51 protein-coding genes and 1 pseudogene (2 of these 52 only partly in view) are annotated in these 57,244 nt (G+C 61.4%); 25 read left to right on the top strand and 27 right to left on the bottom strand.

Annotated elements, in window-relative coordinates:
* Positions 1-285, bottom strand: partial view of an N-acyl amino acid synthase FeeM domain-containing protein gene (locus tag B5P46_RS12890; RefSeq protein ID WP_129418987.1) — the 5' portion only. 468 nt of this gene lie to the left of the window's left edge; the window shows 285 of its 753 coding nt (coding positions 1-285); the start codon lies at positions 283-285; the stop codon falls past the left edge of the window.
* Between the two features lie 145 nt (positions 286-430).
* Positions 431-2,734 carry a putative bifunctional diguanylate cyclase/phosphodiesterase gene (locus B5P46_RS12895; RefSeq protein WP_129418988.1) on the bottom strand — a complete coding sequence of 768 codons (2,304 nt, stop codon included), beginning with the start codon at positions 2,732-2,734 and terminating at the stop codon, positions 431-433.
* Positions 2,735-3,063: 329 nt separating this feature from the next.
* Here B5P46_RS12895 and B5P46_RS12900 point away from each other — a divergent pair, with 329 nt between their 5' ends.
* Together B5P46_RS12900 and B5P46_RS12905 are read left to right on the top strand one after the other, a co-directional pair.
* Complete coding sequence (locus B5P46_RS12900; RefSeq protein WP_029871859.1) at positions 3,064-3,603, top strand: TRAP transporter small permease subunit; 540 nt, start codon at positions 3,064-3,066, stop codon at positions 3,601-3,603.
* Positions 3,604-3,624: 21 nt separating this feature from the next.
* The gene (locus tag B5P46_RS12905) at positions 3,625-5,118 is read left to right on the top strand and encodes a TRAP transporter large permease (protein ID WP_129418989.1); all 1,494 of its coding nucleotides are present in this window, start codon (positions 3,625-3,627) and stop codon (positions 5,116-5,118) included.
* A gap of 77 nt (positions 5,119-5,195) precedes the next feature.
* Here the strand turns inward: B5P46_RS12905 and B5P46_RS12910 are convergent, their stop codons facing one another.
* Positions 5,196-6,302, bottom strand: a complete 1,107-nt coding sequence (locus tag B5P46_RS12910) for a TRAP transporter substrate-binding protein (RefSeq protein WP_129418990.1) — start codon at positions 6,300-6,302, stop codon at positions 5,196-5,198.
* 292 nt (positions 6,303-6,594) lie between these two features.
* On the opposite strand from B5P46_RS12910, the gene B5P46_RS12915 reads away from it, so the two are divergent.
* Positions 6,595-7,374, top strand: coding sequence for a gamma-glutamyl-gamma-aminobutyrate hydrolase family protein (locus B5P46_RS12915; protein ID WP_129418991.1), 780 nt, complete (start codon positions 6,595-6,597; stop codon positions 7,372-7,374).
* 68 nt (positions 7,375-7,442) lie between these two features.
* Here the strand turns inward: B5P46_RS12915 and B5P46_RS12920 are convergent, their stop codons facing one another.
* From B5P46_RS12920 to B5P46_RS12930, 3 genes are all read right to left on the bottom strand, one after another.
* A complete protein-coding gene (locus tag B5P46_RS12920; RefSeq protein WP_129418992.1) occupies positions 7,443-8,399 on the bottom strand; it encodes a 2-hydroxyacid dehydrogenase in 957 nt (318 codons plus the stop codon).
* A gap of 29 nt (positions 8,400-8,428) precedes the next feature.
* Positions 8,429-9,451 (bottom strand): LacI family DNA-binding transcriptional regulator, encoded by a 1,023-nt coding sequence (locus B5P46_RS12925; RefSeq protein ID WP_129418993.1) that lies wholly within the window; start codon positions 9,449-9,451, stop codon positions 8,429-8,431.
* A gap of 119 nt (positions 9,452-9,570) precedes the next feature.
* Positions 9,571-10,083, bottom strand: a complete 513-nt coding sequence (locus tag B5P46_RS12930; protein ID WP_025396056.1) for a MarR family winged helix-turn-helix transcriptional regulator — start codon at positions 10,081-10,083, stop codon at positions 9,571-9,573.
* Between the two features lie 85 nt (positions 10,084-10,168).
* Between B5P46_RS12930 and B5P46_RS12935 the strand changes: the two genes are divergently transcribed.
* From B5P46_RS12935 to cysE, 5 genes are all read left to right on the top strand, one after another.
* Positions 10,169-10,957: a creatininase family protein gene (locus B5P46_RS12935; protein ID WP_129418994.1), complete on the top strand. Its 789-nt coding sequence runs from the start codon at positions 10,169-10,171 to the stop codon at positions 10,955-10,957.
* 148 nt (positions 10,958-11,105) lie between these two features.
* Complete coding sequence (locus B5P46_RS12940; protein ID WP_129418995.1) at positions 11,106-12,218, top strand: CobW family GTP-binding protein; 1,113 nt, start codon at positions 11,106-11,108, stop codon at positions 12,216-12,218.
* Complete coding sequence (locus B5P46_RS12945) at positions 12,218-13,207, top strand: WD40 repeat domain-containing protein (RefSeq protein WP_129418996.1); 990 nt, start codon at positions 12,218-12,220, stop codon at positions 13,205-13,207. Before B5P46_RS12940 ends, B5P46_RS12945 begins: the two co-directional genes overlap by 1 nt.
* 15 nt (positions 13,208-13,222) lie before the next feature.
* Positions 13,223-13,720, top strand: coding sequence for a GNAT family N-acetyltransferase (locus B5P46_RS12950; RefSeq protein WP_129418997.1), 498 nt, complete (start codon positions 13,223-13,225; stop codon positions 13,718-13,720).
* Positions 13,721-13,819: 99 nt separating this feature from the next.
* Positions 13,820-14,638, top strand: a complete 819-nt coding sequence (cysE, locus tag B5P46_RS12955; RefSeq protein ID WP_129418998.1) for a serine O-acetyltransferase — start codon at positions 13,820-13,822, stop codon at positions 14,636-14,638.
* Between the two features lie 33 nt (positions 14,639-14,671).
* Here cysE and B5P46_RS12960 read toward each other — a convergent pair.
* The 4 genes and pseudogenes from B5P46_RS12960 to odc2 all read right to left on the bottom strand — a co-directional run bounded on the left by B5P46_RS12960 (position 14,672) and on the right by odc2 (position 19,268).
* Positions 14,672-15,830 (bottom strand): annotated as a pseudogene (locus tag B5P46_RS12960) (GGDEF domain-containing protein).
* Between the two features lie 155 nt (positions 15,831-15,985).
* Positions 15,986-17,014, bottom strand: a complete 1,029-nt coding sequence (locus B5P46_RS12965) for a serine hydrolase domain-containing protein (protein ID WP_129419074.1) — start codon at positions 17,012-17,014, stop codon at positions 15,986-15,988.
* Positions 17,015-17,449: 435 nt separating this feature from the next.
* Positions 17,450-18,040 carry a GNAT family N-acetyltransferase gene (locus B5P46_RS12970; RefSeq protein ID WP_129418999.1) on the bottom strand — a complete coding sequence of 197 codons (591 nt, stop codon included), beginning with the start codon at positions 18,038-18,040 and terminating at the stop codon, positions 17,450-17,452.
* Between the two features lie 94 nt (positions 18,041-18,134).
* Entirely contained in the window at positions 18,135-19,268 is a 1,134-nt protein-coding gene (gene odc2 / locus B5P46_RS12975; RefSeq protein ID WP_129419000.1) for an ornithine/lysine decarboxylase, read from the bottom strand.
* A 527-nt stretch (positions 19,269-19,795) separates the two neighbouring features.
* Here odc2 and B5P46_RS12980 point away from each other — a divergent pair.
* The 3 genes from B5P46_RS12980 to B5P46_RS12990 all read left to right on the top strand — a co-directional run bounded on the left by B5P46_RS12980 (position 19,796) and on the right by B5P46_RS12990 (position 22,623).
* The gene (locus B5P46_RS12980) at positions 19,796-20,689 is read left to right on the top strand and encodes a LysR family transcriptional regulator (RefSeq protein ID WP_129419001.1); all 894 of its coding nucleotides are present in this window, start codon (positions 19,796-19,798) and stop codon (positions 20,687-20,689) included.
* Positions 20,690-20,911: 222 nt separating this feature from the next.
* Positions 20,912-21,553: a DUF1007 family protein gene (locus tag B5P46_RS12985; protein ID WP_129419002.1), complete on the top strand. Its 642-nt coding sequence runs from the start codon at positions 20,912-20,914 to the stop codon at positions 21,551-21,553.
* On the top strand, positions 21,547-22,623 hold the full coding sequence (locus B5P46_RS12990; protein WP_129419003.1) for a nickel/cobalt transporter: 1,077 nt from the start codon (positions 21,547-21,549) through the stop codon (positions 22,621-22,623). The genes B5P46_RS12985 and B5P46_RS12990 overlap by 7 nt, the downstream gene beginning before the upstream one ends.
* A 2-nt stretch (positions 22,624-22,625) precedes the next feature.
* Here the strand turns inward: B5P46_RS12990 and B5P46_RS12995 are convergent, their stop codons facing one another.
* The 4 genes from B5P46_RS12995 to B5P46_RS13010 all read right to left on the bottom strand — a co-directional run bounded on the left by B5P46_RS12995 (position 22,626) and on the right by B5P46_RS13010 (position 25,169).
* Complete coding sequence (locus tag B5P46_RS12995; protein ID WP_129419004.1) at positions 22,626-22,832, bottom strand: hypothetical protein; 207 nt, start codon at positions 22,830-22,832, stop codon at positions 22,626-22,628.
* Positions 22,829-23,524 (bottom strand): GNAT family N-acetyltransferase, encoded by a 696-nt coding sequence (locus tag B5P46_RS13000; RefSeq protein ID WP_129419005.1) that lies wholly within the window; start codon positions 23,522-23,524, stop codon positions 22,829-22,831. The genes B5P46_RS12995 and B5P46_RS13000 overlap by 4 nt, the downstream gene beginning before the upstream one ends.
* Positions 23,525-23,713: 189 nt before the next feature.
* Complete coding sequence (locus B5P46_RS13005; RefSeq protein ID WP_129419006.1) at positions 23,714-24,433, bottom strand: tellurite resistance TerB family protein; 720 nt, start codon at positions 24,431-24,433, stop codon at positions 23,714-23,716.
* A 97-nt stretch (positions 24,434-24,530) separates the two neighbouring features.
* Positions 24,531-25,169: a 2-dehydro-3-deoxy-phosphogluconate aldolase gene (locus tag B5P46_RS13010; RefSeq protein WP_129419007.1), complete on the bottom strand. Its 639-nt coding sequence runs from the start codon at positions 25,167-25,169 to the stop codon at positions 24,531-24,533.
* A 154-nt stretch (positions 25,170-25,323) separates the two neighbouring features.
* Here B5P46_RS13010 and B5P46_RS13015 point away from each other — a divergent pair, with 154 nt between their 5' ends.
* From B5P46_RS13015 to B5P46_RS13030, 4 genes are all read left to right on the top strand, one after another.
* Positions 25,324-25,812, top strand: a complete 489-nt coding sequence (locus tag B5P46_RS13015; protein WP_129419008.1) for a CYTH domain-containing protein — start codon at positions 25,324-25,326, stop codon at positions 25,810-25,812.
* Positions 25,790-26,698 (top strand): CHAD domain-containing protein, encoded by a 909-nt coding sequence (locus B5P46_RS13020; RefSeq protein WP_129419009.1) that lies wholly within the window; start codon positions 25,790-25,792, stop codon positions 26,696-26,698. The genes B5P46_RS13015 and B5P46_RS13020 overlap by 23 nt, the downstream gene beginning before the upstream one ends.
* 147 nt (positions 26,699-26,845) lie before the next feature.
* Entirely contained in the window at positions 26,846-27,322 is a 477-nt protein-coding gene (locus tag B5P46_RS13025) for a VOC family protein (RefSeq protein WP_129419010.1), read from the top strand.
* Between the two features lie 71 nt (positions 27,323-27,393).
* On the top strand, positions 27,394-28,323 hold the full coding sequence (locus B5P46_RS13030) for a rhodanese-related sulfurtransferase (RefSeq protein WP_129419011.1): 930 nt from the start codon (positions 27,394-27,396) through the stop codon (positions 28,321-28,323).
* Between the two features lie 18 nt (positions 28,324-28,341).
* Here the strand turns inward: B5P46_RS13030 and B5P46_RS13035 are convergent, their stop codons facing one another.
* On the bottom strand, positions 28,342-30,555 hold the full coding sequence (locus B5P46_RS13035) for a putative bifunctional diguanylate cyclase/phosphodiesterase (RefSeq protein WP_129419012.1): 2,214 nt from the start codon (positions 30,553-30,555) through the stop codon (positions 28,342-28,344).
* Between the two features lie 223 nt (positions 30,556-30,778).
* Positions 30,779-32,152, bottom strand: a complete 1,374-nt coding sequence (locus B5P46_RS13040) for a GH1 family beta-glucosidase (protein WP_129419013.1) — start codon at positions 32,150-32,152, stop codon at positions 30,779-30,781.
* Positions 32,153-32,389: 237 nt separating this feature from the next.
* Between B5P46_RS13040 and B5P46_RS13045 the strand changes: the two genes are divergently transcribed.
* Positions 32,390-32,794: a DoxX family protein gene (locus B5P46_RS13045; RefSeq protein WP_072640528.1), complete on the top strand. Its 405-nt coding sequence runs from the start codon at positions 32,390-32,392 to the stop codon at positions 32,792-32,794.
* Between the two features lie 71 nt (positions 32,795-32,865).
* Here B5P46_RS13045 and B5P46_RS13050 read toward each other — a convergent pair whose 3' ends face one another.
* The 5 genes from B5P46_RS13050 to B5P46_RS13070 all read right to left on the bottom strand — a co-directional run bounded on the left by B5P46_RS13050 (position 32,866) and on the right by B5P46_RS13070 (position 39,217).
* The gene (locus B5P46_RS13050; protein ID WP_129419014.1) at positions 32,866-34,053 is read right to left on the bottom strand and encodes a Gfo/Idh/MocA family protein; all 1,188 of its coding nucleotides are present in this window, start codon (positions 34,051-34,053) and stop codon (positions 32,866-32,868) included.
* A 189-nt stretch (positions 34,054-34,242) separates the two neighbouring features.
* A complete protein-coding gene (locus B5P46_RS13055; RefSeq protein WP_012759029.1) occupies positions 34,243-35,295 on the bottom strand; it encodes a sugar phosphate isomerase/epimerase family protein in 1,053 nt (350 codons plus the stop codon).
* A 250-nt stretch (positions 35,296-35,545) separates the two neighbouring features.
* Positions 35,546-36,493, bottom strand: a complete 948-nt coding sequence (locus tag B5P46_RS13060) for a substrate-binding domain-containing protein (RefSeq protein WP_129419015.1) — start codon at positions 36,491-36,493, stop codon at positions 35,546-35,548.
* 115 nt (positions 36,494-36,608) lie between these two features.
* Positions 36,609-37,613, bottom strand: coding sequence for an ABC transporter permease (locus B5P46_RS13065; RefSeq protein WP_129419016.1), 1,005 nt, complete (start codon positions 37,611-37,613; stop codon positions 36,609-36,611).
* Positions 37,614-37,690: 77 nt separating this feature from the next.
* On the bottom strand, positions 37,691-39,217 hold the full coding sequence (locus tag B5P46_RS13070; protein ID WP_129419017.1) for a sugar ABC transporter ATP-binding protein: 1,527 nt from the start codon (positions 39,215-39,217) through the stop codon (positions 37,691-37,693).
* Between the two features lie 170 nt (positions 39,218-39,387).
* On the opposite strand from B5P46_RS13070, the gene B5P46_RS13075 reads away from it, so the two are divergent.
* Positions 39,388-40,419, top strand: a complete 1,032-nt coding sequence (locus B5P46_RS13075) for a LacI family DNA-binding transcriptional regulator (RefSeq protein WP_011653577.1) — start codon at positions 39,388-39,390, stop codon at positions 40,417-40,419.
* A 79-nt stretch (positions 40,420-40,498) separates the two neighbouring features.
* Here B5P46_RS13075 and xylA read toward each other — a convergent pair whose 3' ends face one another.
* The 5 genes from xylA to B5P46_RS13100 form a co-directional block, all read right to left on the bottom strand.
* Positions 40,499-41,809 (bottom strand): xylose isomerase, encoded by a 1,311-nt coding sequence (gene xylA, locus B5P46_RS13080; protein ID WP_129419018.1) that lies wholly within the window; start codon positions 41,807-41,809, stop codon positions 40,499-40,501.
* A gap of 182 nt (positions 41,810-41,991) precedes the next feature.
* Positions 41,992-43,446 (bottom strand): xylulokinase, encoded by a 1,455-nt coding sequence (gene xylB / locus B5P46_RS13085; protein WP_129419019.1) that lies wholly within the window; start codon positions 43,444-43,446, stop codon positions 41,992-41,994.
* Positions 43,447-43,467: 21 nt separating this feature from the next.
* Positions 43,468-44,493 carry a LacI family DNA-binding transcriptional regulator gene (locus tag B5P46_RS13090; protein ID WP_129419075.1) on the bottom strand — a complete coding sequence of 342 codons (1,026 nt, stop codon included), beginning with the start codon at positions 44,491-44,493 and terminating at the stop codon, positions 43,468-43,470.
* A 209-nt stretch (positions 44,494-44,702) separates the two neighbouring features.
* A complete protein-coding gene (locus tag B5P46_RS13095) occupies positions 44,703-46,301 on the bottom strand; it encodes a DHA2 family efflux MFS transporter permease subunit (protein ID WP_129419020.1) in 1,599 nt (532 codons plus the stop codon).
* A gap of 27 nt (positions 46,302-46,328) precedes the next feature.
* Complete coding sequence (locus tag B5P46_RS13100) at positions 46,329-47,540, bottom strand: HlyD family secretion protein (RefSeq protein WP_129419021.1); 1,212 nt, start codon at positions 47,538-47,540, stop codon at positions 46,329-46,331.
* Positions 47,541-47,691: 151 nt separating this feature from the next.
* Here B5P46_RS13100 and B5P46_RS13105 point away from each other — a divergent pair, with 151 nt between their 5' ends.
* The 5 genes from B5P46_RS13105 to lysS all read left to right on the top strand — a co-directional run bounded on the left by B5P46_RS13105 (position 47,692) and on the right by lysS (position 53,569).
* Entirely contained in the window at positions 47,692-48,384 is a 693-nt protein-coding gene (locus B5P46_RS13105; protein WP_129419022.1) for a TetR/AcrR family transcriptional regulator, read from the top strand.
* 147 nt (positions 48,385-48,531) lie between these two features.
* Positions 48,532-49,371: an AraC family transcriptional regulator gene (locus B5P46_RS13110; protein ID WP_129419023.1), complete on the top strand. Its 840-nt coding sequence runs from the start codon at positions 48,532-48,534 to the stop codon at positions 49,369-49,371.
* A 216-nt stretch (positions 49,372-49,587) separates the two neighbouring features.
* Positions 49,588-50,337, top strand: coding sequence for a TerC family protein (locus B5P46_RS13115; protein ID WP_129419024.1), 750 nt, complete (start codon positions 49,588-49,590; stop codon positions 50,335-50,337).
* A 246-nt stretch (positions 50,338-50,583) separates the two neighbouring features.
* Positions 50,584-52,050 carry a glutamate--tRNA ligase gene (gltX, locus tag B5P46_RS13120; protein WP_129419025.1) on the top strand — a complete coding sequence of 489 codons (1,467 nt, stop codon included), beginning with the start codon at positions 50,584-50,586 and terminating at the stop codon, positions 52,048-52,050.
* A 22-nt stretch (positions 52,051-52,072) separates the two neighbouring features.
* Complete coding sequence (lysS, locus tag B5P46_RS13125) at positions 52,073-53,569, top strand: lysine--tRNA ligase (protein WP_129419026.1); 1,497 nt, start codon at positions 52,073-52,075, stop codon at positions 53,567-53,569.
* A gap of 66 nt (positions 53,570-53,635) precedes the next feature.
* On the opposite strand, the gene B5P46_RS13130 is transcribed toward lysS, so the two are convergent.
* The gene (locus tag B5P46_RS13130) at positions 53,636-54,382 is read right to left on the bottom strand and encodes a hypothetical protein (RefSeq protein ID WP_129419027.1); all 747 of its coding nucleotides are present in this window, start codon (positions 54,380-54,382) and stop codon (positions 53,636-53,638) included.
* A gap of 178 nt (positions 54,383-54,560) precedes the next feature.
* Between B5P46_RS13130 and B5P46_RS13135 the strand changes: the two genes are divergently transcribed.
* The 3 genes from B5P46_RS13135 to B5P46_RS13145 all read left to right on the top strand — a co-directional run.
* Positions 54,561-55,469 carry a LysR family transcriptional regulator gene (locus B5P46_RS13135; RefSeq protein ID WP_003566676.1) on the top strand — a complete coding sequence of 303 codons (909 nt, stop codon included), beginning with the start codon at positions 54,561-54,563 and terminating at the stop codon, positions 55,467-55,469.
* A 116-nt stretch (positions 55,470-55,585) separates the two neighbouring features.
* Positions 55,586-56,746 carry an ABC transporter substrate-binding protein gene (locus tag B5P46_RS13140; RefSeq protein WP_129419076.1) on the top strand — a complete coding sequence of 387 codons (1,161 nt, stop codon included), beginning with the start codon at positions 55,586-55,588 and terminating at the stop codon, positions 56,744-56,746.
* Between the two features lie 235 nt (positions 56,747-56,981).
* Positions 56,982-57,244, top strand: the 5' portion of a protein-coding gene (locus B5P46_RS13145; protein WP_129419028.1) for an ABC transporter ATP-binding protein. The gene runs 724 nt beyond the window's last position; 263 of the gene's 987 nt are visible here — the first part of the coding sequence; its start codon is at positions 56,982-56,984; its stop codon lies beyond the right edge, outside the window.

The following is a 57,244-nucleotide window of genomic DNA, read 5'->3' on the forward strand; positions in this document are numbered from 1 at the left end:
CCGGCTGATACGATGCTCCGGCGTCACATAGTGAATTCGGATCGTACTGACCAGTTCGCCATAATAGTACAGACCGAAGATATAGGCATGGCTGTCGAAATCGACATCGTCCAATAGCCCTTCCGGGGCAAGCGACAGCGCGTCGTGGGCCTTGTAAGCCTTGTAGCGCAGCCGTTCCACTTCCTCCATGTCTTCGCCGCTTTCGACGCGGCGATACTCTACATTATCCAGAATTTCCAGGATTTTCCTGCTGAAATCGCCACGCGTAAAAAGTGTGTCTGACATTCTCTCGATCCGCTCGTTAACGGATCATTAATCATACGCCAGCGGCACATAGGCAAGAAAATCTAAGAATTTGCGTTGGATTTAAATTATTAAGGTTAACGGGGCGCAAGATTTTCGGCTGGATAACCAGTCACTTGCAGGCGGCTCAGGCGACCTTGTTGCGACGGCGCGGGACGGTGCGGCGGCCGATTCCCTCTTGCAGCAGCCTGATGTTCTGGGAAGGCACCGGTTGCGAGAAAACATAGCCCTGTACCAGATCGGCGCTGCGGTGTTTGTTGAGCAGGGCCAGCTGTTCCTCGGTCTCTACGCCCTCAATCACGATCTTCAGGCCGAGTTCCCGAGCGAGATGGACCGTACCGCGCAAGAGCTTGAGGCGGCGGGTATCCTCGACGATGTTGCGCACGAAGGAGCGATCGATCTTGACGATATCGAGCGGCAGCGTGTCGAGATAGCTGAGGCTGGAGAATCCGGTGCCGAAGTCGTCGATGGCAATGGTGATGCCGCGGGACCTGAGCTCCGCCAGGATGGCGCGCACCGCCGCCGGCTCGTCGATCAGGCAGCTTTCGGTGACTTCGAGATGCAGCCGCGCCGCATCGAGGCCGGAATGGGCAAGCGCTTCGGCGACCACCGAGAGAATATCGGCATCGCGCAGATCCCGCGCCGAGAGGTTGACCGAGACGGCGATATGCTCCGGCCAGGTCATGCATTCGCTGCAGGCCTTGAACAGCACGAAGCGGGTGATGTCGGAGATGATGCCCATATCCTCGGCGAGCCGGATGAAGACGTCGGGCGGGATCGAGCCCCTCTCCGGATGCACCCAGCGCGCCAAGGCCTCGGCACATTCGATCCGCGAGCCGTCGGCCCGGAACATCGGCTGGAAGACGAGATGCAGCGCCTGCGCCGAGACCGCGTCGCGCAGATCCGCCTTCAGCTTCTGCTGCTCGATATAGCGGCCGTCCATCTCCCGCTCGAAGCCGGAAATGCCGCCCTTGAAGCGCGACTTGCTTTCGAACAGGGCAAGATCCGCCTTGACGCTCCATTCGTCCATCGCGAACGCGTCGCTTTCGAGAATCGCATAACCGGCGCTGAGCGAAACGAGAAAAGTCACTTCGTCGACCTCGTAGTGGCCTTGGATCGCAGCGTGAACGCGGCGGATTTCGCGGTCGAGCGAGGCCTGCTCCTTCGCACGCGGGAAGAACAGGATGAACTGATCGCCCATCAGCCGGCCGAGGATGGCATTGCCGGAAGCCTGCTTGATGCGGGCGGCGATAGCGCAGAGCAGATGGTCGCCGGTCACATGGCCGCGCATGTCGTTGACATGTTTGAACTCGTCGATATCGAGCACCATGAAGCCGAGCGGCCCGTTCTTCTTCGGATACTTGGCAAAATACTCCTGCACCAGCTGGCCAAAATATTGCCGGTTGGGCAGGCCGGTCAGCGCATCGAAGCGCACCATGTGCAGGATCTTCTGCTCCGCCTTCACCCGGCTCGACACGTCCTCGAAGATCAGCACGGCGCCGCCGTCGGCCCTGCGGCTGGCGGAGAATTCGAGCGACAGGCTCTCGGGAAAATGAATGAGCGTGCGCGACAGGTTACCTTCTGCCACCTGGGTGAGCTGGCGCAGAATGAGCTCCGGCTGCGAGGCATCCATGAAGCTGTACCGCGCGCCGTAGCGCAGCACCGCGCCGAGATCGCGATCCTTCAGCCGCTCCGGGGCACCGATCTTCAGAAGCTCGCAGGCCTTGCGATTGACCACCTGGATGCGGTTTTCGGCATCGACCATGACGAGGCCGTGCGGCATGTTGTTGAGCGCCGTATCGAAACGGTCGGCGATGATGGTGATTTCCCGGCGCGCAATGACATTCTCATAGAGAAACTCGCGCACGCCGTTCGCCATGGCCCGCGTCGTCAGCCAGAAAGGAATGAGGAAGATCGACAGCACGCCGCGATAGAAGTCCATCGCCAGCAGGCTGCAGACGATCATCGGCAGGCAGCAGAAGAACGTCTGGAGGTCGACTGCGAAGCGGGAGCCGTAGTTGCGTCCGACGACGGAAACCATGGTCGCCATGGTGACGGAAATGCAGGCAAGCTCCGCAAAGGAATCGCGCACGACGAAGATGGCGTAGCCGCTGGCGAGGCCGAGGAGCGCGGTGGTGCAGGCTCCACTGGCAACGAGAATCCGCTCCCAACGCTCGATTCCGGCGCGCGACAGGCTCTGCTTGTCGACACGATCGAACTGCCGGAAGATGGCCATGCGAACGCAGAAGACCAGGAGGAAGGCGGCCGACAGCAGGATATAGACGAAGGACTGCGTCTTGGCAGCCACTGCAAGGCACGTCGCAACATGCACGATCACGCCAACAAGAAGCGTCATGCGGTTCCCGGAAAGGGAACTCACAAACGACAGATACACATCTATAGGGACCCTGTTCGGGCTATCTGGCTTCATCCACACTTTCCCTGTGCGCGGGAATTCTAAGCCCAACCCTTTAAAAATTGATTTCAATGGAATCAAACATTTGGTCAAATTTTCTAAAACCATAGGATGAACCGCACAGCCTACGCGAGTTAATGCAGCCTACCGGCGAGATTACTGAAATAATTTATCCACGCCTGGGTTGTTGAAATATTCGACAGCCATGTGGTCCGACCTGCGCACCTAAGACTATACTCCAACGCAAGGCATTTATCCTTCCAATTTCAAAGACCGTGGTCTACATCGATTGCAACAGGGAAAAGCTGCCGAAAAACCGGCGGGACAAGAATAAGGGGAGGCGAATGTCGGTACTTCTGGCCGCAAGCCGGCTGATCGATTCGATCAGTCAGTTCATGGGCAAACTTTCCGAATATATGGTGCTGTTCTGCTGTCTGATCAGCGCCGGTAACGCGATCGTCCGTTATGCCTTCAACTACAGTTCGAACGGCTGGCTGGAGATCCAGTGGTATCTCTTCGCCTTCGTCGTCATGCTCGGCGCTTCGCATGCGCTGCGCAACAATGAGCACGTCCGCGTCGATCTGATCTATGGTTCGGTTTCCGACAGGGCGAAGATCTGGATCGACATTGTCGGCCTCATCGTCTTTCTCCTTCCCGCATGCGTCTATCTCACCTGGCTGTGCTGGCCCTTCTTCGCGCTCTCCTACCATCAGGGGGAAATATCGGGCAATGCCGGTGGGCTGATCCGCTGGCCCGTCAAGCTGATCCTCGTCGCCGGCTTCGCGTTGCTCTCCCTTCAGGGCCTCTCGGAACTGGTCAAGCGGATCGCAGCGCTCACCGGCTATATTAGCATCGATACGAAATACGAAAAGCCGCTGCAGTAAAGCGGGCTGGGAGACACGGATTTGTTTGATTTCGGCATCATCCCGCCGGCCATGTTCCTGGGCATGGTCATCTTCATGCTCTACGGCTTTCCGGTCGCCTTTTCGCTCGCCGCCGTCGGCTTGTTTTTCGCCATCATCGGCATCGTCACCGGCCATTTCGGCGAGGTCTTCCTGCAGGCTCTACCGCTGCGCTTTTTCGGCATCCTTTCCAACGACCTCCTGCTCGCCATCCCCTTCTTCACCTTCATGGGCGCGGTGCTGGAGCGCTGCGGGCTGGCCGAGGACCTGCTCGAAGGCACCGGCAAGCTCTTCGGTGGCATACCAGGCGGCCTCGCCTATGCCGTCATCCTCGTCGGCGCCGTGCTCGGCGCGATCACCGGCACGGTGGCCGCCTCCGTGATCACCATGGGGGTGATCTCGCTGCCGATCATGCTGCGCTACGGCTACAATCCGCGCCTTGCCACCGGCGTCATCGCCGCCTCGGGCACGATCACCCAAGTGATCCCGCCCTCGCTCGTGCTTGTCGTCCTCGCCGATCAGCTCGGCAGGTCGGTCGGCGACATGTATCTCGGCGCGATCGGCCCCTCGATCCTGCAGGTGACGATCTTCGTGCTCTTCATCCTGGTGATGTCGATTATCCGGCCGAAATCGATGCCGCCGCTGCCGAAAGAGGTGCGCGGCGATTTCAACTGGGCTCTGCTGGTCAAGGTGCTGATGGGCATGGTCCCCTCGATCGTGCTGATCTTCCTGGTACTCGGCACGATCTTCATGGGTCTTGCGACACCGACGGAAGCAGGCGCGCTCGGCGTCGTCGGCGCCATTGTGCTTGCCGCCATGAATCGCCGCCTCACCTGGCCGCTGATCCGCGAAGCCATGTCATCGACCACGCACATCACATCCATGGTGGTGATGATCCTGATCGGCTCCACCTGTTTCAGCCTGGTCTTCCAGGGCATGGACGGCTCGCGCTGGATCGAGCACATGCTGTCGGGCATTCCCGGCGGGCCGGTCGGTTTCCTGATCTTCGTCAACATCTTCATCTTCGTGCTCGCCTTCTTCCTCGATTTCTTCGAGATCGCCTTCATCGTCATCCCGATGCTGGCCCCCGTCGCCTCCAGTCTCGGCATCGACCTGATCTGGTTCGGCGTCCTGATCTGCGTCAACATGCAGACGAGCTTCATGCATCCGCCTTTCGGCTTCGCACTCTTCTACCTGCGCTCGATCGCCAGCAAGGACGTCAAGACCTCGGATATCTACATGGGCGCTCTCCCCTGGGTCGGTATGCAGCTGATCCTGGTGGCGATCGTGATCTTCTGGCCGCAATCGGTCACCTATTGGCTGGATCACGGCCCGAAGGTCGACCCCAACTCGATCAAGATCGAAATCCCGGGCTTCGGCGGCCAGCTCGGCCTGCCGCCAATGGGCGGCGGCGACAATGGCTCACCGCAGATCCCTGGCCTGACCCTGCCGCCGTTGAACGGCCTGCCGGGAGCACCGCCGCCGCCGGCCAAATAGTCCAGCAAAAAGCAAAACCCCGGATCGAGATCCGAGGTTTTGTTATTGCGTTCGTCTAAGCGCCGACGGCGGAGAGCTTAAAGCTTTCCGGCCCGCTGCTGGATCATCATGAACGTATCGAAGGTGTATTCCGACAGCTGCATCCAGAGATAGGCGTCCCGCTTAAAGGCGGTTTGATCGTCGTAGATCTTCTTGAAATACTGGTTCGTGCCCGAGATTTCGCTGTAGATGCCCGTGGCTGCCTGGAAGCAGGCTTCCATGATCTCCTGGCTGAACGGCCGCAACGTCGCGCCCTCCGCGACGAGCTGCTTCAGCGCGGTCGGGTTCTTCGTATCGTATTTCGCCAGCATGTTGGTGTTGGCGAAGGCACAGGCGTCGGTCAGCGCTGCCTGGTAGTGCTTCGGCAGAGTGCTCCACTTTTCGAGATTGAAGAAGGCATGCACCGTCGGGCCGCCTTCCCACCAACCAGGATAATAATAGTATTTCGCCACCTTGTGGAAGCCGAGCTTCAGGTCGTCATAAGGGCCGACGAATTCGGCCGCATCGATCGTGCCTTTTTCCAACGCCGGATAGATGTCGCCGCCGGCGATCTGCTGCGGGATGACGCCGACCTTTTCCATGACGCGGCCGGCAAGGCCGGCAATGCGCATCTTGACGCCCTTTAGATCATCCAGCGTATTGATCTCCTTGCGGAACCAGCCACCCATCTGGGCGCCCGTATTGCCGGCCGGCAAGGCATACATGCCCTGCGTGGCGTAGAACTCGTTCATCAGCTTGTTGCCATTGCCCTCGTAGAACCAGGCATTGGTCAGGCGGCTGTTCAGTCCGAACGGAGTAGCCGTTCCGAAGGCATAGGCTGGATCCTTGCCCACAAAATAGTAGGAGGTGGTGTGCGCTGCCTCGACCGTGCCGGCGGCCACCGCATCGACGGCCTGCAGGCCGGGTACGATTTCACCGGCTGCAAAAGGCTGAATCGTGAAATTGCCGTCGGTGGCGGCGGCAACATGCTTGGCGATGTCCTCGGCGCCGCCATAGATCGTATCCAAGCTCTTCGGAAACGACGATGTCATGCGCCACGCGATCTTCGGATTCTCCTGCGCGATCGCAGGCGCTGCCAATGCCGTTGCGGCAACCGCACCGGCGCCGGCGGTTCCCGCCTTCTTGAAAAACGAACGACGATCCATCAAAAACCTCCCGTATAGATGGTACTGCGCGGCGATCTTCACCCCTACCCGCAGCAAGGGCAAACCTAAGCATGGCGGGGGCCGCGATTCAAGCTTTAGTCTATTAGCCTTTGGCATCAAGACGGCAATAAGGCAGCCCGTATGCGCCTATCAAAATCAGCGGCTTAGCCGCAAATCGGAGAACTTCGGCACCGCTTCCGCCGCAATTTGGCCACCTCACGCAGCCAAGCGTTGACTTGACGACCATTCTGGCGGCAGAAACGGTAAGCACAAAGAATTCACCGGGGCTGATATGACGAAACCGATCGTTGCCATTCCTGCCGATATCCGCAGCTTCGACGGCGCAACCTGGCATGCCGTGCAGCATCAATATCTGCGTGCCGCATTGAATGCCGCCGGCGTCATGGCCTTCATCATCCCCGCCTTCGAGGAAGGCTACGATACCGATGCGATCCTCGACCGCGTCGACGGCCTGCTGGTGTCCGGCTCGGCCAGCAATGTTCACCCCTCGCTCTACGGCACCGAGGTGAATGACAAGGACGGGCCCTTCGACCCCGCCCGCGACGCCACCAGCCTGCCGCTCATCCGCCACGCCATCGACCGCGCCATCCCGCTGCTTGCTATTTGCCGCGGCATCCAGGAGCTGAATGTCGCCCTCGGCGGCTCGCTGGCAAGCGAAATCCAGGAGCAACCCGGCATCTGGGACCACCGCCGGCCGGACGGCGTCGATCGGGACGGCATGTACGCCATTCGCCAGACCGTCCACGTCAAGGAAGGCTCCTGCATCGCAGGCATTCTCGGTCCGGGCGAGATCCGCGTGAATTCCCTGCATCGCCAGGCAATTGCCAGGTCCGCCCCACGCCTGCAGGTGGAAGCGATCGCCGAGGACGGCACGGTGGAGGCCGTTTCCGTCATTGACGCCAAGGCCTTTGCCATCGGCGTGCAATGGCATCCGGAATATTGGGCTGAAACCGACAAGTCTTCGAACCAGCTGTTCGCCGCTTTCGGCGACGCCGTCCGCAGGTATGCCGCCGCCAAGCTGCCGGTGATCCCCGCGCAGGCGATCGCCTGACTCCAGGCGCCGGCGAAGCGCTATGTCTGTGCTTGGCAGCAAGCATTGTCCGCCGAGCCAACCCGCGCCTAAGCCTTCTGCGGCGTCTCCGGCACCGGCGTCAAAGCCGCACCCTTCTCGAACCAGGCGATGAGATTGTCGGCGACGAGATCGGCCATTGCATTGCGTGTCGGCACGGACGCGGAGGCGACATGCGGCAGCAGCACGGCATTGGTCGGTTCAAGCAGGTCGGCCGGCACGGTCGGCTCTTCATAGAAGACGTCGAGACCGGCAGCCCCGAGCGCGCCGGAAGCAAGTGCGGCACTCAACGCCTCCTCGTCCACCGTCCAGCCGCGGCCGACATTGACGAGAATGCCGTCAGGGCCGAGCGCTGCCAGAATATCGGCATCGATCGTCTTGTGTGTCTGCGGCGTCTTCGGAACGATGGCGATCAGCGTATCCACAGCATTCGCCAGCCCTTTCAGCGTCGGGTGATAATCGTAGGACACATCGGCATGGCGCGAACGCGTGTGATAACTGATCTTCACCTTGAACGGCTCCAGCCGCTTGGCGATTTCGAGGCCGATGCGGCCAAGGCCGTAAAGCCCGACATGCCGGCCCTTGAGCGAGAAACGCGACAGCGGATAGGCCGTGCCCGGCTTCCAGTTGCCGGCACGCAGCCAGGCTTCGGCCCGCGGCAACTCGCGGACCGTGTTCAGCAGCAGGCCGATCGCCGTATCGGCGACCTCATCGTTCAGCACCTCCGGCGTATTGGTGACGACAATGCCTTTTTCGGCGGCATGTTTCACGTCGACGCCGTCATAACCGACACCGAAATTGGCGATCACTTCGGCATGCGACAGCTGGTCCATCCAGGCGCCCGGGAAGGAACCGGAAACAGCGACGCCGCGGATGCGGCCGGCAATCTCACCGTCGAGCGCAAGCTTCTCCTCGCGCGGGACGGCGATAATCTCAAAACGATCCTTCAACCTTTCGAGAACACGCTCGTGTATCTTCCCAGGAACGAGAATGGCGATGCGGGACATGGCTTTTCCTCTTGGATGGCGGTCGTGGTTCAGGCGCGGGGCCGATGGGGACTGGTGGACTGGCGAATGCGCATTTCCGGCTTGATCAGATGCATGCCGTCGGGCTCATGGCTGCCGGCAAGGCGATCGAGCAGCGCCCGGGCGGCCAAGCGCCCGACCTCGGCCTGACCGTTCCAGACGGTCGTCAGCGCAGGCGTAGCGATCGAGGCCTCCTCAAGATCGTCGTAGCCGGTGACGGAAATATCGCGTCCCGGCACCAGGCCGGCGCGCGCAATGCCGTTCATCAGGCCGATCGCCACGAGATCGTTCCAGCAGACGGCTGCGGTCGGCTTCTGCGGTAGCGAAAGGAAATGCACTGCAGCCTCGAAACCGCCCTGTTTCGAGCGCGGACCGGGAATGCGCAGGTTCGGATCGACCTCGATGCCGGCCTTACGCAGCGAATTGACATAGCCCTGGTAGCGATCGCGGCCGGTGGATGTCTGGTCGGTGCCGCCGATCATGGCGATCGAGCGATGACCGAGACCGATCAGGTGGTTGGTGGCAAGCGAGATGCCGTAGCTGTCGTCGCCGCGATAGGTCGGCAGGTCCTGCCCATCCATCGAGCGCGCGACCAGGATCGCCGGCATGCCGTTGTCTTCCGCCAGTTGCACATCTTCCGGCGGCGTACCGATCGCCGGCGACATGATGACGCCGTCGCCGCCGAGCTGCAGCAGCGTCTCGATGAAAGTGCGCTGCTTTTCGACATTGTCGTAATGATTGGAAAGGATGAAGGTGTGGCGGCTGCGGTCGAGCTCGCTTTCGATCGCCTTCAGGATCTCGCCATAGAAGGGGTTCATGATGTCGTGCACGACGACGCCGATGATGCCGGAGCGCGAGGTGCGAAGGCTGGCGGCACGGCGATTGTAGATATAGCCGAGCGCGCGCGCCTGTTCCTTGATCTTCTCCCGGGTATTGCCGGCGACGAGCGGACTGTCGCGTAAGGCAAGCGATACGGTCGCCGTTGAAATGCCGAGCGTTTCGGCGATTGTCGAAAGCTTGATCTTCTGGACCACGTGTCCTCCTCCAGGCAGCACGCAAGACAGTCAAGACCCCACCAAGAAACCGGCGCGGCCCTTAAAATGTTTAATTAAAAGATTTAATCGGTGGAAGCAATTCGTCTTTCAGGGAAAATTCAGTCTTCGTCCGGTTCTTCGATATGAATGGCTTCGGCTTGCAGATTGGCATCGATCGCCTTCAGCAGGCGGACGAGATTGCGGATTTCCTTTTCGGAGAACTCCTGCGTCGCCAGCCTGTCGCAGGCCGAGGCCGCCATCTCGATCCCTTGCACGCTGCCGCGGCCGAGTTCGGTGAGATAGACCTTGGTGAGGCGCGCATCCTCGGCATCGGGCTTGCGCTCGAGGAAGCCCTGCGCCTCCATGCGGCCGATCGTGCGCGTCATCGTCGGCGCCTTGACCCCAAGCTTCTGGGCAAGACCACCGGCCGTCATGCCGTCGCTCTCGGCAAGCGAGAGAATGACGCCGTCCTGGCCGGCATAGAGGCCGCTTTCGAGCAGGTTGCGCGAAAGCACCGTCCGCATGGAACGCGCCGCCTGGGTCAGCGCCGGAGAGAGATCGACGAGCGTATACTCGGTCTGGTCCTTCTTCTTGGACTTGTTCTTTTTGCCGTCCTTGTGCTTCTTTCCCATAGCCATCCCTTTGATCTTTAAGCCCCGACGCCGCTGCGATATGACATTGCCCAGGATCTCGTCATAAACAAGAGGCAACGACCGGATGATGACGCCTTCGCCGCGCTTCGAGGACAGCAACCCGGCCTTTGCACCTGAAGGGCGCCATCTGATCGCCGTGTTACCGCTCGGCGCCCATGAACAGCACGGCCCTCACCTGCCCTTCGAAACCGACACCCTGATTGCCGAAGGCATCGCCGGGCGATTGAAGATAGCCTTGCCCGCCGGCCTGCCGGTCACATTCCTGCCCGCCGAATCTGTCGGCTATTCCATAGAGCATATGGATGTTGAAGGAACGAAGACGCTTGCCTTCGACGAAGCGGTAAACCGCTGGCTCGGCATCGCCGAGGGGCTGGCAAAGCAGGGCATCCGCAAATTCGTGATGCTGAACGCCCATGGCGGCAATTCGCCCGTCGTGACCATTGTCGCGACCGAGGCGCGGGTCCGCTTTGCCATGCTGGCGGTGGCGACGAGCTGGACCCGTTTCGGCGTGCCGGATGGCGTGGTCACTCCGGAGGAAAAGGCGATCGGCATCCATGGCGGCGACATCGAGACCTCGGTGATGCTGGCGCTTCATCCCGATAAGGTGGATATGGCGAAGGCGGCGGAATTTTCCTCGCGACAGGCGGAATTCGCCGAACGCTTCAAGCATCTGCGCGCCTACGGGCCGCACGCCTTCGGCTGGAAGATGTCGGATCTCAACACGGAAGGCGTGGCGGGCAATGCCGCGGCCGCCACAGTAGAGAAAGGTGAGGCGCTGATTGCCCATGCCGTAAAGGGGCTGGTGGAATTGCTGAGCGATGTCGATGCATTCGATGTCGCGCAACTGCGGTGAATATGGGTCATCTGCGCCGCGCAAACGATGTGATCTTATAACATTATAAAACCCTTTGAACTGCCACGCTCAAGCCATTATATGAGACCAACCGTTCAAGCAGCCGATCCCAAGCCGCTCGGCCGCACGCCTAATCCTAGAGGTTCTCATGACCGACGCGATCTCCACCCAGAAGCCTATTCCCGTTACCGTGCTCACCGGTTATCTCGGTGCCGGCAAAACGACGTTGCTCAACCGCATCCTCTCCGAAAATCACGGCAAGAAATATGCGGTCATCGTCAATGAATTCGGCGAAATCGGCATCGATAACGACCTGATTGTCGAGTCGGACGAAGAAATCTACGAGATGAACAATGGCTGCGTCTGTTGCACGGTACGCGGCGACCTGATTCGCGTCGTCGAAGGCCTGATGCGCCGCCCCGGCCGCTTTGACGGCATCATCGTCGAGACGACGGGCCTTGCCGATCCGGTGCCGGTCGCCCAGACCTTCTTCATGGATGACGATGTGCGCGCCAAGACCGAGCTCGACGCCGTCGTCGCCCTCGTCGATGCCAAGCACCTGCCGCTGCGCCTGAAGGACAGCCGCGAGGCCGAAGACCAGATCGCCTTCGCCGACGTCGTCATCATCAACAAGAGCGACCTAGTGACCCCGGAAGAACTTGATGTGATCGAGGATATCGTCCGCGCCATCAACCCGGCCGCTCGCGTCTACAAGACCAGCCGCTCCGGCGTCGACCTCGCCCGCGTGCTTGATCAGGGCGCCTTCAACCTGGAGCGCGCGCTGGAAAACGATCCGCATTTCCTGGAGCACGGCCATGACGATCATGTCTGCGGCCCCGATTGCGATCACGACCACCACCATCATGACCATGATCATCACGGACATCAGCATGGTGACCACGGCCACGACCATCATCACCATGGCGCGCATCAGCATGGCGCGATGTCGGCGATCCACGATGTGACGGTGCAGTCGGTGTCGCTGCGCGGCGGCGAGATGAACCCGGAGCGCTTCTTCCCCTGGATCCAGAAGATCACTCAGACGCAGGGGCCGAATATTCTGCGTCTCAAGGGCATCATCGCCTTCAAGGACGATCCCGAGCGTTACGTCGTTCAGGGTGTGCACATGATCATCGAGGGTGATCACCAGCGGCCGTGGAAGGAAGGCGAAAAGCACGAGAGCCGTCTCGTCTTCATCGGCCGCGAACTCGACCGCGAGAAGCTCGAAGCCTCCTTCAAGGCCTGCGAGGCAGCCGCCTGATGCCGACAGTTGCACCGCTTGATCTCGACGGCCACGTTCTGGCCGTCGAATTTTTAGGTGATGTTCCCTTCTTCGCAAGCGCAAACGGTACATTCCACCGGCTGGACGGCGGCGACAGGGTTTCTGAAGCCCACCAGGGCATGCTCACCGCGATCCGCGATCCCTACAGCGAAAGCCTGATTTCGGGCGGCGAAGACGGCAAGGTGCTGCGCATTGCCGCCGACGGCAGCGTCAGCGAGATCGCGACCGCGCCGCGCAAGTGGATTTCGCAGGTGGCAGCCGGCCCGCAGGGCGCCGTTGCCTATTCCTACGGCAAGAGTTCGCTCGTGCGCCTTGCCGACGGCACGACCAAGGAATTCCCCGAGGAGCGCACGGTCGAAGGCCTTGCCTTTGCACCGAAGGGCCTGCGCATCGCGGCCGCGCGCTATAACGGCGTGTCGCTGCACTGGATCGGCATGAATGCCAAGCCGATCGATCTGGAATGGAAGGGTGCGCATACCGGCGTCACCTTCTCGCCTGATGGTAATTTCCTCGTCACCTCGATGCAGGAAAACGCATTGCATGGCTGGAAGCTCGACATCAAGCCCGGCACCGAAGCCCGCCACATGCGCATGACCGGCTACCCCTCCAAGGTGAAATCGCTCTCCTGGTCGGTCAAGGGCAAGTGGCTCGCATCTTCAGGCGCGCCCGCGGCAATCGTCTGGCCCTTCCAGGGCAAGGATGGGCCGATGGGCAAGGCGCCGCTGGAGCTCGGCACCCGCGCCAGTATCATGGCGACAGCGGTGAAATTCCATCCGCTCGAGGACATCCTCGCCATCGGCTTCATCGACGGCATGATCCTGGCCGTGCGCATCGCCGACAGCAAGGAAGCGCTGCTGCGCCGACCCGGCAAGGGTGCGATCACGGCGATGAGCTGGAGCAAAAACGGCAAGCTGCTCGCCTTCGCCTCCGAAGCCGGCGATTGCGGCGTCATCGATATTTCGGCTTGAGACCCGTTGCCGGCAATGGACGACGCCCTGACGGAACCTGAAATCGTGACGCTCACGGCCGATCACATGCAAGCCGCGGCTGGAATCAGACGTGTCGCCCTGTGGCAAAGGCTGCCCTGGCTGCCGGATGTGCATACGCCCGAGGAAGAGGAGCAGTACTGGCGCATGCATCTGCTGCCGAACTGCACCATCCTTGGCGCTGCCATGGGCAACCGGCTGGTCGGCGTCATCGCCTATGGCGACAACTGGATAGAGCAGCTTTACGTTCTCCCCGGTTTCCAGGGCATGGGCATCGGCTCTGCACTCCTCGGATGCGCCAAGGAGGAGATGAACGAGATCAGGCTCTGGACGTTTAAGCGTAATGCAGGCGCTCGCAGCTTCTACGAACAGCACGGTTTTACCGCCGAGGAGGAGACCGATGGCGCCGACAACGAAGAACGGGAGCCTGATGTGCTCTACCATTGGCGCCGGCTTCCGGAGCTGACACTTCGCCTGCAACCGTCTGGCGGCTAGAATATGCCCAGGGCTTGCCAAATGCCTCGCCCGGGCGAAACATGAACCGCACGCAGGAGGCGCTTTTACGCGCCGCCTAGGCTGACAAAGGAAACGGGAATGCCGAAATCGACCGGCCTCGGTTTGGCCGAGCAACAGCCGCAGCCTTTGGGCGACGCGTCCGTCTGGACCGTGATCCGCGCCGAGGCGGCCGAGCTTGCCGCGCGCGAGCCGATATTGCAGCGGCTGCTTGCCACTCAGGTAACGGACACTGCCAACAACGATGAGATCATCGCCCGCGTGCTGGCCGCGCGGCTCTCCGTAGCGCAGGTGGAAACGGGTGATCTGTTCGATCTCATCCTGTCCACACTTGATGACGATATCATGCGGAAGGTCGAGGCCGATCTCATCGCCGTGCGCGAGCGCGATCCTGCCTGCACGACATTTCTGCACGCGCTTCTCAATCTGAAGGGCTTTCATGCGCTGCAGACGCATCGCATCGCCCATGCGCTCTGGATCGTCGGCCGTCCGGAGATCGCCAGCTGGCTCGCCAATCTCGTTTCACTGGTCTTCGGCCCGGATATCCATCCGGCGGCACGGATCGGCGCATCCATCATGCTCGACCACGGTTCGGGCATCGTCATCGGTGAAACGGCTGTCATCGAGGATGAAGTGTCGATCCTGCAGAATGTCACGCTCGGCGGCACCGGCAAGGAGACCGGCGACCGCCACCCGAAGATCCGCCACGGCGTGATGATCGGCGCGGGCGCCAAGATCCTCGGCAATATCGAAATCGGTGCCTTCAGCAAAGTCGCCGCCGGCAGCGTCGTGCTGAAGCCGGTCCCCGAGCATTGCACGGTCGCCGGCGTGCCGGCAACGCTCGTGCGCGTCCACCGCGCCGACGAAATCCCGGCCGAGACGATGGACCAGAATATCTAGGATCATTCTGAGATAGACGAGTTTGCGCCGTTCCTACGCAGCTTGTTGATTTTCTCCAAAGACTTCGACCCGGTTGCGGCCTTCGCGCTTCGAACGATAGAGCGCCTCATCGGCCTTCTGCATCAGCCGTTCAAAATCTCCGCCGCTTTCCGCGCGCGCGGCAACGCCGATGCTCAGCGTCGGAAAGACAGCCAGATCCGGCTGCTGCATGACGGCAGCGGCGAAGGCGAGACGGATGCGCTCGGCAATTGCCACGGCATCTTCCCGGGAAACGTTTTTCAGCACCGCCAGGAACTCATCACCACCTTGACGGGCAAGCAGATCGTCGGAGCGCATGAATGCCCCTCGAAACACTGGCGAAAAGCCGCAGGATGTCGTCGCCAGCGGCATGGCCATGCCTGTCGTTCAGCTGCTTGAAATGGTCGATATCGATGATCAGCAGCGATACCGGCTGGGAACCGAGGGCCGGCAGATGCTGGGCAAGGCCGCCGCGATTGAGCGCGCCGGTCAGCGGATCGTGGTGAGCGAGTTCGGTCAGCTGATTTCGGCTACGCTCGGCGGCCATCAGCACCATCGCCATGCTGCGCAGCATGATGAACGCGACCGCCGATACCGCCATCCAGTTGTGTATTGCACTGCCGCCGAAAGGATCCGGCCCGCCGATCTCACCGGTCGCCGCGAGAATGCTGCGAACCGCAAAGATCGCGGCAGTGCAGGCGTAGAGGCCGACAAGCAAGGCTGCCGAATAAAGCCTCTCGCGCTGGACAATGCTGATCGCCTCCCTTGCGACGGCAAGATCGCAGAGGCAGCAGATGACGGAGACGTAGAGGAGCCTCGCCGAGACTGCCGATGGATCGCTGACGATGAGGACGACAGGAACGCTGACGAGCAAGATGGCAAGCCAGAAAGTGCGCTGGTCGAGAGCTCGTCCCGAAAACACGCGCACGGCAAAGAACATCAGCATGTAGCCGGCGATGGTAACGATATTGCCGCCGTCGACCGAGACGGAGTAGGGAACGAGATTGCGCAGCGCGACGAGAAACGAGCCGACACCGACAAGAAGGTTGCTCAAGCCCCACCACAGCGGCCATCTCTCGAAGCGACCCGTCGCATAGGCTGCAAGCTGGAGAATGCCCAGCACGAAACAGCTCACGGCAACAATGAAATAGATTGTCCTGAGATCCAGCAGCATGGCACTTTCCCGAAATTCTCGCGGAACTTACAGGAAGCGTTTTGCGGTTTGATTGGAGCCTTCGCTAAGAATTTAACGATCGCAGGTTTTTCCCTGCTGCATAATTCAAAATGCCACAGACCCTTTGCGCGTTTGAAAGACGCGCGGCGCTGTCGTCAAGCGGCCCGCACCGAGCCGATGATGTCCGCCAAGAGACCGTGCAGCAAGTCCCTGTAGCCGCTTCGGGCAGACGGACCGCTCTCTTCTGAGGTCATGACGACGGTGAGATCGAGCGACGGCACGATGTAGAGCATCTGCCCGCCATATCCCCAGGCGAAATGCACCTGCTCGCCGCCGATCTGCCGCGTGAACCAGCCATAGCCATATTCATCGCCGGAGAAGCGCGAGTTTGTGCGCTGCTGCCATGACTGGGAGATCCAGTCGGCAGGTACGATCTGGCGGCCGTCGGTGGTCTTGCCGCCGTTACGGTAGAGCTCGCCGAAGGCAAGCAGCGACCGGGCGCTCATCGCCATCTGATTGCCGCCGAGATAGATGCCCTGCGGATCGCGCTCCCATGCGCCAATGCGGAAACCTTCGACAGGACTCAGCCATTCGCGCGCCAGCGCCAGCGTCGACCGTCGGCCGACCTTGGTGAGAATGGCCGACAGCAGATGCGTGGATGCGGTGGAATAGAGCATCTCCCCACCCGGCTGATCGACGAAAGGCTGCGACAGCGCAAAACGCACCCAGTTGCGCGAGGAGACCCAGCGGCCGTAGTTCGGCCCCGACATGCGATCGAGCCCGGCCTGCATGGAGAGAAGATTGCCGATCGTGATGTCGTTGATGCGCGGATCGGGCGTTACAGGGAGATCGGCTTTCAGGATCGGCGCGATCTTCTGATCCGGCCCCTCGAGCAAGCCTTTGTCGATGGCGATACCGACTAGCGCCGAAATGATCGACTTCGAAGCGGATTTGATATTGGTCGATTCCGAGGGCGAATGACCATGGAACCCACGTTCGCTGAGCACGCGTCCGTCGCGAGCGACAATCACCGTCTTGAGAGGCCTCATCGCGGGGTCGCTCGCCACGCGATCGAGACGCGGACCAAGCCCGCCGACGCCGGAAGCCGTGCTCTGGGCAGCCGCCGGCCCCGTTGCGGCAAGCGGCAGGCAGAAGAAAAGCAGAAGGGAAAGAAGGCGGATCATGCCACGCAAGATAGGATATCGCCGCGATATGTTCGCGTGCCGGCGACCCATTTCACGCGATTGTGTTTCCGCGTGCGTCGGCGCCTTCTCGAAACTTGATGCCAGAAAGACAATCCGCGCCGCAACCACACCAGGCCCGCCAGCCTGGGTGGTCAAACGGCGCGGACATTACCGGCCGGGGGAAGAATTCCCAACCTGGCCGGCCGGTCGCCGCAGCCTTACAGCGCCGCGCGTCTTTTCAGACGCGCAAAGGACGCTGCAACACTTTGAATCGACGCCTCGTGCTTTCCGAAAAACGATTCCGATTTTTGGGCCGATGCGCTAGGAGCATGATGCCGAAAAGTGTGAGCGGTTTTCGGACGACATCATGCTCTAACTATATAATGTAGAACAGGATTCAGATTTTAGGCCGACCCGGCCTAAAATCATCCTGTTCTAGGCTGCGCGGCGAGCCGGCGCGCTGGCCAGCATGCGGCCCGAGGGGACGATCATGCCGGCCGCGCCGTCAAGCCAGCCTTCCGTGAGCTCGAGCGCAAGAAAGCGCGAGCGCTCGAACGGACCCGGCATGACAAGATGGCGAGCCTTTTCGGCAAAGAAGCCGAAGCGCTCGTAATAGGCAGCATCGCCGACGAGCAGGACGGCGCCATGCCCGCGCTTCTTCGCTTCGAGAATCGCCGCGCGCATTAGCGCCGAGCCGATGCCCTTGCCGCCCTGATGGGGCGCAACGGCGAGCGGTCCAAGCAGCAGCGCATTGATCGGTGTGCCTTCGTCATTGACGCCGGCCTCGATGTTCCAGAGCCGCACCGAGCCGATGACATGGCCGTCGCGATCGCGCGCGACGAGCGCAAGGCCTTCGGCCGGGACGCGGTTGCGGCGGATCTTCTCCGACGACTTCTTGCGGCGATCCGGGCCCATGACGCGGTCGAGCAGGTTTTCACGCGCAACGACATCCGAGGGATTTTCGGCGTCGATGGCGAAAGTGGTAGGCGCAAAGAATGCGCGGACAGAATCAAGAACAGCGGCCATCTTGGCCTCCCGTACCCAATACCGTTATCAGCGGCGATGAAGGAAAATTGTGAAGTTGCCGCCCCGGCTGGTTACGGGGTCGGCGGAAACGACCTTAGATGACGTAGGCCTTCAACGGGTCGAAACCGTTGAAAGCGACCGCCGAATAGGTCGTCGTATAGGCGCCGGTGCCTTCGATCAGGACCTCGTCGCCGATCGAAAGGGAGATCGGCAGCGGATAGAGGTTCTTCTCGTAGAGCACGTCGGCCGAATCGCAGGTCGGACCGGCAATAACGCAGGGCTCCATCTCGTCGCCGTCGTGTTCCGTGCGGATCGGATAGCGGATGGCTTCGTCCATCGTCTCGGCGAGACCGCCGAACTTGCCGATGTCGAGGAATACCCAGCGGGCATCGTCATTGTCCGACTTCTTCGAAATCAGAACGACTTCCGCCTTGATGACACCGGCATTGCCGACCATGCCGCGGCCCGGCTCGATGATCGTCTGCGGGATCTGGTTGCCGAAATGCGTGCGCAGCGCCTGGTAGATCGACTTGCCGTAAGCTTCTGCGGACGGAACGTCACGCAGGTACTTGGTCGGGAAGCCGCCGCCCATGTTGACCATCTGCAGGTGGATTCCCTGCTTGGCAAGCGATACGAAGACGCGCTTGGCATCGGCGAGCGCCGAATCCCAGGCATCGACCTTGGTCATCTGCGAACCGACATGGAACGAGACGCCATAGGACTGCAGGCCAAGCTGATGGGCGTAGACGAGAACGTCGACAGCCATCTGCGGAACGCAGCCGAACTTGCGCGACAGCGGCCATTCGGCGCCTTCGCCATCGGTCAGCACGCGGCAGAAGACCCGGGCGCCGGGAGCGGCGCGCGAGATCTTCTCGACTTCTTCGTGGCTGTCGACGGCAAAGAGGCTGACGCCGAGCGCATGGGCGCGGGCAACGTCACGTTCCTTCTTGATCGTGTTGCCGTAGGAGATGCGGGCGGCGGTCGCACCGGCTTCGAGCGCCATTTCAATTTCGGCAACGGATGCACAATCGAAATTGGAGCCGAGGCCTGCAAGCAGCTTCAGCACTTCGGGAGCCGGGTTGGCCTTGACGGCGTAATAGATGGCGCTGTCCGGCATGGCGTGACGGAAGGCGTGGAAATTGTCGCGAACGACGTCGAGGTCAACCACGAGGCAGGGACCATCGGGACGTCGGGTTGCGAGAAAGTCGCGGATGCGCTGGGTGGCCATATCGATTCCCTCTTCCAATTCCAGAGCTCCGGCATGAACCGGAGGACAAAGGGCATACGATAGCTCGCATTGGAACCAGCCGGTGGAGACCCCGGAACCATAGCAAGCGCTCGATGCGCAGATAGTGAACCAACGCCGCGGTGCGGTGTAAGTTCGGCTTTGTCTGCCATGGATTGGAGGGAGAATCCCAACCGCACTTCCGGCAATGATGGTGTGCCTCTTCAGTAACCCCCGCTGATGGAAAGCAGGGAGAGAACAAAAAGGCCCGCACCGTCGTTGCTTCAGGCGTCCTCGCATTTTCCGGTTGGCCGGAATAGCGACTGGAGGGGTTAATTCCAGGTACCTTACCGATTTCCTCACCAATTCGAGGGTTCGGCGGACACCCATGGGCACGTGCGACTTTGGGCTGAGTGGGAAATAAGAATATTCGCCTTCATAATCAAGCGATTTTTTGATCTTGGGCTAAAAAAATAATTGAACAAGACGAGCCAATTTGTTCAACATTCCGAAACAGCCTGAGGGGTGCCATGGATACCTTGACCCGCATACGCGCCTTCATCGATGTCGTCGAGGCCGAAGGCTTCTCCGCCGCGGCACGGCGCACCGGCCGCTCCAAGGCGCTGCTCTCCAAATATGTGCGCGAATTGGAGGATGAGCTCGGCGCCCTGCTGCTCAACCGCACCACCCGTCAGTTCTCCATGACCGAGGCCGGCCATACCTATTACCGCACCGCCTCCGATATCTTGAAGGAGATCGACAACCTCGCCGATCTCGTGCGTGAGAACAATGCACAGCTCAAGGGACGGCTGCGCATCTCGGTGCCGCGCACCTTCGTCGATGCCGATGTCGGCCAGTCGCTGATCGATTTCGCCAAGGAGAACCCGGACCTTTCGCTGGAGATCGCCGCCGACGACCGGTTCGTCGATCTGATCGAGGAAGGCTTCGACGTGGCGATCCGCATCACCAAGCTTGAGGATTCCGGCATGATCGCCCGCAAGATCTCGGATTTCCGCATCCATATCTGCGCCACCCCCGATTTTCTCGAGCGTTATCCCGATCTCGATCACCCCACGGCCCTTTCCAACGTCCCCTTCATCGTCGATACCAATGCGCGCACCCAGGCGAGCATCCGCTTCCACAATCCCGACAACACCTCGTTCGCCGTCGCCGTTTCCGGACCGATAGAGGTCAACAGCCCGCATGCGACATTACGCGCGGCGCTGGCCGGCATCGGCATCGCCTTCATCCCGGACTTCATCGCCCGCAAGCCGATCGAGAGCGGCGAGTTGGTGACATTGTTCAACGATTACATCCCGACCGACCGCGGCATCTATGCCGTCTACCCGCACCGGCGCTACCTGCCGGCCAAGGTAAGAATCTTCGTCGATTACCTGCACAACTGGTTCAAGAAACATCCCTAATGCATGTCGCCCAAAAGTGCGCAGCGGTTTTGGGATAACTACCTGCATAAATCAAAGACTTAAAGCGCGTCGCATGAATCCGGTTTGACGCGACGCGCTTTAATAGTACCCCTGCGCATAGATGCGACATCCCGTCCCACGCCAACCGCCACTAGGTCCGGTCCCAATTCCGTCCCAATTTCTGGCAAGAAGTCAGGGTCACCGAACAGGGCAGCGGAATAGATGAAACATTCGACGATATTGATGGCCGCGCTTCTTTCGCTGACGCCGGCCGCCGCCTTTGCCCATCCGCACATCTTCGTGGAGGCACGCCTCGAAGTCGTGGCCGGCAAGGACGGCAGTGTCGAGGAGCTGCGCAATGTCTGGCGCTTCGACGAGGTCTTTTCGTCCTCCGTGGTCATGGATTTCGACAAGAACACCGACCTGAAGCTGGAGCCGAACGAGCTGACCGAGGTCGGCAACACGGTCAAGAAGTCTCTTGCCGACTACGACTACTACATGAACCTGACGATCAACGGGAAGAACATCACCGTCCAGAAGCCCGACATCATCCATGTCGACTACAAGGATGGCCAGCTGCTGATGTTCTTTGCGGTAAAGCCGGTGGAGAAGATGCCGCTCAAGGGCAGGCTCACCTTCGGCGTCTACGACCCGACGCTCTACACCTCGATCGATTTTCCCACCGACACCGAGCTGGCGATCGTCGGAGACGGCTTCAAGGTCTGCAAACATCAGGTGGTGCGGCCGGATGCCGACCAAGTTATCTCGGAAAACAAGCAGTCGCTGACGGACGCCTTCTTTAACGATCCCACCGGCACCAACATGTCCAAACTCTTCGCCACCCGGCTGGAGGTCACATGCTGACGAAACGCCTGCCCCTCATCCTTTCCGCTGCGACCCTTGCGCTGGTAACGGCTGCAAGTCTCGCCCATGCGCAATCGCCGCTCGGCATCGGCACGGCGGAGCCGAGCTTCCAGCCGACCGGCGGGCCGCTGGCACCGCTTTTGCTCTATGTGAACTACGAGCAGCAGGCCTTCTACCGGGCGCTGACCGGTGCCTTGAAGGCGATGCGCCAAGACCCCTGGCAACTGGCATCCCTGATCGGCCTCTCCTTCGCCTATGGCGTCTTCCATGCCGCCGGCCCGGGCCACGGCAAGGCGGTCATCTCCTCCTACATGATCGCCAACGAGGTCGAGCTGAAGCGCGGCGTGGTGATTTCCTTCATTTCGGCCTTCGTCCAGGGCGTGGTGGCGGTGGCGCTGGTCGGCGGCGCCTGGCTGGTGCTGCGCGGCACCGGCATCACGCTGACGGCGGCGACCCACGCCATGGAGATCGCAAGCTTCGTCATGGTCATCCTCTTCGGCGGCTGGCTGCTGTTTCGAAAACTGCGCTCGATGGCAGGCAATATGCCGCGCCGCCGGCTGATGGCGACGCCTGCCGGCCCGGTCGGCATGATGCTCGACTGGAAGGACAATGCGGCGGAACGCCAGGCCTATGCCTTCAACGGCAAGGCGCAGGCTGTCGAAGCCGGCCACACCTTCGTTCCCGGCATGGTCTGCGAGACCTGCGGCAATGCCCATGTGCCCGATCCGGCCCTGCTCGGCGGCGACAGGTTCAGCGCCCGCGAGGCCTGGTCGGCGATCGTTGCCGTCGGTCTGCGCCCCTGCTCCGGCGCATTGCTGGTCATGACCTTCTCGCTGCTGAACGGGCTCTATCTCGGCGGCGCGCTTTCGGTCGCCGCCATGTCGCTCGGCACGGCGATCACCGTTTCCCTGCTTGCCACACTTGCCGTCACCGCCAAGAGCGCGGCCGTCCGCCTCTCTGGACGCGGCTCGACCGCCTCGATCTGGGTCGGCAATGCCATCGAAATCCTCGGCGCCGTGCTCGTCATGCTGATGGGCGCCCTGCTGCTCGCAGCCTCGCTGCAGGGATAAAATTACTTTCCCCGGCCGCGCTGGTAGCGCGCCCGCAGCCAGAAGACTGCAAAAAACGCCATGATCAGGCAGACGCCGACGACGATCGCCAGCGTCGGCGAGAAATTGCCGATCCACAGCACGATGGTCGGCAGGAAATAGATGACGAGGGCAGCGCCGAGCAGGATGACTGCGGCGGCGATTGCCTGCGAGCGGCTCTCCGGGCTCACGCGAGCCTTTCCTTTTCAAGATCGGCGCGGATTTCCTGCAGGCGGCGAACCTGGTTGCCCTCGGCATCGAAATTCCCGGGCGAAAGCCAGGCTTCGAAGGCATCGTTGATCATCGGCCATTCGGCATCGATTATCGAGAACCAGGCGGTGTCGCGATTGCGATGCTTGGAGATCATGTGCTGGCGGAAGACCCCTTCGAAACTGAAGCCATAACGCACGGCCGTCGTCTTGCTCGCTTCGTTCTTATTGTCGCATTTCCATTCGTAGCGGCGGTAGCCGAGATCCTCGAAGACGTGCTTGGCCATCAGGTAATGCGCCTCGGTCGACAGCGGCGAACGCTTCATCTCGGCCCCGTGCGCGACCCCGCCGATCTCGACGACGCCGTTTGCCGGGTCGGCGCGCATGTAATTCGCCATGCCGACAATCTTGCCGGTGGCGTTGTCGCGAAAGATATGGGTAAGCCAGCCGGACTTGGTGTAGACGGTTTCCAGCCAGTTGGCGAAATCGTCGATATCGGAGAAATCGTCCTGGGCGAAATAGAGAAGCAGCGGGTTGATGCCCATGCCGCCCAGCCCGTCCCACAGCGCTTCGAGATGTTCCGCGCGCCGATAGGGCTCTACGGTAACGAAACGGCCCTTCAGTGTGACCGGCTTCGGCGCCGGGCAGCCCTTGAAATTTGCAAGATCGCGCATGCTCACTCCCCTTGTCGGAAGAGTGGATAGGCCAGCCGCCCGACAAAGGCAACCGGCCTAAAGCGCGTCGCAATCTTTCAGATTCGCTCCTCGCGCTTTAGGTCTTTATTTCCAACGCCCGTCGTTATCGCAAAACGCATGTCGTTATCGCAAAACCGCTGCACACTTTTGCGCGACATGCTTTAGATGTCACTGTGACAAGGTAGTCTTGGCGGAGGACACCGTCGCCTCGATATGGTCGACCAGCTGGTCAGCAAGGCCGAGCCGGCCCGCAAGCAGATCGAGGTAGCCACGCTCGGCGCGCGAATCCGGCTCGATGGTGAGCCGCGAGGCGGTGTAGAGCTCGACGCGCTGTTCTTCCGTCACCGCTGCTTTGACGAGCGCATCGATATCCGTCGGTGAGGCGAGTTCGCGCTCGATGAAGGCCGCAGCCTCGCCGCTGACGTCGGCGGCCTTGACCTTGTCCATGATGAGGGCGCGCTCGGCATCGTCGATATGGCCGTCGGCCTTGGCGGCGGCGATCATCGCGCGGATCAGCACCAGCACGAATTCATTGCTGCCGGCAGGTGAGGTCGGCCCGAAACCGGATTCGGCAGGCGGCGGCAGGAGAACCGGATTGTTTGCCGACGGCGCGTCCGAGGGAGCCGCTGGCGCCTGCCCCGCCTGGTAATTCTTGTAGGCCTGGTAGCCGAGACCCGCGATGGCGGCAAGACCGCCGATCGCCAGCGCATTGCCGGCAATACTGCGGCCGGTCTTGGTGCCGAGAAGCGCGGCTGCGATCGCACCGGTCTTCATCGGATTGTTCTTCGCCGTCTGGACGGCATCGCCCGCCCTGTCGCGGACCGAACCGCCGAGACCCGGCACCTGCGAACCCAAGAACTGGTCGAGAAGCTTCTTTGCGTCGAACATTCCTCGTCATCTCCCTGTTGAAGCTGGAGGAGAACATAGGTTTGCGACGGGTGAAATACAAATGCGGCGTGCCGAGTTGCCACCCCCGAACAAAGGTTTAGGCCTTCAGCGCCGCCGCCTCTGCCGCAAGCCTGGTAATGCCCGCCCAGTCGCCGACTGCGACCAGTTCCTTTGGCGCCACCCACGAGCCGCCGACGCAAATGACGTTTGGCAGCGAGAGGTAATCATTGGCGTTCTTCAGCGAAATACCGCCGGTCGGGCAGAACAGCGTGCCGGCAAGCGGCGAGGACAGCGCCTTGAGATAGGCGGCGCCGCCGGCCTGCTCCGCCGGGAAGAATTTCAGTACCTGATAGCCTTCTTCGCGCAGCGCCATGACTTCGCTGGCGGTCGCAGCCCCCGGAAGCAACGGCACGTCGGAATCGGCGGCGGCATCGAGCAGTTCCTGCGTCGTGCCCGGGCTGACGATGAACTTCGAACCGGCCTCGACGGCGGCTTCCCAATGGGCGACGTTGAGGATCGTGCCGGCGCCGACTTCGGCGCCCTCGACCTCTGCGGCGACAGCGCGCACGGCCTCGAGCGCCGCCGGCGTGCGCATGGTGATCTCGATCGCCTTCAGGCCGCCCGCGACGAGCGCGCGGGCCAGCGGCACCGCCGTCTTCGCATCGTCGACGATCAATACCGGAACGACAGGCTGGAGTTTCAGGATCGAAAGGAGCTTCTCTGTTTTCTCGCCCATGGTCGCGCGACCTCCTTGAAACGATTGAATTCGGACCCCGAATAACGCCCCCGCGGAACCTTGTCGAGATAAAACCGGGCCGCATGACGAGAAGGGTATGAAATGCGTGGAAATTGGGCTACCGTGCCGCAATCGTCACAAAAGGTTCACCGGTATGGCGAAAGAGATCGAGCGGAAGTTTCTCGTGCGCAGCGATGGATGGCGTTCCGCTGTCGAGACGAAGTCTGTCCTCAGGCAGGGTTACATCGCCTCGATGGACGATCGTTCCGTCCGGGTGCGCATCCTCGACGACAGGAAGGCGAAACTGACGATCAAGATCGGCCGCAGCACCATCACCCGCGACGAATTCGAATACGACATCCCGATCGCCGATGCCGAAGAGCTGTTGCAGAATGCGATCGGCATCGTCATCGAGAAGACGCGCTATCGCGTTCCGCATGAGGACTTTGTCTGGGAAGTCGACGTCTTTACCGGCGAACATCGCGGACTGGTGATTGCCGAGGTGGAAATGACGGCGGAAACCGACGACCCGGCTCTGCCCAGCTGGCTCGGCCGCGAAGTGACCGGTGATTACCGCTATTCCAACCAGGCCCTTGCCACAGAATATGAGCACGACAGGCATGGGCTATCGCATTCGGCCTGACGCCGATTTCACCGAGGAATTCCGCAGCGTCGCGACGGAGCAGCTGGAACGCGCCGTCACGGTTCTCGAGGAGCGCCCGGACGGCGCGCATGAGGCGATCCATTCCTTCCGCAAGAACCTGAAGCGACTACGCTCGCTCTACCGCCTCGTGGCCCGCGATGTGCCGGATTTTCAGGCCCAGGAAAATGCAAGGCTGCGCGATGCCGCACGCTCGCTTTCGGCGATTCGCGACGCTGCCGCCCTCATCGGCACCGCCCAATATCTACAGCATGCAGCCCGCGGCAAAGAAGAGAACGAGGCGCTCAGCCGCATCGTCACCATTCTCGAAGGGCGTCGTGACTGGATGGCGGAAGCCGAAAGCGGCCTGGAACAGAGGCTGTCGGAAACCTCCGACGTTCTGAAGGAGGCGATCGCCGCCCTAGATGCCGTTTCCTTTGATGGCGGCCACCGCAAAAATGCCCGCATGCTGGCTAAGAGCTGGCGACGCACGGCGCGGAAGGCCAAGACCGCGCTTTCGGCCTGCCACGGCGAGGCATCGGCCGACGATTTCCACGATCTGCGCAAACGCACCTACGACTATCGGCTTTACCATGCCCTTTTGCGTGACGTCTGGCCGGGCGCGATGAAGGCGAAGCGCGATGCCGCCAAAGAACTCGTCGAGGATCTTGGTCACGTCCACGATCTCACCGTGCTCTCCGAATTGGTCGAGGCCGAACCGCAGCTCTTCACCCGCAATGACGACCTGGCGCATCTGCTCGACGTCATCATCTTCCGCCAGCAGGAAGACCGGCGGCAAGCGCTGGTCAAAGCCGAAGCCGTCTTCGCCGATGATGCCGACGAGGAAGCCCAGCGCATCGAGCTTCTCTGGGTGATGGCTGGGAGTTGAGAATCCGCGAAATCGGAAGTGCTTGCGCGCAGCTCTGCATTTCCCATCGCATCTGCAATATCATAAGGAACCCTATTGACCTCAACCAATCTTGAGGTCTTAGCCTCCGGTGGTCGAACAAGCAGAGACTTGACCCGCGAGGAAAAAATGACCGCCGAAAATGCCGCAATGCCGAAGGTGCTCGGGCTCTACGAGACCCATCTGACCGTTGCCGATCTCAAGACCTCCACGGACTTCTACCGCGATGTCGTTGGGCTCGAACCGGCAGCCTCATTCGAGGAGCGCAAAGTCGCTTTCCTCTGGGTGGACGACAGGAAGACCGGCATGCTCGGCCTTTGGGAAACCGGAGCCGGGCCGCTGAAGATGCGGCTGCATATCGCCTTCCGCATGACCGCCGATGGCGTGCTGCAGGCGCCCGCCACTCTTAAGGCAAAGGGTGTGGAGCCTCTCGGCTTTACCGGTGAACCGGTGACGGAGCCGGTGGTTCTTGGCTGGATGCCGGCGCTGTCGATCTATTTCAAGGATCCTGACGGGCACTCGATCGAATTCATCAGCGTTCTCGACGCAATCCCCGACCGGAGCTTCGGCGTGCGGCCGTTTTCCGCGTGGCAGGCGCGGGCGTAATCGGTCACCGGTCAAGGCCGCCACTGGCGAAGGCAATTGCGCGGCCCGCCGATTTTCTGTATTTCCGGCCTATGACCGACAGCCTAACACACACCAGCCCGTTCCTCGTGGCCGCACTCTACCATTTCGTTTCCGTGCAGCACTTTGCCGACCTGCAGGCGCCGCTGCAGACGCTTTGCGAGGAGAACGGCGTCAAGGGCACGCTGCTTCTGGCACATGAGGGCATCAACGGCACGATCGCAGGCCCGGACGCCGGCATTCACGCCGTGCTTGCCTTCCTGCGCGCCCAGCCGGAATTTTCAGGCCTGGAGCATAAGGAAAGCCGCGCCTCGAAAATGCCCTTCCTGCGCATGAAAGTGAAGCTGAAGAAGGAAATCGTCACTATGGGTGTCGAAGATATCGACCCCAACAAGGTGGTCGGCACCTATATGGCTGCCAAGGACTGGAACACTCTGATTTCCGATCCCGACACCATCGTCATCGACACCCGCAACGACTACGAGACGGCGATCGGAACCTTCCGCGGCGCGCTCGACCCGAAGACCAAGAGCTTCCGTGAATTTCCGGAATGGGTGCGTCAGAATCCCGGTCTGCACAAAAAGCCGAAGATCGCCATGTACTGCACCGGCGGCATACGCTGCGAGAAGGCCACCGCCTTCATGAAGGCTGAGGGTTTCGATGAGGTCTATCATCTGAAGGGCGGCATCCTGAAATATCTGGAGGAAGTGCCGCAGGAGGAAAGTCTCTGGGATGGCGCCTGCTTCGTCTTCGACGAGCGCGTGTCCGTCGAGCACGGTTTGAAGGAAGGCGAACACCGGCTCTGCCACGCCTGCCGCAACCCGATCACTGCCGAGGAGATCACCTCGCCGCTCTACGAGGAGGGCGTTTCCTGCAGCCACTGCTACCATACGCGCACGGAGGAAGACCGGCTGCGTTACCGTCAGCGTCAGCACCAGATCGCCCTGGCGAAGAAGCGCGGTCAGCGACATATCGGCAGCTGAGCAAGGATTCTGATTGGATCAGCCTGCCGCCTGGATGCGGCGCCGAGCTTCCGGCTCCGCTGCACGTCGCTCGTTCAACATCTCGGTGATAAGGTCTGATGCCACAGGCTTTCCGAACAAATAGCCCTGCAGGCAGTCGCAGCCAAAAAGCCGCATGGCTATCGCCTGCTCCTCGGTCTCGATGCCTTCGGCCGTCACCGGAATGTCAAGCGAGCGGGCAAGCGCCACCGTCGCCTGCAGCATCTCGCGCTGGCGTTTGTCGTTGACACCCATGACCAGCGAGCGGTCGATCTTGATGCGGTCGAAGCCGAACTGCCTGAGGTAACCGATCGAGGAGAAGCCGGAACCGAAATCGTCGAGCGCCACCTTGACCCCCAGCCCCTTCAATCGTTCGATCGACTGGCGGGTGCGCTGCGGATTCTGGATCATGTAGCCTTCGGTGATCTCGAGCGTGATGCGGCCGGCCTCGATCTCCGTCTGCTTCAGCACGTAGCGCACATAGTCGGTAAAGGCGGGATTGCGGAACTGGCCGGGCGAGACGTTGACCGAGACATTGAGTTCCGGCCATTGCTTGGCCGTCTCACAGGCCTTGCGCAGCACGAACAGGCCGAGCGATTCGATGAGGCCGCTGGTCTCGGCGATCGGGATGAACAGCTCGGGCGAAACAGGACCATGGCCTGGACGGTTCCAGCGCACCAGCGCCTCGACGCCGGTCATCGCATGCGTCGCCGCATCGATCAGCGGCTGGTAGGCGAGCGTCAGGTCGCCGCTTTCGATGGCGATCCGGAGATCGAGCTCCAGCGCATTGCGCTGCTCTCGATCGGCGTCCATCGACGGATCGTAGAGCGTCATGCGCGCGCGGCCGGCCTCCTTCGCCTTGTACATGGCAAGGTCGGAACGGCGCACCAGCTCCTCACGTCCGATCGCCCCGGAAGGCGACATGGCGATACCGATGCTTGCCCCGACGACGACGACACGGCGACCGATCTCCAGCGGCTCGACAAGAAAATCAAGGATCTGCTCAGCAAGCTGCAGGGCGGCGGCATTCTCGCTGTCGGAGAGAAAGGCGATCGCAAATTCATCGCCGCCGATGCGGGCGAGAACGGCACCCTGCGGAATGAGCACATCGAGCCCAGCTGCGACTGCACGGATCAGCTGGTCGCCGGTGCCGTGGCCATAGCTGTCATTGACTTCTTTGAAGCCATCGAGATCGAGATAGAGGAGCAGCACGTTGCGCTTGGTCTGGCGTGCCTCGACGACAAAACGATCGACGGCCAGCCCGAGACCGTCACGATTGGAAAGACCGCTCAGCCTGTCGCGCAGCACCTCCTCGCGGGCGCTGTTTTCCTCCGCCTTCAGGCGGCGGCCGGCAAGCCAGCCGATGACCAGCAGCACGACGAAAAACAATCCGACGAGGCCGAGCGCCTGGATGACTATCGGCCGCACCTGTGCATAGCCGATATCGCCGGGTGAACGGGAGATCCACACAAGCTTGCCGAGCGTTGCCCCCGTCGGATCGGCGATCGGTACGAGATAGTCGGCCGCAAAGCTCGGCGGCGCCAGTCTCAGCCCGGCAATGACATAGGTCTGGCCGAGAGCGGTCACCCTGTCGTCGTCGAGATGGCGGGCGAAAACGAGATAGCGTTGCTGGCCGGCGGGCACATCCAGCGCCCCGGACTTTTTCCGCACCAATGCTACACCGACGGCGGCAATGCCCCGTTTGGTGGTGACGAAACCGATCGCCTGAGGACGATCGGCCGGGCCGGCCGCCTTCACCGTGTCGAAGAGGGTCCAGAGCGAAGGCGCGAAGAAATCCGTAAGCGGCTCCTCCATCGGTTTGCCGTCGCGATAGGCCATGATCGCGTTCTTCTCGTCGTCGATGACGATTGCCATGTCGAAAAGCGAACTGTTAACCGACATCTCGCCGTAGTTGCTCACCGTCCAGGCCATGCCGTCGGCTGCGTAGACGTTGACTGCGGCGTCGTCCCAGGCGGCGTAATCGTCGAGCGTCGCGCCGAGCTGGTCCTCGAAGGTCTTCAACGCGCCGATCGTCGTTTCGCGCGAGCGCTCGTCATCGAGAACATTGGAATTTTCGGCCACGCGTTCGAGCGCCGTCAGCACCATGATGGTGACGACTGCGACGATGACCGCGAAGGAGAAAAGCACGCCCGTGACGGTGATGTGACGGCTTATTCCCGATCCTTTGCTCTGCGACTTTCCGGCTGTCTGCATTACGACTCCCTGACTGTCGGACTTTGCCAGCCAAGGGTTCAAAAACGTTTAAGCAACCGGCTGTTGCAGGCGTCTTGCGATCTATTTTTCTGCCTGCCGCCGGTCGTCGCGAAAATCATGGCAAGCAGCGTCAGCTTGCTATGCCGGCCGGAAGGCCGCGCCCAAATGGCGCGCGATAAGCGTCAGACAGGTGCGGCTCTCAAGTGGCCGCGGGGCAGCTGCGCTAAACCGCCTTGTGATTGCCCCTCGGGAATTGCGCCGCGAGTTGGCGATACCACTTGCCGCTCTTCTTCACCGTGCGCAGCTGGGTTTCATAATCGACATGGACGAGACCGAAGCGCATGCGGTAGCCTTCCGCCCATTCGAAATTGTCCATCAGGCTCCAGGCGAAATAGCCGCGTAGGGGATAGCCGTCCTTGATGAGGCCGGCAACGATTTCGAGGTGATCTCCGACATAGTCGAGGCGCATCGTATCGTCGACCTCGCCGTCGATGACATCGGTGTTGTCGCAGGCGCCATTCTCGGTGATGTAGCATTCCGGCAGCTCGTAGCGGCGGTAGAGGTCCTCGACCGAGAGCTTCAGGCCCGGCGCGTAGATTTCCCAGCCGATATCGGTCTTGACGTCGCTTGCCGGCGGCGCTTCCACCGTCCAGGGGAAATCGCCTTTGCGTTCGGCATCATCAGTGACCCGCTCGGGCTTGTAATAGTTCAGGCCCCACCAGTCGAGTTTCTGGCTGATGAGCTTCAGGTCGCCATCCTCGATGACGGGCATGCGATCGCCGAGCGCCTCGACGAATTCCTTGGGATACTCACCCTTGAAGACGGGGTCGAAGAAGGCGCCGTTGTGGAACTGATGTGCACGCTCGGCGGCGGCGCGATCGGCCGGGCTGTCGGCGCCGGGAATGATCGAGGCAGCATTGAGCACCAGCCCGACGGGCACGTTGGGGGCTTCCGAGCGGATCGCCTCGACGCCGAGACCGTGGGCAAGGTTCATGTAATGCATGGCGTGAAGGGCGGCCTGCATGTTCCGCTCGCCCGGAGCATGGATGCCGTAGAGGTGGCTGAGCCAGACGATGCACCAGGGCTCGTTGAAGGTGGCGACACTGTCAAGGCGATCCCCCAAGCGGTTCATCACCGTCTTGGCGTAGCGCTGATAGGCGTAGGCGGTCGAGCGCGCAGTCCAGCCGCCCTCGCCGGCGAGCAGCAGAGGCAGGTCCCAGTGGTAGAGTGTCGCGAAGGTCTTGATGCCCCGCGCCTTGCAGCCATCAACCAGCCGGTCGTAGAAATCGAGGCCGGCCTCGTTCACCGGACCCGTACCGTCGGGGATAATGCGCGGCCAGGCGATCGAGAACCTGTAGGCTTCGACACCCATCTCCTTGATGAGATCGAGGTCCTGCTCCAGGCGATTATAGTGATCGCAGGCAACGTCGCCGTTATCGCGATTATGGACGCGGCCGGGCATATTGCAGAAAGCATCCCAGATGGATGGCTTGCGGCCATCGGCTTTGCTGGCGCCTTCGATCTGGAAGGCGGCGGTGGCAACGCCGAAAGTGAAGTCGCCGGGAAAGCGCTCCGCGAGTTTCTTCGGATCGATCATCTGCAAATCCTATCTCTCAGGTTCAGCCGTTTGCGCCGGATTTAGCCAAGCCTGAACGTAAAGTACAGGCAGACGGCGAGAAAAACTGCAACGTTGCAGGAGGAAAAATAGAACAGCTGCAACGCCGCTCCCTATCCGGCAACCACCCTCATAACGGCATTGTCAGCAGTCGTGACTTGGCCGTTGAGACGGAGATCCTTACACGGGAAATGGAATTACAAATGTGAAAGGAATCCAATGCTCTCTTCGGTCCATTCGCTGCAGCCTCATCTGCTGAGCCTGTTGCGCATCGTCTCGTCACTCGTGCTTTTCAGCTACGGAACACAGAAAATCCTGCATTTTCCGGCTGCGGCAAGCGTGCCGCCCGCAGGCTCGCTCTCGTGGATTGCCGGGCTGCTCGAACTCACCTTCGGCTTCCTGGTGCTCGTCGGGTTCCAGACCCGCATCGCAGCCTTCGTGCTCTCGGGCCTGATGGCCTTCGCCTATTTCATCGGGCATGCATCGAAGGGCATCTATCCCGCCCAGAACGGCGGCGTCGCGGCGATCCTGTTCTGCTTCGTGTTTCTTTATCTGGTGGCAGCAGGTGCCGGACCGTTGAGCGTCGACAATCTGCTCAAGCGCGGGCGCACTGCTACTGCCTGACCAAATAAACAAAATGCCGAGGCGGCTTGACCCCGCCTCGGCGCTTTCATGGCGCAATCCAGATCGGTAATTCAGACCTTGACCCAGGCGCCGTTCTTCTTCGAAGACGCGACGCAGGCTTCGACGAAAGCCACACCCTTCACGCCGTCATCGACGGTGGGGTAGACCACTGCCTTGTCCACGGCCTTGCCCTTCTTGCGGGCGTTGATCGCATGCGCGGCTTCCGTATAGATCGTCGCAAAGGCTTCGAGATAACCTTCCGGATGGCCTGATGGCACGCGCGTGACACGGCCGGCAGCCGCGCCTGAACCGGCGCCGCCCCGGGTAATCAGGCGCTTCGGCTCACCGAAAGGCGTGTACCACAAGTAGTTCGGGTCCTTCTGGGTCCATTCCAGCCCGCCCTTGGTGCCGTAGACGCGCACCATCAGGCCGTTTTCATGGCCGGGTGCCACCTGGCTGCACCAGAGCATGCCCTTGGCCGGCTTCTCCGAGCCCTTCGCCTTGAAGCGCAGCATGACATGCGCGTTATCGTCCAGCCGGCGGCCCGGAACGAAACTGTCGAGGTCGGCGGCGAGGCTGTCGAGCTCGAGACCGGTGATGAAGGCGGCGAGATTATAGGCATGCGTGCCGATATCGCCGGTCGAGCCGCCGACGCCGGACTGTGCCGGATCGGTGCGCCAGGCGGCCTGTTTCTGCCCGGTTTGTTCGACCGCTTCCGTCAGCCAGTCCTGCGGATATTCGGCCTGGACGACGCGAATGTCGCCGAGTTCGCCGTTCGCGATCATCTCCCGTGCCTGGCGGACCATCGGATAGCCGGTGTAATTATGAGTCAGCACGAACAGCGCGCCGCTCTCGTCGGCGATCTTCTTCAGCTTCTTCGCATCGGCAAGGTTTGACGTCAGCGGCTTGTCGCAGATGACATGGATACCGCGCCTCAGGAATTCCTTGGCCGCATCGTAATGCACATGGTTCGGCGTGACGATCGCCACCGCCTCGATGCCGTTCTTCAGCTTCGCCTCGCGGATCGCCATCTCGCGATAGCTGGAATAGGTCCTCGACGGATCGAGGCCGAGGTCGCGACCGGATGCGATCGCCTTTTCGGGCGAAGCCGACAGCGCGCCGGCGATGAGATCGTACTGATCGTCGATGCGTGCCGCGATACGGTGCACCGCGCCGATAAACGCGCCCGCGCCGCCGCCCACCATGCCGAGCCGGATGCGCGGCTCGCGGGTCTGTTCGGATGATGCTTCAATTGCCATTGATTCCTCCTGGAATTTTCTTCCCTTCTCCCCTCAGGGAGAAGGTGGCCCGAAGGGTCGGATGAGGGGGCTAAGCGGCAGATATTGCCTTTCGCTTGTCGCTCAAGGCATTCGTCGCTATCGCTCCTCATCCCCCTCATCTGCCCTGACGGGCATCTTCTCCCCGCTGGGGAGAAGGGAAATGAAAGCCTAAAGCCCTAGCATCCGCCGGTTCGCCGCCTGGTCGGTGCCGCTGCCGGCGAAATCGTCGAAGGCCTTTTCCGTGACGCGGATGATATGGGCGGCAACGAATTCCGCGCCTTCGCGGGCGCCGTCTTCCGGATGCTTCAGCGCGCATTCCCATTCGACCACGGCCCAGCCGTCGAAATTATTCGCCGTCATCTTCGAGAACACCGCGCCGAAATCGACCTGGCCGTCGCCGAGCGAACGGAACCGGCCGGCGCGTTCGACCCAACCTTGATAGCCACCGTAGACGCCCTGGCGCCCGGTCGGATTGAACTCCGCATCCTTGACGTGGAACATCTTGATGCGGTCCTTGTAGATGTCGATGTTGTCGAGATAATCGAGGCACTGCAGGACGTAGTGCGAGGGATCGTAGAGCATGTTGGCGCGCGGATGGTTCTTCACCCGCTCCAGGAACATCTCGAAGGTGATGCCGTCATGCAGGTCCTCGCCCGGGTGGATCTCGTAGCAGACGTCGATACCGTTCTCGTCCGCATGGTTGAGGATCGGCGTCCAGCGACGGGCGAGTTCGTCGAAGGCAGTCTCGACCAGACCGGCAGGACGCTGCGGCCAGGGATAGATGAAGGGCCAGGCAAGCGCGCCGGAGAAGGTCGCATGCGCCTTGAGCCCGAGGTTTTTGGATGCCGTCAGCGCCATCTTGACCTGCTCGACCGCCCATTCCTGACGCGCCTTCGGATTGCCGCGCACCTCCGGTGCCGCGAACCCGTCGAAGGCTTCGTCATAGGCCGGATGAACGGCGACGAGCTGGCCTTGCAGATGGGTGGAGAGTTCAGTGATCTCTATGCCGTTTTCGCGGGCCTTGCCGGCGAACTCGTCGCAATAATCCTTGGACGTGGCAGCCTTCTTCAGATCGATCAGCTGGCTGGCCCAGGTCGGCACCTGGACGCCCTTGTAACCGATGTCGGCCGCCCATTTGGTGATCGCGTCCCACGAGTTGAAAGGAGCAGTATCGCCCGCGAACTGGCCAAGGAAAAGGCCGGGGCCTTTGATCGTCTTCATGTCAGATTCCTCCCTGAATATCGACCGTAAACGTTTCTGAGATGTTGTAACACGCTATTTGGCGGGAGCAAGGTGCCTCCTCGCCCTTGGCTCGTGATTTGGCGCGAGGCCAAATGCGATATGGCTGCGAGCTAATCATGATGGGCTTTGACGGGCAAGAGGTACGTGCAGCATTTTCGGCCAGCCACTGTATGGAAGCATAAAAAATGCGCCCATCCTTTCGAATGGGCGCATGTCTCAAGTCGATGGATCAGAACGGCGAATCCGGGAAATAGAAGTCCTTGGCATTCTCCTTGGTGATGAGCGTCGCATCGAGAATGTAGCTGCCATGAACCGGGACCTGATCGTAAAGTGCCGCCGCCGTCAGCTCCATCGCCGTGCCGACCATTGCCGGCGGATAGAGAACGTCGACCGGGATCAGCTTATCGCCGTCCATGACCTTCTTGACCATGTCCTTGGAGCCAGCACCGGCGACGACATACTTGATGTCGGTGCGCTTGGCCTGCTCGATCGCCTGCAGAACGCCGACAGCCATGTCATCATCCTGGCACCATACGACGTCGAACTTCTGGTACTTGGTCAGGTAATCCTGCATGACCTTGAAGGCATCGTCGCGGTTCCAGTTGCCGTACTGGCGGTCCAGAACCTTGACGTTCGAGCCGGCAATGCCCTTGTCGAAGCCGTCCTGGCGCTGCTGGTCGATCGGGATCGGCAGACCGCGGATGATGACCACTTCAGCGTCCGGCGTCGTGTCCTTGATGTACTTGCCGGCGACTTCGCCGAGAGCCGGGTTGTTGCCGGCGACATAGAGGTCGCGCACGGAATTGTCGTTGTTGCTCGGTGCGCGGTCGACGAGGGCGACGAACTTGCCCTTGCCCTTGACTTCCTTGATGGCGTTGACGAGCGGATCCGGATCCGACGGCAGGATGACGAGAGCGTCGATGCCCTGCGTATCGAGATCCTGTACGGCGTTGGCCTGGCTGGCGGCGTCCGGCGAGGTCTTGACGATGACATTGAGACCGGGATGTTCGGCCATCAGCAGCTTGGCGACACGTTCGGCATGGAACACCACGCCCGACGTCCAACCGTGGTCGGCGGCCGGAATGGATACGCCGATCGTGAATTTCTTATCCTGGGCGTGAGCGGCACCGGCGAACGTCACCGCCGCAACCGCCAGGCCCAACATCAATTTACGCATTCTATTTCCTCCCAATAACTTCAGGGACTTTTCCATACGGGACCGGACGCCCTGTAAGCCCGATCAATTGTAACCCCGGCCAATTGCAAGCCCGGTCAACTCATAATTTGCCAATTCATGATTTGCGCACCAGCGAGCGCTGGACGAACATCGCGATGATGATGATCGCACCCTGGATAGCGCCGATCAGATATTCGCTGATGAAATTCGAAAGCAGCATGATGTTGCCGACCAGTTCGAGGATGAAGGCGCCGCAGATCGTGCCCCAGACCCTGCCCGCGCCGCCCTTGAGCGCCGTGCCGCCGACGACGACGGCCGTGATCGCCTGCAACTCCCACAGGATACCCGTCGTCGCAGACGTCGAGCCGAGACGGGGAACATAGAGCAGCACGGCAATGGCGACGCACAGCCCCTGGATGACGAAGGCGATCGTCCTGACGCGATTGACCGCGATACCTGAATAGCGGGCGACATCGCTGTTTGATCCCACAGCGACGACGTGGCGCCCGTAGCGGGTGCGGTAGAGGATGAATGCCGCAACCGCCGTCACTGCCAGGATCACCACGATCGGCACCGGTATGCCGGCGACATTGCCGAAATAAGCAGGGCGATAGAGCGTCTGGATATCGGCGGAGCGAAGCGTGATCGCGCCGCCCTGCGACAGCCATGTCGTCAGGCCGCGATAGATGCCCATCGTGCCGAGCGTCGCGATGAATGGCTCGATCCTGCCGACGGTCGTGATCAGGCCGTTTGCCAGACCGCAAAGCGCGCCGGCGACGATCGTGAAGACGGCCGCGACCACGAGCATCAAGGCCGGGTTTTCGATTGCGCCAGAATTCATCAGCAGGATCATCAGGCTGGCGACGAAGGCCACCATCGAGCCCACCGACAGGTCGAGATCGCCGGCAGAAATCACGAAGGTCGCACCGACCGCGATGATAGCGATGAAGGCGCTGCGTGTCGCGACATTGGCAAGGTTGGTGATGCCGATGAAATTAGGATTGACCAGGGCTCCGACGATCAGGAGCAGTGCCAGGGCGACAAAAGGCGCGACCGCACGCAGGTCGACATCCCGCCAGGATCGGCGCCGGATTTCCCTGGTCTCCTCGTTGACACTCATTTCCAAAACCAACCTCCCGCCCCATATTTTCTGGGCATCTTATCTGTCGTCCTGATCGGCGAAGCCTGCTTCAGCCCTCAGGCGGCCGCCTTCTTCTTGAGCCCGGCGGCGTAACGCATGATCTCCTGCTCGGAAATCTCGTCACCCTCGAGCACGCCGACGATACGCCCTTCGCGCATCACCGCCACTCTGGTGCAGAGGCCGATGACCTCCGGCATCTCCGACGACACGACGATGATCGACCGGCCGTCCCGGGCGAGTGCCGAGATGAAATGATAGATCTGCTGCTTGGTGCCGACATCGATGCCGCGCGTCGGCTCGTCGATGATGATGATCTGTGGCTCGGTCTCCATGACCTTGGCGAGCAGCAGCTTCTGCTGGTTCCCGCCCGACATGCGGCCGGCGACGATATTGCCGTCGCGAACCCTGATATCGAAACGGCGCTTGGCCTTTGCCATCGCGGCCGCCTCGCTGCCCGGGCTGAGATAGCCGTGACGAGCATGCCTTCCGAGCGATTGCAGTGTCAGATTGGTCACCATGCCGGAGCGCAGCAGCAGGCCTTTCGACTTGCGGTCCTTGGTCATATAGGCGAGCCCGCAGCGATTGGCGGCATGCACGTCGCCGGAGGGAACCGTTTCCCCCTTGATGACCACCTCGCCCTCGAGACGGGTCCGCAACCCGGCGATCGCTTCCATCAGCTCGGTGCGACCAGAGCCGATCATGCCTGAAAAACCGATGATCTCGCCCTTGCGCACCTCGAAGCTCGCATCCTTCACATAGCCCGTCGACACCGAGGCGACGCTGAGGACGATTTCCTCGTCGACATCAGGCTCGACCTTGGCGGGATAGAGGCTGGAAAGTTCGCGACCGACCATCAACTGTGCGATCGATTCCCCGTCCAGAATGGACGTCGGCGATGTCTTGATCCACTGGCCATCACGCAGCACGGTGACGCGGTCGGTCAACTCCATCACCTCGTCGAGCTTGTGGGACACGAAGACGAAGCTCGTACCCTGGTCGCGCAGCTTGCGAACCTGCTTGAACAGCATACTGGTCTCTTCCCGCGACAGCACCGCGGTCGGCTCGTCCATGAACACGACCCGCGCGTCGCGGCTGATTGCCTTGGCGATTTCGACCATCTGCTTGTCGGCGATGGAAAGCGTGCTGATCAGCGCATTCTCATCGACATGCGAACCGAGCACGTCGAGAACCTTGCGGGTCTCCGACCGCATATATTTGCGGTCAAGCACGCCGAAGCGCGTGACTTCGCGCCCGAGAAAAAGGCTCTCTGTCACGGTCAGATGTTCGGCGAGGTTGAATTCCTGGTGAATGATGACGATGCCGAGTGCCTCGGCGGCGCCGTTGGGCGGCAGGACGACGGGCTTGCCGTCGAGCAGGATTTCGCCGGAGCTGGGCTGCTCGAAACCGGACAAAACCTTGACAAGCGTGGACTTGCCGGCGCCATTTTCACCCATGAGTGCATGGATTTCGCCGGCGCGGAGATCGAAGTTCACACTGAAGAGGACCTGCACTCCACTGAAGGATTTGCATATGCGCCTGGCGGACAGCACCACGGGTGCGGTGTCGGCGGTCTCCACGGTCATCTGGCCCTCCCCAAAGCGGCTCCCCGTCCGCTCTGACGCCTTATGTAAACCTTTACATACATCGTGTAAAGGTTTACATCGTTGATTTACACAGATCAGTTGAAGCCCGCCTTTGACCTCTCGACAAGTCTGTGTAGTGTCGCGGCGAAGACAGCCCAAGGCAGAGCTCAGTGTCGAATTCCACGCCCGCAACCATCGAAGACGTCGCCCGGATCGCCGAGGTCTCCATCGCGACGGTTTCCCGGGCAATCCACATGCCGGAGAAGGTCGCCAACTCCACGCGCCTCAAGGTCAACCAGGCGATCGCCATCACCGGCTATACGACCAATGCCATGGCGCGCAGCCTGAGGCTCGGCCGCTCCAACATGATCCTTGTCGTGGCGCCCGATATCGGCGATCCCAATTTCTCCAACATTCTCGTCGGGCTGGAGAACGAAGCGCGCGCGCACGGCTACGGCATCCTGATCGGCCACACGCAGAACGACGCCCAGCGCGGCCTCGAATATCTGAAATTCTTAAATTCCAACCAGGCTGCCGGGCTGATCCTCTTCACCGGCATCCTGCCCTTCGGGCATCAGACGATGACCGCGCGGCTGCCGCCGAGCGTCGGCGTTTTCGAGCCCGTGTTCAACGGCGGCATTCCCTATGTCGGCGTCGACGATACCGAAGGCGCGCGAAAGGCGGTGGATCTGCTGCTGGCCGAAGGGCATCGCAAGATCGCCTTCATCGGCGATTCGCGCACCCGGCTTGCCTATACCAGGCGCCGTATGGGTTACGATGCCGGTCTCGATGCCGCCGGCATCCCGCCCGACACCAGGATCGTGCTCGAAGGTGACGGCACGATCGAAAGCGGGCGGCATGCGGTCGAACAGCTTTTCATGCGCGACACGCTTCCAACCGCCTTCATGTGCGTCAACGACCAGACGGCGATCGGCGTCATGGTCGGCCTCGGCGCGCGAGGCTACGACATCCCGCGGGATTTCTCGGTGACCGGTTTCGACGACGTGCCGCAGGCCGTCTTCATATCCCCACCGTTGACCACGATCCGCCAGCCGAGAACGGCGATCGGCAAGCAGGCGATGGCGCTGCTGCTGGAACTCCTGTCCGATGGACGACCGACCGAAACGGAAATCCTGCTGCGGCCGGATCTGGTGGTTCGAAACTCCGTCTCAGCGCCGTCGCGCAACTGGTCGAAACGCTGAGCCAACACAGGCTGAGGACTTCCCGCCGGTGCCCGTCAGAAGAGTTACGCCGGCGGCCGATGACCGCCGGCGTGCTTTATCAGACGTAACGGTTGACGACGTTCTCCAGCAGTTCCTGCTTGCCCGACCGCGGCTGCGGGTTGACGTCGTGGCTCTCGACATAGTGGCTGATCTCATCCAGCGAATATTCGCCGCGGAAGAGCTTCTGCGCCTCGGCAGATTCCCAGCCGGCATAACGATCGGCGAGCGGCTGCGACAGAGCCTTGTCCTCGATCATCTTGGCAGCGGCCTTCATGCCGCGAGCGCAGCAATCCATGCCGCCGATATGGCCGATCAGCAGATCCGCCGGGTCGAGAGACTGGCGGCGCAGCTTCGAGTCGAAGTTGGTGCCGCCGGTCTTGAAGCCGCCACCAGCCAGAACATGGTAATAGGCGAGCGCCATTTCGGGAACATTGTTCGGGAACTGGTCGGTATCCCAGCCGGACTGGTAATCGTTGCGGTTCATGTCGATCGAGCCGAAGATGCCGAGCGCATTGGCAAGCGCCAGCTCGTGCTCGAAGGAGTGGCCGGCAAGGATCGCGTGGCCCTGCTCGATATTGAGCTTCACCTCGTTTTCAAGGCCGTGCTTCTTGAGGAAGCCATAGACGGTCGCGACGTCATAGTCATACTGGTGCTTGGTCGGCTCCTGCGGCTTCGGCTCGATCAGGATCGTGCCCTTGTAGCCGATCTTGTGCTTGTATTCGACGACGAGGTTGAGGAAGCGGCCGAGTTGGTCGAGCTCGCGGCCAATATCGGTGTTGAGCAGCGTCTCGTAACCTTCGCGGCCGCCCCAGAGCACGTAGTTTTCGCCGCCGAGCTTCTGCGTGGCATCGATGCAGGTCTTTACCGTCGCGGCTGCAAAAGCGAAGACGTCAGGATCCGGATTGGTCGCGGCGCCCGACATATAGCGGCGGTGGGAGAAGAGGTTCGCCGTGCCCCAGAGCAGCTTGGTGCCGGTTGCAGCCTGCTTCTCGGCGAAATAATCGACGATCTCGTTGAGGTTTTTGGTGTTCTCGGCGAAAGTCTTGCCTTCGGGACGCACGTCGGCGTCATGGAAGCAGTAATAGGGCGAGCCGAGCAGCGAGAAGAATTCGAAGGCGACGTCGGCCTTGAGCTTGGCGGCCTTCATCGTATCCTCGAACCAGGGACGCAGGAAAGTCTGGCCGCCGAAGGGATCGCCGCCCGGCCAGGTGAAAGTGTGCCAATAGGCCACGGCAAAGCGCAGATGGTCTTCCATCCGCTTGCCCATGACGATCTCGTCCGGCTGGTAATGGCGGAAGGCCAGCGGATTGGTGCTGTCGGGGCCTTCGTATTTTACTTTCTGGATATCGCCGAAAAATCCGGTGCTCATATTGGTTCTCCTTGGGTTCGCAGTTCAGTGTTGTTGTTCGTGCCATCCAGCCCCCTCATCCGACCCTTCGGGCCACCTTCTCCCCGAGGGGAGAAGGGGAATGAGGCCTCGCCGCGAGTCTCTTCTCCCCAGCGGGGAGAAGGTGCCGGCAGGCGGATGAGGGGGCCGCTGGGCTCCAGCTCTCAATGCGCCAGCGACTTGATCGCCGGGTAAAGTGCCCGATAACGCTTGTAGGCATCCTCATAAGCGCCGCTCAGTGCCGACGCCGGCTCGATCGTCCCGGCCGTCACCGGCGGCGTGCAGACGGCAATCGGATCCGCGCCCGTTGCTGCGATCAGCCCGAGGCGGGCGGCGCCGAAGGCCGCGCCGAAATCGCCGTCGGCCGGGAGGTCGACCGGAACGCCGAGTGCGGTCGCGATCGACGCCAGCCAGTAACGCGAGCGCGAACCACCACCGATCGCCGTCACGCGGGATATGCCGGTGCCGGCCGAACGCAGCGCTTCGAGATTGTCGCGGATGGCGAAGGCGACACCTTCGAGCACCGCCTGGGTAAGAACGACACGGCTGCTTTCATGTTCGAGGCCGATGAAGGCGCCGCGGATGACAGCATCATTGTGCGGCGTGCGCTCGCCGGAGAGATAGGGCAGGAAGGTGACACCGGTGGGCGCCTTCAGCATCTCGCCGAGTTCGCCGGTGAGATCGGCGGCCGACTTGCCGGTGACACCGGAATGCCAGTTCAGCGCATCGGTCGCCGAGAGGATGACGCCCATCTGGTGCCAGGTGTTCGGCAGCGCGTGGCAGAAGGCATGCACGGCGCTTTCCGGCTTCGGCAAATAGGAAGCGTTGGCGGCAAAAAGCACGCCCGAGGTGCCGAGCGAGACGAAGGCAGCACCATCGCTGACCGTGCCCATGCCGCAGGCCGAGGCCGCATTGTCGCCGGCACCGCCGGCAACGACGACATCACCGGAAATGCCCCATTGCCCCGCTAGTTCGGACCGCAGCTTGCCGGCCTGTTCGGTGCCTTCGACGAGCGCCGGCATCTGCTCCTCGGAAAGGTTGGTGGCGGCCAGCAGTTCGGAGGACCAGGCGCGCTTGCCGGTGTCCAGCCAGGAGGTGCCGGCAGAATCCGACATTTCCGAGATATATTCGCCGGTCAGCCAAAGACGCAGATAGTCCTTCGGCAACAGCACCTTGGCGATCTTGGCGAAGACATCGGGCTCATGCTTCTCGACCCAGGCGAGCTTCGGTGCCGTGAAGCCGGGGAAGACGATGTTGCCGGTGAGCGCGCGGAAACGCGGATCGGCATCGAGTGCCGCGGCCTCGACGTAGCTGCGCGTATCGTTCCAGAGGATACACGGGCGCAGCACCTTGTCGGTCGCATCGATGAGCGTTGCGCCATGCATCTGGCCGGAAAGGCCGATGCCCTTGACCGCGGCAAGCTCCTTCGGATGTTTTGCCTTGAGGCCGGCAACGGCCTCCTCCGTGGCGCGCACCCAGTGGGCGGGCTCCTGCTCCGACCAGCCGGAATGCGGACGCGAGACGTCGAGCGAACCGTTGGCCGAGCCGACGATCTTCTGATCACCGTCGATCAGCATCGCCTTGACGCCGGAGGTTCCGAGATCGAGACCCAGATACATGTGGTGTTTCTCCCTTTGCCGTTACGGCAGATTGTCTTTCAGGAATATGTCGAGGCGGATGCGCTCCTGCGCTTCGATGACGGCAAGCCCGTCCGCCTTGGCTTTCAGCACGCGGATCGCGCTGCGCACCTCATGGCCGGCATCCTGATTGAGGATCGCATCGATCGTATTGTCGATCAGTGCTGCGCGCGTGTGGGCGGTCAGTTCGTGGGCAATTACGGTCAGCACGCGGTCGACGGCCTTTTCCTTCAACGCCCGGATCAGGCCGCGATTGCCGGCGCCGAGGCTGTAGACGCCGATGATGCCGGCATTCCTGGCGAGCGCGTCGGCAACGAGCATATGGGCGATCTCGGGATCGTCGCGGCCTTCGAGAACCGGCAGGATCGCCAGATCAGGAAATTCCTCGGCCATGACAGCGGTGAAGCCCTCCAGCCGCTCGCGATGGTCACGCACCAGCATGGAGCCGGCGAGCACGGCGATTTCGCCTTTTCGCGGCCCGAGGAATCGTCCGAGCAGACGGGCGGCCGTGCGGCCGGCGGCGATATTGTCGACGCCTGCATAGTGATGGCGCAGCGAGCCCGTGAGATCGGAAACCAGGGTGACGATGGGAAAGCGCTCGCGCACCAGCCTGTCGACGGCGGCGCGCACGTCAGGCGCATCGGTCGCAACCAGCGCGATGCCGCAGGGCTTTTCCCGGGCGAGCCCTTCCAGCACGGAGACGAGAGCGGCCGGATCGAAAGCCGGCACCTCGATGGTGCGGATATCGGTGCGCTCGGCTGGCGAACGGAGGACTGCCTGGCGGATCTCGGCATTGAGCCCGTGCATGAAGGAATTGTCGCTGGCCGGGAGGATGAAGACCAGCGGATAGGTGCGCCCCTTGGCAAGATTGGCGGCGGCGACGTCTCTGACGTAACCGAGCTCGCGGATCGCGGTCTCGACCCTTTCCCGCGTGACGTGGCGCACACCGGGACGCTGGTTGAGAACCCGGTCGACAGTCGCGAGACTGACACCGGCAGCGGCGGCGATATCGTGAACAGTTGGCCTCATCATTCCTCCTGACGAGACCATTAGCGCCAATTTTGATGTACGTAAATCAAAAAATCGAACAGGCCGATTTCCGCATGATTTTTCCGGCATTGGCTACCCGATTCGGACCAATCGGAGCGGAGACCATCCGCGTGATGGCACAGCGGCTGCAAAACAGCAACAAAAAGGCCCTCCGAAGAGGGCCTTTTCAAGGGGCGGCTGGCCGGAGGTCAGTGGCCGCCGCCACCTCCCCCGCCTTGCGGCGCGGGTTTCTTGATCATGGCGACACCGAGTATCATTGCCAAAAAAAGCACCGTCAGGATCAGGAACACGTCGCTGAAGGAGAGGATGACTGCCTGCGTGGTGGCAAGGCCGACCATCTGCTTGATCGCCACCGAAGCGCCATCCATGCCGTAACTGTTGAAATTGGCGGCCATGTTGTTCATCTGGTCGATCGCCGCCGGATTGCCCCAGTCCATATTCTCCCGCAGCCGCTCGTAGTGCACGTCCTGCCGGTTGGTCAGCACGGTATTGATGACGGCAAGGCCGACGGCGCCGCCGAGGTTTCTGGTCAGATTGAACAGGCCGGACGCGCCGCGGATGCGCGCGGGCGGCATCGTGCCGAGCGCGATATTGTTGATCGGCACCATGCACATCATCAGCCCGAAGCCGCGCAGGATCTGCGGGATGAAGAGCTCGTAGAAATCCCAATCCGCCGTCAGATGCATCATGATGAAGGTGCCGGCGGCGAAGCTGACGAAGCCGATCACCATCATCAGCCGCAGATCCATCTTGGTCGACAGCCGCCCGGCGATCGGCGCGGTGAAGAACATCGCAAGCCCCGAGACGAACATCGTCTCGCCGATCATCAGTGAATCATAGCCACGGATGCGCCCGAGATAGACCGGATAGATATAGGTGAGACCATAGAGGCCGATGCCCATGACGAAGGAAAACACCGAGCCGAAGGAGAAATTCCGGTTCGAAAAGGCCTTGAGGTCGACGACGGGGAAATCCACCGTGAAGGCGCGATAGAAGAAGACGATGGCCGCAACGCCGGAGGCAACCGCTGCGATGGTGATGAAACTGTCGTTGAACCAGTCGTTCGAATTGCCCTCTTCGAGCACATATTCCAGCGCGCCGAGGAAGACGCCCATCGAGATCAGACCCCACCAGTCGAACTTCTTGAAGAGGGACAGTTCCGGCTTGTCGAAATCGATGAAGTTCCAGGTGACGATCGTGACGATGATGCCGGGCACGATGTTGACGAGGAACAGCCAGTGCCAGGAAAAGGCATGGCTGAGATAACCGCCGACGGTCGGGCCGATGGTCGGCGCCAGTGTTGCGATCAAGCCGATGATCGGCGAGACGATGCTGCGCTTCGACGGCGGGAAGATGGTGAAGGCTGCCGCGAACACCGACGGGATCATGCCGCCGCCGATGAAGCCTTGGATGACCCGGTAGACGATCATCTGGTCGATATTCGTCGCCGTCGCGGCAAGCGCGCTCGCCATGGTGAAGCCGGCGGCCGAGATCGCGAAAAGATAACGCGTCGAGATGATGCGTGCCAGCGTGCCCGAAAGCGGGATCATGATCACTTCGGCGATCAGATAGGACGTCTGCACCCAGCCGATCTCGTCGCTGCCGGCCGAAAGGCCGGCCTGGATTTCGGCAAGCGAGGCCGAGACGATCTGGATGTCGAGGATCGACATGAACATGCCGAGCACCATCGCGAAGAAGGCAATGAGCTTCTTCGGATCCATGCGCTCGTCGGCATGGGCGGGTGCCGCCGGCATCGTCCCCGCCGTTGCTGTCGCGCTCCCGGCCATCAGATCACCTCTGCCTTTCCTGAAGGCTTACTTGCTCGGCGCCGTACGTGTGTCGACGTCAACGACGACGCTCAGGCCCGCGCGCAGACGCCCGCTGTCCAGTGCGTCCTGCGGCAGCGCGATGCGCACCGGCACGCGCTGGATCACCTTGGTAAAGTTGCCGGTGGCATTTTCCGGCGGCAGCAGCGAAAAGACCGAGCCGGAAGCCGGCGAGATCGATTCGACGGTGCCGACGATCGGATGATCGCTATAGGCATCGACCTGGACGTTAACCTTCGAGCCCGGCACCAGATGCTGGATCTGCGTTTCCTTGAAATTGGCGTCGATGTAGAGCTGGCGCACCGGAACGAGCGCCATCAGGCGCTGGCCGGGAGAGACGAGGTCGCCTTCCTGGACGGAGCGGTTGCCGACAATGCCGTCATAAGGCGCCTTCAGCACGGTGAAGGAAATGTCACGGACGGCCTTGTCGCGCGAGATTTCCAGCGAACGGACCGAGCCTTCGGCTTCCTTGCGCTGAGCCTGGAGAATAGTGATGTTGGCCTGTGCCGCGGTGATGTTGGCGTCGCCGCCGGCAAGATTGGCCTTGGCCTGGTCGAGGGCGATATTGGCGTTGTCGAGATCGGCGGCGGTGCCGACCGACTTCGCCTGAAGGTCGCTCTGGCGCTTCTGGGTGATCTCCGCACCGCGAACGGCCGCTTCGAGTGCCACCTTCTGCGCCTGCGCCTGCACGAGGCTCGCATTCGCGCCTTCGATCTGCGCGTCGATACGCTGCAGCGAAAGCTGTTCGGTGACGATCTGGGCCTGGGCCAAGTCGAGGGCGTTCTGGTAGTCGCCGTTATCAAGCGTGGCAAGCACGTCGCCCGCTTTGACTTCCTGGTTGGCGACAACGTTCACCTTCGCGACGTAGCCCGTGACCTTCGGCGAAATCGTTGCGATATCGCCTTCGATATAGGCGTCGTCGGTCGACACCATGAAGCGGCCGTTCGTCCACCATTCGTAACCATACCAGCCGCCGCCTGCGAGAAGGGCGAGCACGACGATCGGCAGCACCGGGCTGCGGCGCTTCTTCGCAGCCGCGGGTGCGGCGACAGAAGCCGGCGCCGACTGCGCGGGAGCAGAGGGAACTTCGCGGGCTTCCGCCGTCGGAGCTTCCACAGCCGCGACGTCGGCTTTAACCTCTTCGGTCCCGGCGTTTTCGCTAACGATACGCGCGACGTTGCTCTTCTGGTTGCTCGACATGGCTAATTTACCGATCTGGAGGAAATAATCGAACTGAACGGTTCGGTTCAGTTGACTTAAACCTGTTTTATCGTCATATCAAGATGTATAGAACCAATCGGTTCGATTTCTTTTAAAGAAGATGCGAAACCGTCAACACGGTTAAGGGGACATGACGCTGACACCCGACCACGCCGCCGTATTCAGTCCTCCCGCTGCCGGAGGCCGATTTGCCGCAGGCGAAGATCCGGCCAAGCGCCAGCAGATCCTCGCCGGCGCCAAGCGCGTCTTCATGAAGATGGGTTTCGACGCCGCCAGCATGAACGACGTGACGCGCGAGGCCGGAGTCTCGAAGGGAACGCTCTACGTCTATTTCACCAACAAGGAAGAATTGTTTTCGGCGATGATCGAGACCGAGCGCGCCTCCTTCGTGGCGGCCGTGCGCACGGCGCTTGCCGAACATGACGACCCCGAAGCCGGCCTGTACGAATTCGGGATAAGCTTCGTCACCCATATGACTGATGAAAAGGTCATCAGCGCGATGCGCACCGTTCTCGGCGTTCGCGACCGCATGCCGGTGCTCTGTCAACGCTTCTTCAAGGGTCCGGAAAACCTGCGCACCATCATGCGCGACTTCCTGGAACGGCACATCGCCGAAGGCAGGTTTGAGATCGACGACATCGATCTCGCCGCCGGCCAGTTCCTCGATCTCGCCAGCGGTAGTTTCTTCAAGCTTCGCCTGTTCGGAAGCATGGAAGAGCCGCCGCCGCGTGACGAAATCGAGCGCGTCATCCGCGGCGCGATCCGGGTCTTCATGGCCGCCTACGGCGCGCGCCGGCACGAGACCGCCCGACCGCGCCCTTGACCCCCACCGTCCATCGGCCAAAATTCCGCAATAGAGATCAAAACCGGCTGCCGGCCTTCCTTTAAGGAAGAAGCCGCGACCACTGCAAAGTGTTACAGCGTCCTTTGCGCCTCTCAAAAAGAGGCGCGGCGCTGTAGGAGAATGAGGATGAGCGCCGTCGGACGGGCGATCTGGTTCATCGAGAGCCATTTCGAAAGCGATATATCGCTGGAGGAGATATCGGAAGCAGCCGGATTGTCGCGCTACCATTTGTCGCGCGTCTTCGGGCTCGTCACCGGTCACTCGATCAGCGGCTATATAAGAGGGCGCCGCCTCAGCCGCGCCGTGCCGGCGTTGGTCGGCGGTTCATCCACCATTCTCGAGGTTGCGCTTTGCGCGGGCTACGGCTCGCACGAGGCCTTCACCCGTGCCTTCCGCGACCAGTTCGGCATGACGCCGGATGCGGTGCGCAGACAGGGGCACGCCCGTAACCTTGTCTTGCTGGAGCCGATCAGAATGGACCCCGCCCACCTCAACGACCTCGAACCGCCCCGCTTCGAAACCCTTCAACCGATGCTGTTTGCCGGCCTGCAGGAGACCTACCCCTATGGCGGCAATGCCGCCATCCCCTCCCTCTGGCAGAAATTCAATGCCCATTTCGGTCATATCTCCCGCCAGAAAGGCAATGTCGCCTACGGTATCTGTACCCATATCGACGGCGAAGCGGAGAAATTCCGCTATATGGCCGCGGTCGAAATTTCCGATGACGGCGATCTGCCGGCAGATTTCGCAACGCTCAAGCTTCCAGGCCAGCGCTACGTCGTCTTTGTCCATCGCGGCCACGTATCCGGCATTCCGGCGACCATGAACCGGATATTTGGCGCATGGTGGCCGACCTCTGGCCTGGAGCACGGCGACACACCCGACATGTTCGAGCGCTACGACGAGCGCTTCGACCCCTATACCGGCATGGGCGTCACCGAAATCTGGTTGCCGGTCAGAGCATGATGCCGAAAAGTGCGAGCGGTTTTCGGACGGACATCATGCTCTAACTTTTTAATTTAGAACAGGATTCAAATTTAAGGCCGACCCGGCCTTAAATCCTGTTCTAGGGAATAAAAGTCACATCGGCTTCGTATACCCCCTTGCGGCGCTTGCCTGGCAGGCCGGCGACATTACATTGCGAGCGTCATTACTCATGTGACGCAAAGGGGATATATGCTGATGCAGGAAATCATGACGCTCATTCAGGATCCGGCCGCCTGGGTGGCGCTCATCACGCTGGTGGTGATGGAAGTCGTTCTCGGGATCGACAACCTGATCTTCATTTCCATTCTCACCAACAAACTGCCGCCCGAGCACCGCGAGAAGGCCCGCAAGATCGGCATCGGCCTTGCGCTCGTCATGCGTCTCGTCCTGCTCGGCACCATCGCCTGGATCGTGCAACTGACCGAACCGCTGTTTGAAGCCTTCGGCCACGGGTTCTCCTGGAAGGACCTGATCCTGATTGCCGGCGGTCTGTTCCTCGTCTGGAAGGCCACCAAGGAAATCCATCACACCGTCGATCCGGAAGACCATCAGGAAGATTTCATCGCAAAGTCGACCACGACAGGCTTTGCATCGGCCATCGGCCAGATCCTGCTGCTCGACCTCGTCTTCTCCGTCGACAGCATCATCACCGCCGTCGGCATGACGCCGCATCTGCCGATCATGGTGGTCGCCGTCGTCGCCGCCGTCACCGTCATGCTTGTTGCCGCGACCCCGCTTGCCAACTTCATCGAGAGGAACCCGACGATCGTCATGCTGGCGCTCGCCTTCCTGCTGATGATCGGCACGACGCTGATCGCCGAAGGCATGGGCTTCCATGTGCCGAAGGGCTACGTCTATGCCGCCATGGCCTTCTCGGCGGCGGTCGAGGTGCTGAACATGTTCGCGCGCAACGCCCGCAAGCGCAAACGCGACGCCGCCCATTGAGGCTTGGGCAGGAGGGCGCGGCGGAACCGGCGCGCCCTCACGCAATGCCATCGGGCCTTTGCAGGCGTGGTTTTTCTTGACGCGCCCGGTTGAATATGGCCTAAGGCCAGCCGAACGGACGATCGGTGGATAGTGCGGGCGCATGCCCTTTTCCGGCCGGTTTGCCGATGAAGCTATCTGCATCCTTCCGGCCGAACGTCGCTTTCCCCATGAAAGCCGTCCGGCATTCATTGACGGGCACATACAATGACAGTTTCCGGGACAGCCACCGGCGTCCGCGTCCGCATCGCTCCCTCGCCGACCGGCGAGCCGCATGTCGGCACCGCTTACATCGCTCTCTTCAACTACCTTTTCGCCAAGAAGCACGGCGGCGAGTTCATCCTGCGCATCGAGGATACCGATGCGACGCGCTCGACCCCGGAATTCGAGACGAAGGTGTTGGACGCACTGAAATGGTGTGGGCTGGAATGGAAGGAAGGCCCTGATATCGGTGGCCCCTACGGCCCCTATCGCCAGTCCGACCGCAAGGAAATGTACCAGCCTTACGCACAGCAATTGCTGGACAAGGGCCATGCCTTCCGCTGTTTCTGCACGCCCGCGCGGCTGGAGCAGATGCGCGAAACCCAGCGCGCCGCCGGCAAGCCGCCGAAGTACGATGGTCTCTGCCTCAACCTCACGGCCGAGGAAGTCACCTCGCGTATGGCCGCCGGCGAGACGACCGTCATCCGCATGAAGATCCCGGCCGAAGGCTCCTGCGACTTCACGGACGGCGTCTATGGCGATGTCAGCATCCCCTGGGATTCAGTCGACATGCAGGTGCTCGTCAAGGCCGACGGCATGCCGACCTATCATATGGCCAACGTCATCGACGACCATCTGATGAAGATCACCCATGTCGCACGCGGCGAAGAATGGCTGGCGTCCGTGCCGAAGCACATCCTTCTCTATCGCTATTTCGACTGGGACCAGCCGGTCTTCATGCATCTGTCGCTGATGCGCAATGCCGACAAGTCGAAGCTGTCGAAGCGCAAGAACCCGACCTCGATCTCCTATTACTCCGCGCTCGGCTATATCCCGGAAGCGCTGATGAACTTCCTCGGCCTGTTCTTCATCCAGATCGCCGAGGGCGAAGAGCTCCTGACGATGGATGAGCTCTCCGAGAAGTTCGATCCGGAGAACCTCTCCAAGGCCGGTGCGATCTTCGACATTCAGAAGCTCGACTGGCTGAACGGCCGCTGGATCCGCGAGAAACTGTCCGAAGAGGAGTTCCAAGCGCGGGTGCTGACCTGGGCGATGGAAAACGACCGCCTGAAGGAAGGTCTGCGCCTGTCGCAGACGCGCATTTCCAAGCTCGGCGAGCTGCCCGATCTAGCCGGCTTCCTGCTCAAGTCCGATCTTGGCCTGCAGCCTTCCGACTTCGCCAAGATCAAGTCGCCGCCGGAAGAGATCCTGGAGATCCTCAACACCGTTCAGCCGGATCTCGAAAAGATCCTGGAATGGAATGTCGAGACGATCGAGGCGGAGCTGCGCGCTATCGCCGACCGCATGGGCAAGAAGCTGAAGGTCGTGGTCTCACCGCTTTTCGTCGCCGTGTCCGGCTCGTCGCGCTCGCTGCCGCTCTTCGATTCCATGGCGATCCTCGGCCGGTCCGTTGTGCGTCAGCGCCTGAAGCTCGCCTCGCAGGCGGTCGCCGCCCTGGTCGGCTCGAAGTAAGACCAGTCAGAGGATTTCGACAATGGCTGACAACAAGACCGAAAACACCCTTTCCTCCGACGCGACGGAAGTGCGCGCCCAGAAGCTGAAGCTGCTGCGCGAGCAGATCGGCGAGGTCTATCCGGCGCATTTCCACCGCACGATGACCAATGCCGAGCTTATCGCGAAATATGAGAACCTGGAACCTGACGTCGAGACGCAGGATGTCGTCACTGTCGCCGGCCGCGTCTACTCGTCGCGCAACACCGGCATGTTCATGGACATCCACGATGCCGGCGGCAAAATCCAGATTTTCAGTCACAAGGACACGACTCCGGAAGAAGCCCGTGCGCTTCTGCCGATGATCGACATCGGCGACATCATCGGCGTCACCGGCATCGTACGCCGCACCAAGCGTGGCGAGCTGACGATCAACGCGCAGACGATCACCATGCTGACGAAGTCGCTGCTGCCGATGCCCGAGAAGTGGCACGGTCTCTCAGACATCGAACTGCGGTATCGCAAGCGCCATCTCGACATCATGACCAACGAGGATTCGAAGCTCCGCTTCCAGCAGCGCTCGAAGATACTCTCCGGCATCCGCCGCTTCATGGAAAATGACGGCTTCATGGAAGTCGAGACGCCGATGCTGCATTCGGTCTATGGCGGCGCCACCGCCGAGCCGTTCAAGACGCATCACAACACGCTAAAGCTCGATATGTACCTGCGCATCGCGCCGGAACTGTTCCTCAAGCGCACGCTGGTCTCAGGGCTGACAGACAAGGTCTTCGAGATCAACCGGAACTTCCGTAACGAAGGCGTCTCCACCCGGCACAATCCCGAATTCACCATGATGGAGTGTTACTGGGCCTATGCCGACTACGAGGACATCATGGACCTCGTTGAACGGCTGTTCGAAGCCTTGGCGCTCTCCATTCACGGTACGACAGAATTCCCCTTCGGCGACAAGACCATGTCCTTCAAGGGTCCGTTCAAGCGCGTGCCGATGCCCGACGCCGTCAAGGAAGCGACCGGCATCGACTTCCGAGCCATCAAGACCGATGAAGAGGCCCGCGCCGCCGCCAAGGCCGCCGGCTTCGCGGTCGAGAAGGATTGGACCTGGGGTGAATGCCTCGCCTTCATCTTCGAGGAAAAGGTTGAATCCACCCTGATCCAGCCGTCGCATGTGACGCATTTCCCGAAGGACATCTCGCCCTTCGCCAAGGAAGTGCCGGGCGAACCGCGCCTCGTCGAGCGCTTCGAGACCTATTGCAACGCCTGGGAACTCGGCAACGCCTTCTCGGAACTCAACGATCCCGAAGAGCAGCGCCGCCGTATGGTCGAGCAGCTCGAACAGGCGCATGCCCGCGGCGAAAAGGAAAAGCAGTTGGACGAGGAATTCCTCGACGCCATCGACCAGGGCATGCCCCCGGCAGGTGGCCTCGGCATCGGCGTCGACCGTCTCATCATGCTGCTGACCAATGCGCCGTCGATCCGCGACGTCATCCTCTTCCCGGCCCGCCGCAGCAAGGCCGACTGACAGGAAGAAGCGCACAAAAACAAAGCGGGGGGCCGGCCGGCACTCCGCTTTTTTCATGCCGTCCGTTCAGTGGCTCTTGGATGGCGAGGCTTCTGCCGGCGGCTCTTCGGCCGGCGCCTCCCCGACCGCATCGGCGCCGTGACCTTCTGCAGCAGGCGCGGCTTCGCTTTCGGCCGCCGGTGCTGCACCATGCCCGCCGCCCGTGGCCTTCTTGCCCTTTTCCTCGTTCCTGGTCGAGGCGACCGCGACCGGGTCGACGCAATCCTCGAGATCCTTGAAAGCGGCGCTGATCATGGCGATCTCGTCGGAGGGCATCTCTATCCGCTCGCCGAAGAACAGCCCGTTTTCGCTGGCCTTGCCGTCGTAGTAGCGCGCTGTGTAGGACTTGTCGTCGAGGCCGGGAACTGTCTTGTCGGGATGCGGGATATAGACGACGTCGGCGCCGATTGCCCGGCCGCGAATGTCCGCACGCAACGTCGGGCCGTTCTCGTCGAGCACCACCACCTGCACCAGATCTGGCTTCTGCGCGGCATATACCGCCTGGGCGACACGAAGCGCGGTCTTGACCCGCGTCATCCCGTCGGTCGGTTCGGTCTTGATGTATTTGCGCACCCAGACATGGTCCTGCTTGCGGATCGTCACCAGGTTGACGTCACTGCATTCGAGCCCGTAGCCACCACCAGCCGCACCGATCAGCCTGTCCTTGCCGACATAGACCGCCGCACCGCCGGAAACGCCCGTCAGAAGAGCGACTCCACCGATGATGATTGCCAATTTCCGGGAAGGCCGGAAGATGCGCAGTAAGGCCTTCACGCCAACTGCTCCGCCATCTGAAACTCCAACGCAGGACAAGTGCTGAGAATGCTAAAGAAATGACGTTTCCGAAAGTTTAAGTGGGCGTGTGAAGCCTGCGCCATTTTGAGAAAACACCAAAAAAGGTCCGCATTCCCGACCGCTTGCCACGGCCTGTTCCGCCATGCTCTAAACGCCCATGGCCTTCACACTTCGCCAGGTTCAATATTTCGTCGCCGTCGCCGAACAGGGTTCGGTGACGCGAGCCGCACAGAACCTTTCGATCTCGCAATCCTCGGTGACGGAAGCGCTGAAGGAGCTCGAAACCGACCTTGGCGTCGAACTCTTCGAGCGTCATCCGCGCGGCCTGACGATCACCCATAATGGCCACCAGTTCCTGCGTCACGCGACGAAGATCCTGGCTTCCGTCTCCGATGCACGGACCAGTTTCTCCGGGCAGCAAAGCGCCCTCTCCGGCACGCTGAACATCGGCGTCACCTCGCTTGTCGCCGGCTACGTGCTCTCCGACCTCCTGGCGCGATACCGGCGCGCCTGTCCGGGCATCGAGGTCAGCGCCATCGAGGACAATGGCGGTTACCTCGAACATCTCCTGGTCGGCGGCGAATTGGATGTCGCCGTGATGGTCATTTCCAACTTGCGCGACCGTATGGCGCTGCAAGCGGAAATCCTCGAAACCTCGCCCTATCGACTATGGCTGCCGATGGGCCATCCGCTGGTGTCGGCCGACATCATCTCGGTCGCCGACATCGCCCGCGAACCGCTGATCATGCTGACGGTCGACGAAATCGAGGAGAATACCGGCAAGCTGCTCTCGGCACTCGGCGCCCGCCCGCATGTCGCTTTCCGCACCCGCTCGGTGGAGGCCGTGCGCAGCCTGGTTGCAACAGGAGCCGGCGTGGCCCTGCTTCCCGATCTTGTCTACCGACCATGGTCGCTGGAAGGCGACCGCATCGAGAGCCGCGACGTCTCCGGTTCGCTGCCGGTCGTCCAGGTCGGCATGGTCTGGCGCAAGGGCTCCAGCCTGCCGCAGGCGGCGCGCGATTTCGTCGGCATCGCCGAAAGCTTGCGCTCCGGTCGCATCCGCTGATATCGGAATTTCCGATACCGTCTTTCTGATAAATGAATTTGCGAAAGCGGCTTTTTCGCGTCACCTTTTCATCCGGGAACAAACCGCCACAGAAGTGGCAAACCGGGAGACGGATGATGACGGATCTGTTGAAATCCTGCACGGCAGCGCTTGCCTGCCTGAGCTTCGCGACGCAGGTAATCGCCGCCGAACCGCTGAAGGCCTTGGGCAAGGGCGAAGGTGCGGTCAGCATTGTCGCCTGGGCCGGCTATATCGAACGCGGCGAAACCGACAAGAAATACGACTGGGTCACCGATTTCGAAAAGGAGACCGGCTGCAAGGTTTCCGTCAAGACCGCCGCCACCTCGGATGAAATGGTGTCGCTGATGAACGAGGGCGGCTTCGACTTGGTCACGGCATCGGGCGACGCCTCGCTCCGCCTCATCGCCGGCAAGCGTGTCCAGCCGATCAACACCGATCTGATCCCGAGCTTCAAGACCGTCGACGAGCGCCTGCAGAACGGCCCGTGGTATACGGTCGGCGACATGCATTACGGCGTGCCCTATCTCTGGGGGCCGAACGTGCTGATGTACAATGCCGACGCCTTCAAGGACAAGGCGCCGACCAGTTGGAACGTCGTCTTCGAGGAGCAGACACTGCCCGACGGCAAGTCGAACAAGGGCCGCGTCCAGGCCTATGACGGCGCGATCTACATCGCCGATGCCGCCATGTATCTGATGGCCCACAAGCCGGATCTCGGCATCAAGGATCCCTACGAGCTGAACGAGGACCAGTACAAGGCCGCCCTCGACCTGTTGCGCGGCCAGCGCAAGCTCGTCTCCCGCTACTGGCATGACGCGATGATCCAGATCGACGACTTCAAGAACGAAGGCGTCGTCGCCTCCGGCTCCTGGCCTTTCCAGGTGAACCTGCTGCAGGCCGACAAGCAGAAGATCGCCTCCACTTTCCCGGATGAAGGCGTCACCGGCTGGGCCGACACCACCATGCTGCATGCCGACAGCGAACATCCGAACTGCGCCTATATGTGGATGGAACATTCGCTGAAGGCCAAGGTCCAGGGTGATGCTGCCGCCTGGTTCGGCGCCGTGCCCTCCGTTCCCGCGGCCTGCAAGGGCAACGAACTGATGGGCGATAGCGGCTGCGCCACCAACGGATTCGATCACTTCGACAAGATCAAGTTCTGGAAGACCCCGGTCGCCAAATGCACGACGCAGAGCGAATGCGTGCCCTATCATCGCTGGGTGTCTGATTATATCGGCGTGATCGGCGGGCGGTAATTTGCATCCTCACTGAGGGGACTGTTGCAGCGTAAGACCCCTCCCCAACCCCTCCCCACAAGGGGGAGGGGCTTCAGCGGCCATCGCCTATAGTCCCTGCTGCATGCAGCAGTAAGGTTGTATCCGAACGGTCCCGCACGTTAAGTCCCTCCCCCTTGTGGGGAGGGGTTGGGGAGGGGTTTTTACGCTTGCAAAATCGCACCCATTCAGCGCATTCCCAAGACCCGGAGCCACCATGACCCCCGCCGTCCGTTTCCAGCAGGTATCGCGCCATTTCGGCCAGGTTCGCGCCGTCGACGGCGTCGATCTCGAGATCGCGCCCGGCGAATTCTTTGCCATGCTCGGGCCATCCGGCTCCGGCAAGACAACGTGCCTGAGATTGATCGCCGGCTTCGAGCAGCCAACCGCGGGGCATATCCAGATCTTCGGCGAGACGGCCGACGGCATTCCGCCTTATCGCCGCAACGTCAACACCGTGTTCCAGGACTACGCACTCTT

Source organism: Rhizobium leguminosarum (assembly GCF_004123835.1).
Taxonomy (GTDB): Bacteria; Pseudomonadota; Alphaproteobacteria; order Rhizobiales; family Rhizobiaceae; genus Rhizobium; species Rhizobium leguminosarum_M.

Bases quoted from the DNA above. Each gene is read 5' to 3' on its own strand.
- B5P46_RS12895 (WP_129418988.1), bottom strand. From the start codon at position 2,734: ATGAAGCCAGATAGCCCGAACAGGGTCCCTATAGATGTGTATCTGTCG.
- B5P46_RS12900 (WP_029871859.1), top strand. From the start codon at position 3,064: ATGTCGGTACTTCTGGCCGCAAGCCGGCTGATCGATTCGATCAGTCAG.
- B5P46_RS12910 (WP_129418990.1), bottom strand. From the start codon at position 6,302: ATGGATCGTCGTTCGTTTTTCAAGAAGGCGGGAACCGCCGGCGCCGGT.
- B5P46_RS12915 (WP_129418991.1), top strand. From the start codon at position 6,595: ATGACGAAACCGATCGTTGCCATTCCTGCCGATATCCGCAGCTTCGAC.
- B5P46_RS12920 (WP_129418992.1), bottom strand. From the start codon at position 8,399: ATGTCCCGCATCGCCATTCTCGTTCCTGGGAAGATACACGAGCGTGTT.
- B5P46_RS12930 (WP_025396056.1), bottom strand. From the start codon at position 10,083: ATGGGAAAGAAGCACAAGGACGGCAAAAAGAACAAGTCCAAGAAGAAG.
- B5P46_RS12935 (WP_129418994.1), top strand. From the start codon at position 10,169: ATGATGACGCCTTCGCCGCGCTTCGAGGACAGCAACCCGGCCTTTGCA.
- B5P46_RS12940 (WP_129418995.1), top strand. From the start codon at position 11,106: ATGACCGACGCGATCTCCACCCAGAAGCCTATTCCCGTTACCGTGCTC.
- B5P46_RS12945 (WP_129418996.1), top strand. From the start codon at position 12,218: ATGCCGACAGTTGCACCGCTTGATCTCGACGGCCACGTTCTGGCCGTC.
- B5P46_RS12950 (WP_129418997.1), top strand. From the start codon at position 13,223: ATGGACGACGCCCTGACGGAACCTGAAATCGTGACGCTCACGGCCGAT.
- cysE (WP_129418998.1), top strand. From the start codon at position 13,820: ATGCCGAAATCGACCGGCCTCGGTTTGGCCGAGCAACAGCCGCAGCCT.
- B5P46_RS12965 (WP_129419074.1), bottom strand. From the start codon at position 17,014: ATGATCCGCCTTCTTTCCCTTCTGCTTTTCTTCTGCCTGCCGCTTGCC.
- B5P46_RS12970 (WP_129418999.1), bottom strand. From the start codon at position 18,040: ATGGCCGCTGTTCTTGATTCTGTCCGCGCATTCTTTGCGCCTACCACT.
- odc2 (WP_129419000.1), bottom strand. From the start codon at position 19,268: ATGGCCACCCAGCGCATCCGCGACTTTCTCGCAACCCGACGTCCCGAT.
- B5P46_RS12980 (WP_129419001.1), top strand. From the start codon at position 19,796: ATGGATACCTTGACCCGCATACGCGCCTTCATCGATGTCGTCGAGGCC.
- B5P46_RS12985 (WP_129419002.1), top strand. From the start codon at position 20,912: ATGAAACATTCGACGATATTGATGGCCGCGCTTCTTTCGCTGACGCCG.
- B5P46_RS12990 (WP_129419003.1), top strand. From the start codon at position 21,547: ATGCTGACGAAACGCCTGCCCCTCATCCTTTCCGCTGCGACCCTTGCG.
- B5P46_RS13000 (WP_129419005.1), bottom strand. From the start codon at position 23,524: ATGCGCGATCTTGCAAATTTCAAGGGCTGCCCGGCGCCGAAGCCGGTC.
- B5P46_RS13005 (WP_129419006.1), bottom strand. From the start codon at position 24,433: ATGTTCGACGCAAAGAAGCTTCTCGACCAGTTCTTGGGTTCGCAGGTG.
- B5P46_RS13010 (WP_129419007.1), bottom strand. From the start codon at position 25,169: ATGGGCGAGAAAACAGAGAAGCTCCTTTCGATCCTGAAACTCCAGCCT.
- B5P46_RS13015 (WP_129419008.1), top strand. From the start codon at position 25,324: ATGGCGAAAGAGATCGAGCGGAAGTTTCTCGTGCGCAGCGATGGATGG.
- B5P46_RS13020 (WP_129419009.1), top strand. From the start codon at position 25,790: ATGGGCTATCGCATTCGGCCTGACGCCGATTTCACCGAGGAATTCCGC.
- B5P46_RS13025 (WP_129419010.1), top strand. From the start codon at position 26,846: ATGACCGCCGAAAATGCCGCAATGCCGAAGGTGCTCGGGCTCTACGAG.
- B5P46_RS13030 (WP_129419011.1), top strand. From the start codon at position 27,394: ATGACCGACAGCCTAACACACACCAGCCCGTTCCTCGTGGCCGCACTC.
- B5P46_RS13035 (WP_129419012.1), bottom strand. From the start codon at position 30,555: ATGCAGACAGCCGGAAAGTCGCAGAGCAAAGGATCGGGAATAAGCCGT.
- B5P46_RS13040 (WP_129419013.1), bottom strand. From the start codon at position 32,152: ATGATCGATCCGAAGAAACTCGCGGAGCGCTTTCCCGGCGACTTCACT.
- B5P46_RS13045 (WP_072640528.1), top strand. From the start codon at position 32,390: ATGCTCTCTTCGGTCCATTCGCTGCAGCCTCATCTGCTGAGCCTGTTG.
- B5P46_RS13050 (WP_129419014.1), bottom strand. From the start codon at position 34,053: ATGGCAATTGAAGCATCATCCGAACAGACCCGCGAGCCGCGCATCCGG.
- B5P46_RS13055 (WP_012759029.1), bottom strand. From the start codon at position 35,295: ATGAAGACGATCAAAGGCCCCGGCCTTTTCCTTGGCCAGTTCGCGGGC.
- B5P46_RS13060 (WP_129419015.1), bottom strand. From the start codon at position 36,493: ATGCGTAAATTGATGTTGGGCCTGGCGGTTGCGGCGGTGACGTTCGCC.
- B5P46_RS13065 (WP_129419016.1), bottom strand. From the start codon at position 37,613: ATGAGTGTCAACGAGGAGACCAGGGAAATCCGGCGCCGATCCTGGCGG.
- B5P46_RS13070 (WP_129419017.1), bottom strand. From the start codon at position 39,217: ATGACCGTGGAGACCGCCGACACCGCACCCGTGGTGCTGTCCGCCAGG.
- xylA (WP_129419018.1), bottom strand. From the start codon at position 41,809: ATGAGCACCGGATTTTTCGGCGATATCCAGAAAGTAAAATACGAAGGC.
- xylB (WP_129419019.1), bottom strand. From the start codon at position 43,446: ATGTATCTGGGTCTCGATCTCGGAACCTCCGGCGTCAAGGCGATGCTG.
- B5P46_RS13090 (WP_129419075.1), bottom strand. From the start codon at position 44,493: ATGAGGCCAACTGTTCACGATATCGCCGCCGCTGCCGGTGTCAGTCTC.
- B5P46_RS13095 (WP_129419020.1), bottom strand. From the start codon at position 46,301: ATGGCCGGGAGCGCGACAGCAACGGCGGGGACGATGCCGGCGGCACCC.
- B5P46_RS13100 (WP_129419021.1), bottom strand. From the start codon at position 47,540: ATGTCGAGCAACCAGAAGAGCAACGTCGCGCGTATCGTTAGCGAAAAC.
- B5P46_RS13105 (WP_129419022.1), top strand. From the start codon at position 47,692: ATGACGCTGACACCCGACCACGCCGCCGTATTCAGTCCTCCCGCTGCC.
- B5P46_RS13110 (WP_129419023.1), top strand. From the start codon at position 48,532: ATGAGCGCCGTCGGACGGGCGATCTGGTTCATCGAGAGCCATTTCGAA.
- B5P46_RS13115 (WP_129419024.1), top strand. From the start codon at position 49,588: ATGCAGGAAATCATGACGCTCATTCAGGATCCGGCCGCCTGGGTGGCG.
- gltX (WP_129419025.1), top strand. From the start codon at position 50,584: ATGACAGTTTCCGGGACAGCCACCGGCGTCCGCGTCCGCATCGCTCCC.
- lysS (WP_129419026.1), top strand. From the start codon at position 52,073: ATGGCTGACAACAAGACCGAAAACACCCTTTCCTCCGACGCGACGGAA.
- B5P46_RS13135 (WP_003566676.1), top strand. From the start codon at position 54,561: ATGGCCTTCACACTTCGCCAGGTTCAATATTTCGTCGCCGTCGCCGAA.
- B5P46_RS13140 (WP_129419076.1), top strand. From the start codon at position 55,586: ATGACGGATCTGTTGAAATCCTGCACGGCAGCGCTTGCCTGCCTGAGC.